A 57,671-nucleotide genomic window follows, 5' to 3' on the forward strand; every position below is an offset into this window, starting at 1 on the left:
TCATCCTGCCCATCATCTACGGCATCAAGGAGCTCGCCAAGGACGGCCTCGCGGCGCTGCCTGCGGCCACCCTGACCGGCGGTCTGGTACTCGGGGTGCTGTTCGTGCACCGGCAGTCCGGGCTGGCCAGTCCCCTGCTCGACGTCACACTGTTCAGGAACCGTTCGTTCAGCGCCGCCCTGGGAATCCAACTGCTCAGCCTTGCCGCCATGGGCGGGGTCTACCTGTTCATCACCCAGTACACGCAACTGGTCGAGGGGCTCTCGCCACTCAAGGCGGGGCTGTGGCTGCTGCCCGCCGCCGGTGCGCTCATCCTGGCTTCCGCCCTGACTCCGGCGCTCGCCCGCAGGGTGCCCGCCGCGTACGTCATCGGGGCCTCGCTGGCGATCTCGGCGGTCGGCTACCTGGTACTCACCCAGGTCGACAGCGTCTCGGGGCTGCCCGTCCTCGTGACCGGCTTCGTCATCGTCTACCTGGGCATCAGTCCCATGTTCGTGATGGGCACCGACCTGATCGTCGGAGCGGCCCCGCCCGAGAAGGCGGGCTCGGCCGCCGCGATGTCCGAGACGAGTACCGAGTTCGGCGTCGCGCTGGGCGTCGCGGTCCTCGGCACCGTGGGCGCCGCCGTCTACCGCGACCGGATGACCGCCACCGTCCTCAGCGAGGTCCCGGCGCAGGAGGCCGAGTCCGCTCGCGAAAGCCTGCCCGACGCCATCGCCACGGTGGACGGCCTCCCCCACGGGCTGCATGACCTCGTGCTCGACCCCGCCCGCGCCGCCTTCACCCACGGGCTGAACATCACCAGCGGCATCAGCGCCCTGCTCGTCGCCGCCCTGGCCGTACTGGCCGTATGGCTCCTGCCCCGAACCCGTCCTGGCCACGCCACTACAGAGCCGAGCGGCACGGCAGGCACCGAAACCATCACAGACAGCACTGGCACCACGAATGCCGAAGCCACCAAAGGCGTCGCAGCCACCGCGACAATCGCAACCGCCGCGGTTTGCCGAGCACGGTGACACCCATCAATGTGCTGGGCACGTCGTGGTCACCGAACGCGTCCCGGACAACCTCCCACGCCGTCACCAGGTCCTCCCGCCGGTGAGAGGCAACGAGAACACGGGTGCTGATGACATCGTGCAGTGACGCGCCCGACTCCGTCAGAGCGGTCCGCATGTTCTCCACAGCCCTGGCCGCCTGCCCCGCGACGTCCCCGATCGCCGCAGTGGAGCCATCCTCATTCAGAGGACAGGCTCCGGCCAGGAAGATCAGCCGCGACTCGGCCGGGGCCGTGGCCGCGTAGGCGTACTCCGCAACATCGGACAGGGAGGCAGAGCGAATCAATGTGACAGCACGCGGCACGGGCTTCCTTTCGCAGCAGTTCCGGGACGCTCAGGACCTTCTCAATGGTCGACTCCGCGTTCGACACATTTTCCTGGCCCGTCGACTCCCGTGATGGGCCACTGCCGTCAGCCGCCCCATGGATCTCACGTGATCGAAGAAACACACCCTGGAAGACAGTGCCTTCCACGAGCCGTACCGTGCCGCCAGGGACACCCGATGCGATCCGGGCTGGAACTTCCAGGCGATCGCATCGATCACCTGGCGGTGATCACTCCACCGGCCGCCCGAGACAGCCTGCGGAGTTCACCGCGGCCTGACACGGGAACTCACTCGGGTGTACGCCCAGGCCTCGCGGCGGTCGCCGGCGTGGGCGTCGCGAGCCGAGGAGCACGGTCAGGTCGATCCGCTCGGTGCCGCCCACCGCCTCGTGCGCACGGCGGGCGAGCAGGCTGGTCAGCCCCGTGGCGACGCCCGCACTGAGCACGGCGATGGCCCCGGTCGCGACGGCCTGTCCGGCCAACCCCACGACACCGGTGAGCAGTCGGTGACTGGCGCCGACGTCCAGGCTGGGCGGCAAACGCAACGAACACCGGATCCAAGAGGTTCGAGCCAAGCCGCGTGACGGGCCCACTCCTCACCGGGCAACCCCCGGCGGGACCACGGCACTCATCGGGCCACCCTGTGGTGATCTGGGGTGAAACCACGCATTCCGTCATCACATCACAGCGTGTGCGGACGGACGGCAAGGCCAGGGCGGCACGTGCGCCGATCTTTGAAAGTTCTTGCAGAAGGTCTCTGCAAGTCATTGCGAAGCGTTGGTCATGGTCATTAAAGTCCGTGGCGCTGAAGGCATTTGACGGACCTTCGGCAGATCTGCCGAATGACTCGAGGAGTGTCGTGACGGTGCAAGCAGCCGTTGTCGAGCCCGGGGTGCGATGCGACGACGGCGGCTTCACGCTGCACGCACCGGAGGGCACGTCGTACCGCGTCGACATCACGCGCGGCCTGCTGGACCCCGAGAACCCACTCCTCGCCCGGGCCTGTGCGGGGCGCAGGGTCGTCGTCTTCACCGGACCGGCGGTGGAACGGCTCTACGGGCAGCGGCTGCGGCAGTACCTCTCCGCACGACTGGAGCCCGGCAGTTGGAGCGTCACCGTCCTTCCCGGCGGCGAGCACAACAAGACGATGCCGACGGTCGAGGAGATATGCGCCCGGGCCAAACAGGAGGGGCTCGACCGGCGGGGTGTGATGCTCGCCGTCGGCGGTGGAGTCACCTGTGACCTCGTCGGGTTCGCGGCGGCCATCTACTGCCGCGGCGTGCGGTACGTCAAGGTCAACACCACGCTCGTCGGCCAGGTGGACGTCGGCGTCGGTGTGAAGACCGGCGTCAACGCGCTCGGCACCAAGAACATGCTCGGCGCGTACCACCCGGCGGACGCCTCGCTGAACGACCCCGCCTTCCTCCGGACGCTGGCGCCGCGCCACATACGCTGCGGCCTGGGCGAGGTGGCCAAGATGGCCGTCATCAAGGACCCGTCACTCTTCCGAGCCCTGGAGGAGTGCCCCGACGTCTTCCGCACACCGCGACCGGCCCCTTCCTGGCTCACGGCCATGGGCTCGGACGACATCGAGGACTACGTCCTGCGCACCTCGATGCGGCTCATGATGGAGGAACTCTGCCCCAACCTCCGCGAGCACGATATGGCCCGGCTCGTCGACTTCGGCCACACCTTCGGACCGGCGATCGAGACCGCCAGCGGCTACCGCGTCGCGCACGGCGAGTCGGTCGCCGTCGACATGGCGCTGTCCACCGAACTCGCCCGTGTCCTGGGGATGATCGACGCCGCCGGATGCGAGCGGATCATCCGGCTCCTCGTCTCGCTGGGCCTGCCCGTGTACGACCCGGACACCTGCACCCCCGGCCTGATGGGGGGCGCCCTGCGCGCAGCCTGGGAGCGGCGGGGCCGCAGGCTGCACCTCGTGGTGCCCCGCGGCATCGGCACCGCGTCCTTCGTGGACGACCTGGACGACATCCCCGCGGGCGCCCTCGACGAGGCGCTGCGTGCGCTCGGCCGCCGTGCGGCCGCCCTCCCCTCCCCGCTCGCCGACGCCCACTGAATCCCAGGAGCCACCGCACGATGAGCCACGCCGAGTCGCTGCACCGCCCCGCCCTCACCAATCTCTACGACGATCTGCTGAAGGAAGTGACGGGCGACCACGGCGGAGAGGGCACGATCCTGGCCCACCGGGTCTACCGGCGCGAGGACGCGCCCGCCCCCGTCGCCTTCGTCGACCTGGTCGTCCTGCCGCCGCGCACCTCCATCGGCGTGCACCGCCACGGCGACGACCAGGAGACCTATGTCGTCCTGTCCGGCCGGGGCCGGATGACACTGGACGGCGAGGAGTTCGAGGTGCGCTCCGGGGACGTCGTACCCAACCGCCCCCACGGTGCCCACGGTCTCGCCAACGACTCCGACGAGGACCTCAGGCTGCTGGTCCTCGAGGTCGGCCCGCTGGGCGGCTCCCGGTGAGCGGCCCCCTCCAGCGCCGGCTCCTGGAGAGGGAGGCCGTCCGTCTGGCCCCCGGCGCCTCGGAGGAGTCCGCGCTGGGCGAACGGGTCTTCACCGAGGGCCGGGGCGCCGTCCTCACCGACCTGGACGGCAACCAGTACATCGACCTCGCGGCCGGCACCCTCACCCAGTCCCTCGGCCACTGCCACCCCGACGTGGTCAACGCGCTGACGGAACAGGCCGCGCGGCTGTGGAACGTGCACGACTTCGCCACCGCCGACCGGGCCGCCCTGTGCGACCTCCTCGCCGAACTGCTGCCGGAGCGGCTGGACACGTACGCCTTCTTCTCCACCGGCGCCGAGGTCGTCGAGGCCGCGCTGCGCGTGGTCCAGGCCGTCGCCGAACCCGGACGCAACCGGATCGGCGCCCTGCGGTACGGCTTCCACGGCAAGACCCAGGGCGCGCGGATGCTGGTCCACTGGGACATCGGGAACCAGGCGCACGCGGGCAACAGCGTCCTCGGCTACTCCCCCTACTGCTACCGCTGTCCCCTGGAACTCACCCACCCCTCCTGCGGCGTGCGCTGCGCGACGCTGGTGCGCCGCCACATCGCGGAGAAGCCCAATGTCGCCGCGCTCGTCTTCGAGCCGGTCCTCGGGGCGGCCGGGGTGATCGTTCCGCCGCCCGGCTACTGGGAGCAGATCGCCGACAGCTGCCACGAGAACGGTGTGCTGCTCGTCGCCGACGAGGTGCTCACCGGCGGCGGGCGCACCGGCGCCTTCCTCGCCTCCGAGCGGTTCGGCGTCGAACCGGACCTGGTGGCCCTGTCCAAGGGCATGGCGTCCGGCTTCCCCTTCGCGGTGCTGGCCGGCCGCGCACCGGTGCTGCGCCACCCCGACGCCGCCCGGGCCGGGTCGACGGCATCCACGTACGCCGGCAACCCCCTCGGGATCGCGGCCGCCCGAGCCACGCTCGAAGTGGTGCGGCGCGAGGCCCTGATCGAGCAGGTGGACGTCCTCGGCGGGGTTCTGGCGGAGCGCCTGGCCGACCTGCACGCCCGCTACGACGTGCTGGGCGAGGTACGCGGCATCGGTCTGCTGTACGGGCTGGAGTTCGTGCGCGACCGCGCCTCCCGCGCGCCCGCACCCGACATCGCACGCGCGGTCTACCGCACCGCTCTCGACCTGGGGCTGAGGACCGCGCTCGGCGGCAATGTCATCCGGCTCGCGCCCCCGTTCACCATCGACCGCGCGCTGCTGGAGGAAGGCGTCGACCTGCTCGGGCAGGCCCTGGAACGGGTCACGGAGGCCGGCCGGTGATCGTCGCGGAGAACCTGGTCAAGGAGTTCCGGGTCCACCGGCCCCGCCCCGGTCTGCTCGGCAGCCTCGGCTCCCTCTTCAGCCGCGAGTACCGGACCGTGACCGCCGTCTCCGGGGTCTCGTTCGAGATCCCGGCCGGCACCAGGGCCGCCTACATCGGCGCCAACGGCGCGGGCAAGTCCACCACGATCAAGATGCTCACCGGGATCATGCGGCCGACTTCGGGGCGGTGCCGCGTGGCCGGGCTGGAGCCGTACGAGGAGCGGCGGCGCAACGCCGCCAACATCGGCGTCGTCTTCGGGCAGCGCAGCCAGCTGTGGTGGGACCTGCCGGTGCTGGACTCGTTCCGCATCCTGCGGCACATCCACGACATCCCCTCCCCCGTCTACCGGCGCAACATGGAGCTGTTCCGGGACCTGCTCGACCTCGACGCCCTCGGCAACACGCCCGTACGGCAACTGAGTCTGGGCCAGCGCATGCGCGCCGAGGTCGCCGCCGGCCTCGTCCACGACCCCAAGGTGCTCTTCCTGGACGAGCCGACCGTCGGGCTGGACCTGGTGCTCAAGCAGGCCGTGCGCACGCTCGTCAACCACATCAGCGCCGAGCGCGGCACCACCGTGCTGCTCACCAGCCACGACATGGGAGACATCACCGCCATCTGCGACCAGGTGCTGGTCGTCGACCACGGCCGGGTCGTCCACCAGAGCACCGTGCGGGAACTGCTGAGGACCGCCGACACCCGTTGTGTCGTCTTCGAGCACCGGGGCGGGGCGACCGGCCCCGACGAGACGAAACGCCTCATCGAGCGGCACCTGGGAGGTGTCACGGCCACCCCGGTGGAGGGCGGGCGCGTCAAGGTCGAGTACGCCGCCGGCCGCTGGACGGCCCGCCAGGTGATGGGTTTCCTGCTGGAGCACTTCGACGTCACGGACTGCGTGGTGCCCGAGCCGGACCTGGAGACGGTGCTGCGCCGCATCTACACCGGGCGCACCGGGCCCGGCGGTGGTCACGACGACCACACCGGCCGGCGCGAGGCGGCCGTATGACGTCCGCACCTCCGGCGCCCCGCACGTCCCTGCGCCGCTATGTCCCGTTCAGCGCCGCGAGCCTGCAGGCCCTGCTGCAGTACCGCGCGACGTTCGCGATCAACGCGCTCACCGCGGCGACCGCGGTCGGCGTCCAGGTCTTCCTCTGGCGCGCGGTGTACGCGGGCGGTGAGGGCGGCACGGTCGGCGGCTACACGTCCGCGCAGCTGACCACGTACGTACTGCTGGCCCAGGTCCTCGGGCTGCTCCACGCCAGCCGGGTGGACGAGGAGGTCGCGGGGGAGGTCCGGCGCGGGGACATCGCCGTGGCGCTGCTGCGTCCCGTCGGCTATCCGCTCGCCCGGTTCGCCGCCGGTCTGCCGGTGTCGCTGTGCAACGCCGTGCTCGTCGCCGTGCCCCTGGTGCTGCTGTACGCGCTGCTGCTGCCGCTGACCGTGCCCACGTGGCCGCGGGCGCTGCTGTTCGCCGTGTCGGCCGGGCTGTCGCTCGTGATCGGCTTCGGCGTCAACCTGCTCGTCGGGCTCGCGGGGTTCGTCACCACCAACGTGTGGGGGGTGCGCATCGTCAAGGACGGTGTCGTCGCCTTCTTCGCCGGGCAGGTCGTCCCGCTCGCCCTGATGCCGGGACCGCTGGCGGCCGTCGCCCACGCCCTGCCGTTCCAGGGCATGGTCGACGGGCCGCTGCGGCTGCTGCTCGGCCGTTACGACGGCGGGACGGGGGCCGCGGGGATCCTCGTCGTCCAGCTGGGCTGGGCGGTGCTCCTCACCGGGGCGTGCACGCTCGCCTGGCGGCGGGCCGTGCGCCGGCTGGAGGTGGTCGGCGGATGAGGCCCCTGGCCACCGCGGCCCGCTATCTGCGCCTCACCTGGCACTTGAGCGGTGTCAGTCTCCACCGGCTGACGGCGTACCGCATGGACTTCCTGCTGGGTGCCGGCGGGCTGCTGCTGCGGGTCGCCTGTCAGGTCGCGGTGATCGGGACGGTGTTCCGGCACGTGCCCGTCATCGCGGGCTGGACGTACCACCAGGTGCTGTTCCTCCTGGGTTTCTCGCTGCTGCCGCGCGGCCTGGACCGGATGTTCACCGACCAGCTGTGGATCCTCGCCCGCAAGCTGGTCCGGAACGGCGAGTTCTACCGGTATCTGGTCCGGCCCGTGCACCCGCTGTTCACCCTGCTCTCCGAGCGTTTCCTCTACCCCGACGGGTTCGGGGAGCTGCTCACGGGGCTGGCACTGGTCTGCTACGCCACCGCCCACCTCGATCTGGCCGTGGGCGCCGGCGCGCTGCTGCTCGCGCCCGTCCTGGTGCTCTGCGCCACCCTGATCCTCGCCTCGATCAAGACCCTGTTCGCCTCGCTCGCCTTCTGGCTCACCGACAGCTTTCCGTCGCTGTACGCCAGCCACCAGCTCGGTGAGTTCTCCGGCTACCCGCTGGACCTCTACCACCCGTCGCTGCGATGGGTCCTGACGTGGGTGCTGCCCTTCGCCTTCACCGCCTATGTCCCGGCCGCCTTCCTGCTGTTCGGGCACACCCGCATGCTGCCCTGGCTCCTCGCCGTGACGGTGGGTCTGGCGGCGCTCGCCCTGGTCGTCTGGAACCGGGGCGTCGACCGATACGAAATGACCGGGAGCTGAACCTTGGACACCCTGCTGCTCGGTGCCCCCTCGCCCGCCGTGGTGGACCTGCTGCGCGAGGCGCCGTGGATGGAGGAGACCCCGCGGCGCTCCGGCCGCTTCGAACTGCACGACACGGCCGCGCTCGGCGACGTCCGGCTCCTGATCGTCGCCTCCGTCACCCCGGAGGCCACCACCCGCTGGTTCGTCCCCGTCCTCGACGACGCACCGGTCCGCAGCGCCACCTGCGACGCCGCGTTCGACCGGCTCGTCGTCAAAGCCCTGCGCGACGGCCTGGACCTTCCCACCGCCCGGGGCAACCTCGTCCGGTTCCGTGGCGAGCCGGACCCGTACCGGCGCCAGTTGGCCTTCGACCCCGGCTGGTGCTCCAACACGCTGTCGCTCCTTGACCTCGGTGGCGCCGCGCACGTCCACAAGACCTACCGCCGTATCGGCGCCGGCACCCGCGAGCCGGAACTGCTCCGGCTCATGGCCGCCACCGGCCGTACCCAGCGGCCGGCCGGCGACTACACCTACGTGGACACCTCCACCGGCAGCCGTACACCGCTCGGTGTGCTGTACCGCTACGCGGAGGGCGAGGGCCTCAACGTCCCGCTGCGGGCGGGCATACGGGCCCTGTGGCCACTGCTGGCGGCGGGCGCCGACCCCGGCGACGCCGTCACCGCGTCGCTGCGGGAGCTGACCGTGCCGCTGCGGGAGGCCGGGCGGTTCCTCCACGGCTTCCACCGCGACCTGGCCGATCGTCTCGGGCCTCATCCCGGGGCCACCGCGGAAGCTCACATCGGGGAAGCGGCCCGGCGGCTGGCGGCGCTGCGTCCGCTGATCCTCGGCGACAGCAGGTTTCCGTCCGCCGTGCGGCAGGCCGCCGTCACCGGACTCGAACGAGCGCTCTCAGCCGCCCGGTCACTGCCGGACCGGCCCTGGCCCACCGGCCCCTGCCACGGCGACCTGCACCTGTCCCACCTGCTGCGGCGTGAACGGGCCGACGGAACGTGGGAGATGTGCGTGATCGACCTGTCCACGCCCGCGCCCGACCGGGAGGACCCGGCCACGGGTGCATCGCCCTGGCAGGACCTGGCGGCCCTGCGGCGCGGCCTGGAGATCTTCGCCGCCGACGAGTTCACCGATCACGCCGCGCAGACCGTCGGCATGGAGTCCGCGGACACCTGCCGCACGGCCCTCCTGCAGGCCGCGGGGGTGGGGCCCGACACGCCCGGCTGGACGCCGCGCCGGCTGGCGGAGCTGGACCGGCTGCGCTCCGCGGCCGGGCTGTGGGCCGCCCGGGCGGGCGACCTGCTCGCCGGCCCCGGCCGGTCGGCGGCGCTCCACCCGGCTTGGCTGCTGATCCGGCTGCGCCGGCTGATCCACGAACTGGAGTACGCCTACGCCCACGACCGCGCCTACCACGCGGCCATCAACCTGCGGCACGCCGTGGAGGCCAGCGGCGTGCCGGCCTCCCGGTGAAGGACCACGCCGTGCACATCATCGAGACCTACTTCGAGTGCGGAGGCTTCGACCACCGCTTCCTCCAGGGCGGTATCTCCGTCTACCTGTGGAACCTCTCCACGGAGCTGGCCCGCCAGGGCCACCGCGTCTCCGTCGTCACCCCGGCCCACGGCCGGCTCGACGACCTGCGCCGTGACCACGACGTCGAGACGCTGGACTACCGGGACAGCTACGAGCTGCCCCTGGTCCTCGACCCGGCCACCTGGGGAGCGCGCTTCCCTGCCGAGGTGCGGATCCCGTTGACCACCACCGCGCACCGGGTCCGACTCGACGGCGTCGACCTGTACTTCCTCTCCAACGAGCTGCTCGACGAGCTGCCCGACCGCTTCTACCCGCCCTACGACAGCAAGGGCCGGGACCTGGTGTTCTTCAAACCGCTGGCGTACCAGGTCGACACGATCCGGTTCGTGCGCGGCCGGCTGAGCGACGAAAGGGCGCTGCTGCACGCCCACGAGCCCTACTACCACTACCTGATGCCGGCCGCCTTCCGTGACGACCCGGACATGCTCGTCGTGGGCACGGTCCAGAGCAACATGCCGATCACCAAGAAGGTGTACCGGCCCAAGGTCGAGCGGCTGCTGGACTTCCTGGGCGCGCCCGTCGCCCTGCCGCCCGAGGACGAGGCCCCGGACAGGCCGCCGACCGAGGCCGAGGCCGTGATGAGCGCGTACCAGCAGCGCACCCATCTTCACTACGAGTACGGGCCCGGGCATGTGCGCGTCTACGACCTGGTCGCCGACCACACGGACCTGATCGACTTCCTGTCGCCCGGGCACCTGGACTTCTACACCGACTTCGCGGACACACCGTTCGAGCGGCTGTTCACCGGTCATCCGGTCCGGGACGCGGTGCGCCGCGGCGCGCACAAGGCCTTCGTGGGCGGCTGCGCCATCGGCGAGCGGTGGACCGGTGGCCGGGCGCCGTCGGCCGACCGGGCGACGGTGCTGTCTTCCCTGGGGCTCGACCCCGCCTTGCCGACGTTCTTCCACAACGCCCGCTACGCCGTGCACCACAAGGGGCAGACCGAACTGTTCCGCGCCGTCGACCGGGTCCTGAGCCAGGGCCTGGCGGCCAACTTCGTGCTGCGCTGCCTCAGCGACGGCGGCATCGCGGATCCGTACGTCACCGAGGTCGTCACCCGCCACAAGGACCGGATCCACCTGGAATGCGAGCGCGTCGAGGAGGAACGGATCGTTGCCTACGCCGCCGCAAGTGACTTCTGCCTGTTCCCGTCCAAGTTCGAGATGGACACCTTCCTGATAGCCCAGGGCGAGGCGATGGCCATGGGCGCCGTGTCCATCGCCACCGCGCAGCTCGGCATGGCGCACTTCGGGCACACCGACGACCCGCTGGACGGGCCCGGCGCCCGGGCCGCCACGGGCTTCGCCGTCAACCGGTCCTTCGCCGAGGACGACACCCTGCTCGTCGACGCACTCACCCGCCGCATCCACGAGGCCGCCCACCTGCTCCGCGACCGGCCCGGCGACTACGCCCGGCTGCGGGCCAACGCCGTCGCCACGGCACGGCGGTTCACCTGGGAGAACGTCGCGAGGCGGCACACCGAGGCGTTCACGGTGCTGTGGCGGGGCGACCGGCCCGAGCCGGACACCGAACTGCTGCTGCGGCACGGCTGGTTCGACCTGCTCGCCCCGGAGGCCTACGAGACCCACCGCGACGACGTCGCCGAGGCGGCCGCCCGCCTGGGCGACGCCGAGGCCTTCGGGCGCTGCCACCCCCTCGACGCGGCCACCGTCCGGGCCCTGTTCGAGACCGCCTGGCAGCGGGCCGACTTCGCCCGGTGTGCCGCGGCGGCGGGCGGCGATCCGGAGCTGCGTGCCCGGCTGGACGGGCGCTGCGAGATCACGGACGACCGGGTCGTGTACCGGCTCGACCACGCCGAGCGCGTGGAGCTGGTGTGGCTCGCCCCGCCCGGTCCGGGGCGCCGCGAGGTGACCGTCCGGCGCCTGGAGCGTACGGAGTCCGGGGACTTCGCCGGGCCTCTCCCGGAGGCCGGGCGGGCTGTCCACCTCCTGGTCACCCTGGCCTCCGGCCGCTGCGCGTGGGACGTGGTGAGCCGTGGCTGAGGCGGTGCGCGCGGCCCTGCTCGCGGGCGGCGAGGGACGCAGGATGGGCCGGCTGGGGGAGGGCAGGCTCAAGCCGCTGGTGCCCTTCGGCGGCACCTGCCGGCTCATCGACTTCTCGCTGGCCAACGCCGAGGCGTCCGGTCTGGGCGAGGTGCTGCTGCTGTCCCAGTACGAGGAGCGGCAGCTGATGGACGACCTGTACCGCACCTGGTGGCGGCCGGGCTTCCGGGTGCACTTCGGGCCGTACGACCAGGGGTACCTGGACGGCGCCGGATACCGTCCCCCGGGCACACCGGGGCGGCCGGAGCGCGGCACCGCCGACGCGCTGATCCGCAAGGCCCCGTATCTGTTCGGGCCCGGCACCACCGAGATCCTGCTGCTGCACGCGGACCACGTCTACCGCTTCGACCACCGCCCGCTCATCGAGGCGCACCGCCGCAGCGGCGCCGCGCTGACCCTCGCGTACCAGCGCATCGAGCGCCGCTACGTGCACCTCTTCGGGATGGTGGAGTTCGACGCCGCCGGGCAGCTCACCGCCTTCGTGGAGAAGCCGGCGGAACCGACGAGCGACCTCGTCTTCGCCGCGTTCTGCGTCTTCGACGCGGCCCGCCTCCACCACTACCTGGAGGAACTCGACGGCACCGACTGGCAGCACGACATCAGCCGGGACGTCGTCCCGGCCATGCTGGCCGGCGGGGAGCGCATCCTCGGTCACGAAGTCGCGGGCCACTGGGAGGACATCGGGACGGTCGACCGCTACCACCGCGCCCACATGGCGCTCCTCGCGCCCGGCGCACCGCTGACGCTCGGCGAACTGCCGCGCACCCTGAGCCCCGGTGCGCAACGCCGGCTGGTCGCCCGCGAACCGGGGATCGCACGCAGCCTGGTGGCGGACGACCTGGTCAACGACGGCCGGATCGAGCACAGCGTCGCCTTCCCGGGCGTACGCGTGGGCGCCGGAGCACGTGTACGCCGCAGTGTCCTGCTCCCGGGTGCCGTCGTCCCCGCCGGGGCCGACATCGAGGGAGCGATCGTCCTGGAGGACGGGGCCGTGGAGCAGCCGCCCCAGCCGCACGCCACCGCAGAAGACAGAGGAAGCCGTGTCTGAACCAGCCTTCACCGTCGCCGACGTCGGCGGGACGACCCTGCGGATCGCCCGCTACGACGTGGGGACGGGAACCCTCGCCGACGCGCGCCGCACCCCCACCGACGGCATCGCCCGCCATCCGGGCGCGCCGGTGCACGTCCTGCAGCGTCAGGTGGCCGACCGGCTCGGCCGGCTCGCCGAGGAGGCCGTCGCCCGGCACGGCAGCCGCGCCCTGGCCGTGGCCTTCGCCGGCCCGGTGACGGCCGACGGGCGGGTCGTCACCGCCCCGACGATCTGGGGCGGCCGCGGCGACACCCTGCCGTTGCGAGAGCTGCTCGAGGAGCGGGTGGGCGTTCCGGTCGTCGTGGTCAACGACCTGACGGCGGCGGTGTGGCGCCATGTGCGCGGCCCGGAGGAACCGCCGTTCTGCCTGATCACCGTCAGTTCCGGGATCGGCAGCAAGGTCTACCGCGCGGGTGAGGTGCTCCTGGACGCCGAGGGTCACGGGGGTGAGCTGGGCCACTGGAGGTGCGACCCGTCCCCGCGGGCACCGCTGTGCGACTGCGGTGGACGCGGCCACCTGGGCGGAATCGCCTCGGGCCGCGGCGTCCTGGCCGCGGCACGCCGCGCCGCCGCCGAGGACCCCGGCGGTTACGCCCGCTCGGCGCTCGGGGCCCTCGCCCCCGACCCGGCCGGCCTGGACAACCCCGCCCTGGCCACGGCGGTACGGGCCCGCGATCCGTTCGCCACCGCGGTGCTCCGCGGCGGCCTCACCCACCTGGCCTCGGCGATCACGTCGGTGTTCACCGCGATCGGCGTCCGCCGCTACGTCCTCATGGGCGGCTTCGCGCTGGCCGTCGGCCCCCGCTATGCCGAACTGCTCACCGAGGAGCTGCGGCGGCTCGGCTGCTTCGGCCTGACGCCCGAGGAGATCGGCCGGATGGTGGTCCTCGGCGCGCCCGACGACGACCACGGGCTCATCGGGGCCGGGCGTCTGCTCACCGCGCGCGCCGCGCGAGGGGTGGTGACGGCGGTATGACCCGCACCCTGATCGTGGGCAGCGGCTTCGTGGGACGGGCCGTGGCCGGCCGGCTCGCCGCCGGAGGTGACCGGCCGGTCCTCGCGTCCCGCCGCCCGCCGGCCGCGACCAGCACCGCCTGGGTGCCGCTGGACGCGGCCGACGCCGCCGCGTGCGAGCGGGTCGTCGACGAGGTGCGCCCCGACCGCCTCGTCCTGGTCCACGGCCCGTCGGACGTGACGTGGTGCGAGGCACATCCGGACAGGGCCGCCGCGTCGCACACCGCGGCGGCCGAGAACCTCACCGCCGCCGCGCCCGGCCTGCGTACCGTCATGATCTCCACCGACAACGTCTTCGACGGCCGCTCCCCCGACAACGACGAAGCGGCCCCCACGGCCCCCGCCAACGCGTACGGGCGTGCGAAGCTCGCCGCCGAGGACGTCCTGCGGGGGGCGGCCGACGCCACCGTGCTGCGGGTCAGCCTGGTCTACGGCTGGGAACCGGCCGCCGCCGGGAAGTGGCTGAACTTCTTCTCCGCCTGTGCGCACCGGCTGCGGCGCGGCGAGTCCGTCGAGGCTCCCGACGACCAGTGGACCACGCCGGTCCTGGTGACGGACGTCGCCGCCGTGACCGCTGCCGTCCTGTCGCCCGGCGCGCCGCCACTGCTGCACCTGGGTGGCCCCGACCGCGTGTCGCGGGCCGCGTGGGCGGAGGCGATCGCCGACGGACTGGGGGCGCCGGGCTCCCTCGTCGTCCGGGTGCCGAAGGCGCGCGGCCGCTATGCCAGCAGGCCGGCCCACAGCTGTCTGACGAGCCGTCTCCTCGGCGGCGTCCTCGCCCGGCACGGTCTGCGCCTGCAGGGCGTCGCCGAAGGGGTACGTACCCTGCTGGCCGAATGCCCCGAAGGGAGAGCCGCGTGATCCGCACCATCCGCTCCCGCGAGGTCTACCGCAATTCGTGGATGAGCGTGCGCGAGGACGACATCCGCCACCCCGACGGCAGCCCGGGGCGCTACGGCGTCGTCGACAAGCCGGACTACGCCCTGGTGATCCCGCGTCAGGACGGCAGGGTGCGCCTGGTGGAGCAGTACCGCTATCCGGTGCACGGGCGGTACTGGGAGTTCCCGCAGGGTTCGTGGTCCGCCGGCCGTCAGGGGGGTGGCAGCCCGCTCGATCTCGCCCGTGCCGAGCTGCGCGAGGAGACCGGTCTGCGGGCCGCCCGGATGACCCCGCTCGGCCGGGTGCACGTCGCCTACGGCTACGCGAGCCAGGGCTGTCACGTCTTCCTCGCCGAGGAGCTCACGGAGGGCGAACCCGAACGCGAGCCCACCGAGGCCGACATGCGGCTGCGCTGGGCCGACCCGGCCGATTGGCGCGGGCTGGTGCGCTCCGGCCGCGTCACCGACGCCGCCACCCTGGCCGCGCACACGCTGCTGACCCTCCACGAGGAGGGCCGGCGGCCGGAGGACGGGCGGTGAACCCCCCGCGCCCCGCATCCGGTCCCGCACCCCTGCCGACACCCCGCGCGGGAGGGCGGCTGCCCTTCTCGGTCGTCGCCACGGACCTCGACGGCACCCTGCTCCGCGGCGACCTCAGCGTCTCCGCCCGTACCCGTGCCGCGCTCGCACGGGCCGCCGCGAGCGGCGCGCGGCACCTCGTGGTCACCGGCCGCCCCGCCGCCGGCTGCCGCGACCTGCTGGAGCCGCTGGGGTACGACGGGGTGGCCGTGTGCGGGCAGGGCGCCCAGCTGTACGACGTCGGCGCGGACCGCCTGCTCGCCACCGCGACCCTGGACCGCCCCACCGTCCGGGCCCTCGTGGGGCGCGTCGAACGCGAGGCGGGGCCACTGGCGCTGGGCGTGGTGACGGCGGGGCTGTCCGGCGAGTTCCTCGTCACGCCGGGTTTCGGCGTGCGGGCCCGGCACGGCTGGCGGCTGGTGGAGGACCCCGAAGGGCTGTGGACCGAGCCGGTGGAGAAGGTCCTGATCCGCAGCCGGCGCCTCGGCGACGACGGCCTGGCCGCGCTGGCGGCCCGGATCTGCGCGGACCGGCTCTCCGTCACCCACTCGGGCGAGGGCATGGTCGAACTGCTGCCCGCCGGGGTGGACAAGGGCAGCGGCCTGGCCGCGGCGGCCCGGCTCCTCGGCTTCGGCCCGGACGACACGCTCGCCTTCGGCGACATGCCCAACGACATACCCATGCTGCGGTGGGCCGGACATGGCGTCGCCATGGGCAACGCCCACCCCGATCTGCGGCGGCTCGCGGACGAGACCGCGCCGACCAATGACGACGACGGCGTCGCCGCCGTCCTCGAACGCATCTTCCCGGTATTCCCCCGATCGGCCGACACAGCCAAGGAACCCCTATGAACGCCAGTATCGACGTCCTCGTCCTCGGCGGCGCCGGCGTGGACACCGTCGTCCACGTCCCCGAACTGCCCCTCCCGTTCGCCGACAGCTACATGATCCGTCCCGGGATCGTGACCCGGGCGGGCCAGAGCGGTGACTTCGTCGCGGTCGGTACGCACGCCCTGGGCCTGCGCACCCACCACCTCGACATGATCGGCGACGACCACGAGGGCGAACTCGTGCGCGCCCTGCACCGCGACCGTGGCATCCCGTTCACGGAGGTGCGGCAGCCCGGCGGCACCAAGCGCGCGGTCAACCTCGTCGGCCCCGACGGGCGGCGTCTGTCGCTGTACGACGACAGCCGGGCGGGTGAGGCCGACCGGTTCCCCGACGAGGTGGTCCGCGACCTGGCCGCTGTGAGCCGGCACGCGCATGTCGTCATCACCCACCCGTGCGCGTACGCGCTGCCCGCGTTGCGTGCCGCCGGTGCGACCATCTCGACCGACCTGCACAACTGGGACGGCACCAACCCCTACCACGAGCCGTTCGCCCACGAGGCGGACCTCGTCTTCCTGTCCACGACGGCACTGTCCGACCCGGAGCGCACCATGCGCGGGATCGTCGAGCGGGGCCGGGCCCGGGTCGTCGTCGCGACCGCGGGCGGCGAGGGCGCCTATCTGCTGGCCGACGACGAACTGACGCACATCCCCGCGGTCACCCCGCCGGGTCCGGTCGTGGACTCCAACGGCGCCGGCGACGCGTTCGCCGCCGGCTTCCTCCACGGCTGGCTGGGCGGTGAACCACTGGCCCGCTGCGGCCTGTACGGGGCGGTGGCGGGCGCGCACGCCTGTACCGTGCCGTCCACCAGGACCGAAGCGATCGGCCTCACCGACCTCGTCGACCGCGCGGCCGCGCTGTCGGGCACCTCCACCGCCGGGGCGAGTGAGCCGGAGGGCCGCGCGGGCGTCGAAAGGGAGGACGGGCGGAGGGGCACGAGGCCCGAGCGAACCGAGCGGGGGCACCTCCCACGCCCGCAGGACGTAGGGGGAGCTCGAGCGTCGACGCACGCGGCGAGCGCCCCGGAGCCGGACCGAGCCCCCAGCGGTACGGCGCCGGGGGACCTCGTATGAGCGTCTCCGGACGCACCGCCGGCTATGACGTCGTCGTCCTCGGCGGCGGAGTGGCGGGTTGTGTGCTGGCCGCCCGGCTGAGCGAGGACCCGGGCCGGTCGGTCTGCCTGGTGGAGGCCGGGCCGGACCACGGGCCGCGGTGGCGGGAGTGGCCGCCCACGCTCCTCGACGCCCACGCCCTGCCCCGCGACCACGTGTGGGAGCGCGGCACCGCGGTCCACCGGATCCGGGCCCGCGTCCTCGGCGGCTCGTCGTGCGTCAACGGCTGCTGGAACACGTGGGGAAGCGCGGCCGATCACGACGAGTGGGTCCGGGCCGGCGGGGACCGCTGGTCCGCCGCCGCGATCGAGCCGTACCGGCTGAGGGCCGTGGAGCAGATGCGGCTGCGGCGGGTGCCGGAGCGCGAACTGTCCCCGTGGAGCCTCGCCGCCCTGGAATCCGCCCGGGAACTCGGCTACGCCGAGGTGGACATGGGCGCCCCGGGCACTCCCGGATACGGCACGCCGCTGATCAACGCCCTCGACGGCACCCGCTGGAATGCCGCCTTCGCCTACCTCGGCGGGGCGCGCGACCGCCCGAACCTCACCGTCCTCGGCGGCGCGACCGCGGACCGGCTGACCGTCCGCGGCGACCGGATCACCGGAGTCGAGGTCCTCACCGGCCACCGGCGGGACGTGCTGACGGCCGGCACCTTCGTCGTGGCCTGCGGGACATTCGGCTCGGCCGCGCTCCTGCTGCGCAGCGGCCTCGGCCCGGCCGACGAGCTGAGCGCCGTGGGCATCCGGCCGCGGATCGACCTGCCGGGCGTCGGCGGGAACCTCACCGACCAGCCCGGTGTGTTCGTCCCGCTGGCACCGACGCCCGGCCTGAACGCGGCGCTCGCGGCCAAGGAGCGGGAGGGCGAACTGTATGTGAGCCGCATGCTGATCCGGGCGGCCGGGGACGGCTGCCCCGAAGGCTCGTGGAACCTGCACGTCCTGCCGTCGGCGGGTGACCCCTTGTTCGGCTCGCTGCCACCGGGCGAGTACGAGGCCGGAGTCTCCGCCTTCCTCGTGAAGCCCCTGTCCCGGGGCCGGGTGCGGTTGCGTACGGCAGACCCCGCCGACGCCCCCGACATCGACCCGGGGTTCCTCACGGACCCGGACGGCCACGACACCGCCGCGCTGCGCTCGGGCCTCGGGATCGTGGAACGCCTCGCGTCGGCCGGCCCGCTCCGCCGCCTCGCGGGACCGCCGGAGGGCCGGCCGTCGCGGGACCTGTCCGACGAGGAGCTGCGCGCCCGGCTCGGCACCTACTGGCATCCGGTGGGGACCCTGGCGATGGGGCGTCCGGAGGACCCGCTCGCCGTCACCGACGGCGAGGGCAGGGTGCGGGGTCTGGCGAATCTCCGTGTCGCCGACGCGTCCGTTCTGCCTACCGTACCCGCATCGAACACCCAGCTCCCGGTGCTCGCCGCCGCCGAGATGCTGGCCGACGCAGTGAAGGACTGACCGCACATGCACGACACGACCTTGAGCCCCGAACCCCCGGCCGGCCGGCCGCCCCACGGGCGGCTGCTGTACGGGTGCATGGGCCTGGGCGGTGCCTGGGACGACGCGCCGTACACCGCCGAGGACATCGACCATGCGGAGGCCGCGATCCGGGCCGCGCTCGACGCGGGCATCACCACCTTCGACCACGCGGACATCTACCGGCACGGCAAGTCCGAGGCGGTGTTCGGCGAGGTCCTGTCCCGGACGCCGGGACTGCGCGAGCGGATCGTGCTGCAGAGCAAATGCGGCATCCGGCTGCCGGAGGACGGCCGCCCGGGCCTCTACGACCTGCGCGCGGACAGCATCGTCCGCAGGGTGCGCGAGAGCCTGACCCGGCTGCGTACGGACGTCCTCGACACCCTGCTGCTGCACCGTCCCGACCCGCTGGCCACGCCCGGGGAGATCGCCGAGGCCTTCGGCGTCCTCCACGGGGAGGGCCTGGTCCGGCGGTTCGGCGTGTCGAACATGAGCGCCGCGCAGATCGCCCATCTGCAGGCCCACCTCGATGTGCCGCTCGTGGCCAACCAGCTGGAGATGAGCCTGGAGCGGCGCGACTGGGTCGAGGCCGGGGTCCTGGTGAACACGAGCGGCGCGGCCGCGAACGGCTTCCCCGCCGGGACGCTCGAATACTGCCAGGCCCACGGCATCGAGCTCCAGGCGTGGGGAGCCCTGGCCCGGGGCCGCTACACGGGCGAGGAGCCGTCACCGGCCGCCGTACTGATCAGGGACCTCGCCGCCGCCAAGGGCACCACCCCGGAGACCGTGCTGCTGTGGTGGCTGATGCGGCACCCGGCCCGTATCCGCCCGGTCGTCGGCAGCAGCCGGCCCGACCGCATCCGTGCCTGCCGTGACGCGGCCGCCTCGGAGCCCGACCTCTCCCACGAGGAGTGGTACGCGCTGTGGGTCGCCGCCCGTGGTGTGCCCCTCCCCTGACCCACGGGCCCGCCGCCCGCCCCGCCCCCACCCACGGAGACCACAGTGACACCGAGCAGCGCCGCACCGGCCACCGCGACCGCCACCATCCCCGGGCAACTGCAGGCGGCCCGCTTCTACATCACCTTCCGCTGCAACTCGCTCTGCGGGTACTGCAACGTCTGGCAGGACGACAAGTTCAAGGGCTACGAGGAACTGACCCTGGAACGTGCCCGGCAGAGCCTGGACGAGCTGTACGCCCTCGGCGTCCGCTACGTCGACTTCACGGGCGGCGAACCCGTCCTGCATCCGCACATCGACGGAATCGTCCAGTACGCCAAGTCCCTCGGGATGACGGTCGAGATCACCACCAACGGGATCCGCTTCGCCCGTCACATCGAGGCCATCGTGCCCCACGTCGACACGATGAACGTCTCCCTCGACACCCTCAGGGCCGACCGCTACCGGGCCATCCGCGGGGTTCCCACCCTGGACCGGGCGCTCGACGTGATCCAGCGTGTCAACGCCACCGGATCGGGCAACCTGAAGCTCATCTGCGTGGTCACCCGGGAGAACCTGGACGAGCTGCCGGACCTGCTGCGCTTCGCGCACGACAACCGGCTGCCCGTCTATTTCTCCGGCATGTTCGAGTACTTCGACGAGCAGGACACGGTCCGCGACGTCAACCGGACCGCCCGGAAACTGAAGCTGATCGAGCAGAACGGCAAGCCGCTCGCGGACGCCGGCCCGGCGCGCACGGATCGCATGTCCGCCTCCGAGCCGACGGGCGGGCGGATCGCCGAGGAGCTGCTGCGCCTGCTGTACCAGCCGTACGCGCTCATCAACCTGCACTTCCGCAAGTACATGGAGAGCCTGGATCCGACCACGCCCACGGACTGCTTCGCCAACAAGCGCATCCTGACCGTCGGCCCGGACGGCCGCCTGGTCCTGCCGTGCTACCACGCGTTCGACAACTCGCTGGCGTGGGACCGGAGTCTGAGCGAACTTGTGCGGGACGAGGAGTTCGTCCGGGTGCGTGACGAGGAGGTGGGACACCGTTCGGAGTGCCGGGGCTGCACCGTCTTCCCCTACATCGGTCTGTCCTTCAGCTACCGGTTCGACAAGATCTTCCTCTACCAGGCCCTGTCCGAGGAGATCGCCAAGATCAAGAACCGGTTCGCCAACCCCCTCCACCCACGGCTCGACCTGCCCCTCGATTCGCTCCACCGACGCTACGCCGAACTGGAGCGGCTGATCGACGACAAGCTTCCCACCCCCCGGCCGCCGCTCGCGGACGACCACCTCTACCACTTCGAGGCCGACGGCACCGGTGTCACCACGGACTTCGCCGCCGGTGGCATCGCCCTGGCCGAACTGCTGGCGGACCACGCGCGCGGCGACTGCTGGGGCGTGCAGCGCTCCCCGCACACCTGGATACGCCTCCTCTACCGCGACCTCGTGCCCGCCCTGCGCGACTTCGACGCTGAAGGACTGCTCCCGCCCGACGCCTACGAGGACACCGTCGCGGAGCTGTACGTGGTCCAACTCGCCTGGTGGTACGGCTATCTGGCCCGCTACTTCCGCGGATCGCGGGGCACCGCCACCGACGAGGCCGACGCGGTCCTCACCGGCTTCCTGGAGCGCACGAACGCCCTGCTGCCCGACACACCGCGCGCCCTGCGCGTCCGGGAGATCCTGCTGCACGCCGGCTGTGTGGCCGGTCTCCCGCCGGCGACCCTGGCGCCCCTGGGCGTGCCCACCCCCTTCCCGGAAGCGCCGCTGATCGCCAAACACCTTCTGCTCGTCGCCGACGACGCCGACCTGCCCGGGTACGCCGGCCTCCTGCCCGACGAAGCCGCCGAACCCCTGCGGCTCGCCACCCGGCCGCGGCCGGACGACACCGCGGTCCCCGCTCTCCTCGACGCGGAAACGGCCCGCCTCCTCGCCCACGACGGGCTCCTGGACCAGACCGCCGCGGCGCGTCTCGTCACCTCGGTCGCCGCGCTCGACCCCGAGCAGCGGGGCACTCTCGCGGACCGACTGCTCGTCCATGAACTCGCGGCACCCTGGACGCTGCGGGAGCGGGGGAAGCCCCTGCGGACCCGCCACTGAGGCCACACGGCCCGCGGAACCGGTGCGCCGGCCTGCCGAGCCCCGCGCGACGGGCCCGGCAGGCCGACGCACATCGGCGACCCCACCGGGCGTTCCGGGAGGGCCGGCGCTGCTGACGCACGCCGGCAGGCGCCGGGGCCGGCGCTCGTGTCGCGAGCCCGTGAGCTCCGCCGCGCCGCGGCCGACAAGGGCTCCCCCGGGCCTTTTTCCGGGTAATTCCCGGCCTTGACACCACCGGGGGCCGGACCCACCATGGGCGTTGCGCAGGTCGCAATTTGTTTCATCATACGCACCGAGACGCAACGAGGTGTCATGAGGATTCCCGTCTGCCCGCTCGCGGATCTGCCGCAGGGTGAAGCCCACCGGCTCGATACCGAGCCCCCCATCGCGGTGTTCCACACCGAGGAGGGGGAGGTCTACGCCATCGACGACACATGCACCCACCAGGACGCGTCGCTCGCCGACGGCTGGCTGGAGGGCTGTGAGGTCGAATGCCCCCTCCACGCCTCGAAGTTCGACCTGCGGACCGGCTGCGCGGACGCGCCTCCCGCCAAGCGGCCCGTACGCACCCATGAGGTCGTCATCGAAGAGGGAATGGTCTACGTCGTGCCTTCCCGGGCCGAGCCGAACCTGCCGCCCGACATCACCTCTCGCCTCACCGGGGGGCGCGCATGAGGACCGTCGCCATCGTCGGGGCGTCGCTGGCCGGCCTCTCGGCCGCCCGATCGTTGCGGAAGCAGGGCTACGACGGGCGGTTGATCCTTGTGGGCGAGGAGACGCACCGGCCCTACGACCGGCCTCCGCTGTCCAAGGAGTTCCTCGCCGGGGACATCGACGAACCGGCACTGTCGCTGGAACTGGAGGACGAGGGGCTCGAGGCCGAGTGGCTGCTCGGCGCCCGGGCCGTCGATCTGGAGCCGCGACAGCGCACCGTCGTCCTGAGCGACGGGCGTCCGGTGCAGGCGGACGGCGTCGTCATCGCGACCGGTGCGGCCGCGCGACGACTGCCCGGCACCGCCCGGCTCACCGGAGTCCACACGCTCCGCACCCTCGACGACGCCCGCGCGCTGCGGCGTGACCTGACCCTCGGGGGACGGCTCGTCGTGATCGGCGGCGGCTTCGTCGGAGCGGAGGTCGCCTCGACGGCCCGGACGCTCGGACTCCGGGTCACGGTGGTCGAGGCGGCCGAGGTACCGCTGGCCCGTACCTTCGGCACGCGCATGGCCACGACACTGGCCGGGCTCCACGCGGACCACGGGGTCCGCCTCATCACCGGAGCCGGCGTCCGCTCACTCACCGGCCAGGGCCGTGTGAACGGGGTGGTCCTGCAGGACGGAACCCTCCTCCCCGCCGACACGGTGGTCGTCGGCATCGGCGCGCTCCCCGGTGTCGACTGGCTGCGGAACTCCGGTGTACGGCTCAGCAACGGGGTCCACTGCGGCCCCGGCGGGCTCACCAACATCCCGCAGGTCGTGGCCGTGGGCGACTGCGCGGCCTGGTACGACCCCGAGGCCGGGGCCCACCGCCGGGTCGAGCACTGGACCGGCGCGCGGGAGATGCCCGCCGTCGCGGCGGCCACGCTGCTGGACCCGTCCCTGACACCCCCCGACCCCAAGGCCCCGTACTTCTGGTCCGACCAGTACGGGGTGCGCATCCAGTTCGCCGGCCACGCCGACCGCGCCGACTCCGTGGCGGTGGAGGAGGGAACGGTCGACGACAGCAGCTTCGTGGCGGTCTACCGCCGCGAGGGCGGTCCGGTCGCCGTGCTCGGCGTCAATGCCACGCGGACCTTCACCCGGTACCGGCGCACGCTGTCGGCCGGCGCACGCACGAAAGCGGCCGCACGGTGAACGTCCCGCCGGCCGCACGGTGAACGTCCCCGCCCGGGGCCGGTCCCCGGCCGCCCACCCGGACGGCCTCCCCCGGCCCCGGCGGACGCTGCTGACGGACATCGTCGACGTCCGGACACGGAAACCGCCACACCGAGAGGCCCGGCCCGGCAGTGCGCCGGGCGGGGCCTCTCCCTGTGCTACGCCACCTGCCCCCGCTCGACGTACTCGACGGCCGCGTCCAGCAACCACTCGGCGAGGTACTCGGCGAACGACGCGCGGACGAGGACCCAGAATCCCGGCCCCGCGCCGCCTTCACGGGGCACCACGATCACCTGTGTGCGGGCCAGTGTCGTCTGGGCACACTGCCCTGGTCCGAAGCTCCTGGGGTGGAGATCGAGGGGACAGCCGTGCGCGAGGACGTCGCCGGCGCGTGGCCCGGAGACCAGCAAGGTCGTGCGCTGCGCGGACACGTCGACGACCGAGCCGTGTTCGGTGCCGAGTGCCGCACCGAGTTCGGCCGGCAGTGTCTCGCGCACGTCGGGGGGACCGACGACCAGCCATTCGTCGGGGCCCAGCCACAGCACCGCCAGCAACCCCGTTCGCACGAGGGTGTTGGGTTCGGTGGGCAGAGCGGCGCCGAGTGCGCCGGCGACGCTGTCGGCGGCCGGCCCCTTGGGGTCCAGGCGCAGGTTGACCTGAGTGAGGAAGGGAAGTTCGGCCAGCCGCACGGCACCTCGCGAGGTGCGTGTGGCGGCGGACAGCGCGGGAGCCAGGTGGCCCAGGGGGCTTCGGCGGTGGATGGTGTCAGCCGTCACGGCGGGCTCCTTCGGGGTCGTAGAGCACGGGGCCGGTGACCTTCACCGGCACCAGGTCGTCGCCGACGGGCGCGTACAGTCGCTCGCCCACGCGGTCCCGTCCCCCGCGGACCAGGGCCAGCGCGAACGTGCTGCCCAGTGCGGCGCTGCGGTAGCTGGAGGTGACGTGGCCGAGCATCGGTACGGGCGGTTCGGGGAGGGTGGGCGAGGCGATCAGCTGGGTGCCTTCCGGCAACAGGGTGCCGGGGTCCTCCGGCAGCAGCCCGACGAGGTGCTTGCGGTCGGGGCGGCTCGTGTCCGGGCGGGCGAAGGAACGCTTGCCGATGAAGTCCGGCTTCTTCCTCGACACCACCCAGCCCATGCCGAGATCCTGGGGAGTGACGGTGCCGTCGGTGTCCTGGCCGACGATGGGGTAGCCCTTCTCGGCCCTCAGGACGTGCATGGTCTCGGTGCCGTACGGGGTGATGCCCATCGGCCCGCCCTCTTCGTGGAGCACGGCCCACAGGGCCTCGGCCTCCCAGGGCGAGACGTTGATCTCGAAGGCCAGTTCGCCGGAGAAGCTGATCCGGCAGACCCGGGCGTCGATGCCGGCGACGACGGTGTCCCGCCACGCCATGAACGGGAAGCTGTCGTTGTCGACGGCGAGCGCGGGCGCGACCCGGCCGAGGAGTTCACGCGAGCGGGGTCCGACGAGGGCCACGGTGGCCCACTGTTCGGTGACGGAGGTGCAGTGGACGCGCAGTCCGGGCCATTCGGTCTGGAGCCACTCCTCCATCCAGTCCAGCACCGCCGCCGCGTTGCCGGTCGTGGTGGTGACGAGGAACCGTTCGGGGCCGAGCCGGATGACCGTGCCGTCGTCGAACACCATCCCGTCGGGACGGCACATCACCCCGTACCGGATCGTGCCCGGCTTCAGGGTGCTCATCATGTTGGTGTAGAGCCTGTCGAGGAAGACCGCGGCGTCGGCCCCGACGACCTCGATCTTGCCGAGCGTGGACGCGTCCATGAACGCGACCCCCTCGCGGGCCGCACGGCACTCCCGCAGGACCGCGGTCTCCATGTCCTCGCCGTCCCGGCGGTAGTACCAGGGCCGCTTCCACTGGCCGACGTTCTCGAAGGCCGCCCCGTGCGAGGCGTGCCAGGCGTGCAGCGGCGTGACCCTGACGGGGTCGTGCAGCCTGCCGCGGTCACGGCCGGCGAGTGCGGCGAAGGACACCGGTGTGAAGGGCGGGCGGAAGGTCGTGGTGCCGAGCGAGGCGATGTCCACGCCCAGCAGGTGCGCCACGACTCCGCTCGTCAGGATGCCGGAGGTCTTGCCCTGGTCGTGGGCCGTGCCCGCGGTGGTGTAGCGCTTCAGGTGTTCCGCGGACGTCAGTCCGGCGCCCGTGCCGCGTCGCAGGTCCTCGACGGTGACGTCCCGCTGGAGGTCGACGAAGTGGGTGGTGTGGTCGCCGTCGCCGGCCGGGACGACGAACACGTGGTCCGGGGCGCATGCACGCGGGACCGGTTCGGTGCGGGGCAGCGGACGTGGTGTTCCGGCGGTGAGTCCTTCGGCCGCGAGGGCCCAGCGGGCGGCCTCCCGCCCGTCCGCGAGGCATGCGTCGAGGGTGTACGTGCCCGCCGCGGCGCCGACCGGTTCCACCGCCTGGTGGCAGTCCGCCGGGAGGAAGGAGCCGGCTCCTTCGTCGTACCGCAGCCGGCCGCCCGCCTGGCTGTAGAGGTGGACGACGGGGTTCCAGCCGCCGGACACGAGCAGCAGGTCGGCGTCGATCCGGCGGCTCGCGCCGTGGTCGGCGTTCGGCGCGACGGTCACGGACGTCACCCTGGGGTCGCCGTCGGTGCCCGTCACGACGTGACCGGGGACGACCTCGATCCCGGCCTGTTCCGCCCGACGCGCCCACTCCCCGGGTACTCGTCGCGTGTCGGCGATCGCGGCGATCTCCACTCCCATGGCGGCCAGGTCGACGGCGGACGCGTACGCGCTGTCGTTCGTGGTGAACACGACAGCGCGGCGGCCGGCCGCGACCCCGTACCGTGCGGCGTAGGTGCGCGCGGCACCCGCGAGCATGACGCCCGGACGGTCGTTGCCGGCGAAGGCGGGTGACCGCTCGTACGCTCCGGTCGCCAAGATCACCCGCCGGGCGCGGATGCGCCAGACGCGTTCGCGCGAGACGTGGTCGGGGGCGCGCCGACCGAGGTGGTTGGTACGCCGTTCCACGGCCGGCAGGTAGTTGTCGTCGTAGTGGCCGAAGACGGTGGTACGGGGCAGTACGCGGACGCCGGGCGTGGCACGGAGTTCCGCGACGGTGTCCGCCGCCCAGTCGGCACCGGGTGCGCCGTCCAGGCGCTCCCGGGTGCCGAGGAGGCTGCCGCCGGGTTCGGGCTGTTCGTCGGCGAGGATCACACGCGCGCCCGCGGTGGCCGCGGTCGCGGCCGCGGCGAGGCCGGCCGGGCCCGCGCCGACGACGAGGACGTCGCAGTGGGCGTACACCGCGTCGTAGCGGGAGGGGTCGGGGACGGTGGCGAGGCGTCCCTGTCCCGGGAGGCTGCTCGCCACGAGCCCGTCGTACAGCTCGACGGTCGTCGCGGTGAGCATGGGCTCCAGGAAAGGGGCTTCGATCTGTACGGCGGCGTTGGGTTCCTCGCTGCCCGCGGCGAAGATGCCGCGGGGGCGGCCGAGCTTCACGCTGGTACCGGCGTGGTGGACGCCGTTGGCGAGGAGGGCCGAGGCGAGCGTGTCGCCCCGGTGACCCGTGTACGCCACGCCGTCGAAGACGAAGCGGAGGGTTTCCGCCGGGGAGATCCGCCCGTGTCCCGGCAGGCGGAAGGGCTGTGTGGTCATGCGATCACCGGCCTCGGCTCGCCGATCCGGTACACGGCGAGGATGTCGTTGGTCTCCGTGTTCCGGACGGCGTTGAACCATCTGCGGCACCCCGCGGCATGGCTCCACCGCTCGGCGAAGGGACCTTTGGGGTTGTCGCGGAAGAAGAGGTAGCGGGCCCATTCCTCGTCGGTGAGGGCAGCGGGGTCCTCGGGGTGGGGCACGTGCGCCTGCCCGCCGTAGTGGAACTCGGCTTCGTCGCGCGGCCCGCACCAGGGGCATGGGATGAGCATCATGTCCTGCTCCTCAGTGGGCCACCGCTGCCGCGCCGTGCTCGTCGACGAGCGCGCCCGTGGTGAATCGGTCCAGGGAAAAGGGCTGGTTCAGCGGGTGCGGCGCGTCGTGGGCGATGGTGTGGGCGAAGACGGATCCCACACCGGGGGTCGCCTTGAAGCCGCCCGTGCCCCAGCCGCAGTTGAGGTAGAGGTGGCCGACGGGGGTGAGCCCGACGATGGGTGACGCGTCGGGGCTGACATCGACGATGCCTCCCCAGGTGCGAAGCACATGGGCCCGGGCGAAGATGGGGAAGAGTTCCAGGGCCGCGGCCATCTGGCGTTCGATGATGTGGAACGCCCCGCGCTGGGTGTAGGAGTTGTACGCGTCGATGCCTGCGCCCATGACCAGCTCGCCCTTGTGGGCCTGGCTGACGTAGACGTGCACGGCGTTGGACATCACGACGGTGGGGTGGACGGGTTCGAGGAGCTCGGAAACGAGGGCCTGGAGCGGATGGCTCTGGACCGGCAGGTCGAAGCCCGCCATGCGTGCCAGCACGGAGGAGTGTCCGGCCGCGCAGAGGGCCACCTTGCCGGCGGCGATGGTGCCGCGCGAGGTCCGCACTCCCACGACCCTGCCGTCCCGTACGTCAATGCCGGTGACCTCGCAGTTCTGGATGAGGTCGACACCGGCCGCGTCGGCGGCCCTGGCCAGTCCCCAGGCCACGTGGTCGTGCTTGGCGATGCCCGCTCTGGCCTGGTAGGTGGCGCCGAGGACCGGATAGCGCACATCCGGCGAGACGTTGACGATGGGGCAGGCTTCCTTGACCTGCTCCGGGTCCAGCCACTCGGCGTCGACCCCGTTGAGCCGGTTCGCCTCGACGCGCCGGACGCTGTCGCGCACGTCCTGGAGACTGTGGGCGAGGTTGAGGACACCGCGCTGGGAGAACAGGAGGGGGTAGTCGAGGTCCGCCTCCAGCCCTTCCCAGAGTTTCAGGGCGTGCTCGTAGATGCCGGCGCTCTCGTCCCACAGGTAGTTGGACCGGATGATGGTGGTGTTGCGGGCCATGTTCCCGCCGCCCAGCCACCCTCGTTCCAGGACGGCGACATCGGTGATGCCGTGGTTCTTCGCGAGGTAGTGGGCGGTGGCGAGACCGTGGCCGCCGCCGCCGACGATCACCACGTCGTACGACTTCTTGGGGGTTGGTGTGCGCCAGAGCCAGTCCGGGTGTTCCGGAATGCCGGCGCCGGGGGTACGGGGCGTCACGACGGGCCTCCGCCGGTCATTTCCGGGGTGGACCGCAGACGGCCGGGTGCGGCGCCGCCCTCGGCGTGGACCCCGGGGTCCGGTTCGTCGAGCGGTGCGTTCAGCAGGGTGGCGTACGCGTGGGGGTGCGGGGTGCTCACGGGGCCTCCTTCGAGCGGTTGCCGGCGAGCCGGCCGAGGCTGACGGGGTGCAGTCCGTCGGCGTCCTTGGCCGGGTCCATGCGTTCCATTACGGCGTTGGCGTCCAGGCCGCCCACCCGGCAGCGGCAGCTGGAGGATGCGGCCGGTGCAGGCCGGGGCGGCGTCGAGTTCGTCGATGACGCTTCCACCTGCCACGGGGAGGCGTCGGCGGGCAGCTCTCCGCGGATCGAGACGATGCCGGCGGCGCGGTCGCGGTGTGCGGTCACGTGCTTCCCTTCGGGGGGCCTGGCGTGTGCGCCGGGACGGTCACCCGCGCAGACGGCTCATGGCGGGATCGAACAGGGGCTCCTCGGCGACCACGGCGGGGACGCGCTGGTCGAAGTAGCCGATCTCCAGGGCCGTGCCGGGCGTGGAGCGGTCGGCGGGCAGCCAGGCGTAGGCGATGCCCTTGCCGATGGTGTAGCCGTACGCCGCGCTGGTGACGTATCCGACGCAGGTCTCGCCGTCGTGGACCGGCTCCTTGCCCATCACGACGGCCCGCGGGTCGTCGATGGTCAGGCAGGTCAGCCGCCGTGTCACCGTCACCGCGCGCCGTTCGAGGGCGGCCTTGCCGAGGAAGTCGCTCTTGCCCGCCTTCACGGCGAATCCGAGGCCCGCTTCGTACGGGTCGTGCTCGTAGGTCATGTCGGTGCCGAAGGAGCGGTACCCCTTCTCCAGCCGCAGGCTGTTGAAGGCGCCGCGCCCGGCAGCGATTCCTCCGTGTGGCCGCGCCGCCTCGAAGAGGGTGTCCCAGAGCTTCAGGCCCATGTCGGCGGTGGTGTAGATCTCCCAGCCCGATTCGCCGACGTAGCTCAGCCGCATGGCGGTGACGGGTACGGAGCCGATGTGGGCCCGCTTCGCCTGGAAGTAGCGCAGCCCGGCGCCCGAGAAGTCGTCCCGGGTCAGGGGCTGGAGCACCTCGCGGGCTTTGGGGCCCCACAGGCCGACGCAGCAGGTGCCCGCGGTGATGTCGCGGACGGTGACCGAGCCGTCGGTGGGAGCGTGGCGGCCCAGCCAGACCACGTCGAGGTTGCCGTTGCCACCGACCTGGAAGTGGTCACGGCCGAGCCGGGCGACGGTGATGTCGCTGCGGATGCCGCCGTCCTCGTCGAGCATCAGGGCGTAGGTGACGGAGCCGACGGCCCGGTCGACGTTCCCGGTGGTCAGCTTCTGGAGAAGGGCTGCCGCACCGGGGCCGGTCACCTCGATGCGTTTGAGGGCGGTCATGTCGTAGAGCGCGACGCTCTCCCGGGTCACCTGTGCCTCGGCGGCGACGATGGGGGACCAGTATCGGGCGGCCCAGTCGTTCGGGGTGGGGATGTCCCGGTCGGCGAGCAGCGGCTCGTTGGCCTCGTACCACTGGGGGCGCTCCCACCCGGAGGCCTCCAGGAAGACCGCGCCGAGTTCGCGTTGGCGCTGGTGGAAGGGGCTGGTGCGCAGCGGTCGCGGCTCGCCCGGCGGCTGGAGCGGGTGGATGATGTCGTAGACCTCGACGAAGTTCCGGCAGTCCCGGGCCAGGACGTATTCGGGTGCCAGCTGATGCTCCTCGAAGCGGTTGACGTCGCACTCGTGCAGGTCGAACGTGGAGCAGTGGCCGTCGACGAGCCATTCGGCCATGGCTCTGCCGACACCGGCGGAGTGCGTGACCCACACGGCCTCGGCCACCCAGAAGCCCTTGAGGTCGGGTGACTCCCCGAGCAGGGGCATTCCGTCGGTGGTGAAGGAGAACAGGCCGTTGATGCCTTCCTCGACCTTGGCGTCGCGGGTACACGGCAGCAGTTGTTGTGTCTGTGACCAGGCCTCGGTGAAGTCGTCCTCGGTGAAGCGCAGTACGGAGGGCGTCGCTTCCGCCTCGTCGACGGAGGCGATGTCGTCGGCGGAGACCGGCATGGGCCGGTGGCCGTAGGAGCCGATACCGAGCCGGTCGAAGCGGTCGCGGAAGTACAGGTCGGCGTCCTGGTGGCGGAGGATGGGCCGGACGGCCTCCTCCTTCTGACCCGCGAGGGCGGGCACGGGGCCGGTCCAGGCGAGCTGGTGGGCGAGAGGCGTCAGGGGGAGGTTCATACCCGCCATGCGGGCGACCTTCGGCCCCCAGATGCCGGCGCAGCAGACCACGATGTCGGCGGCGATCTCGCCCCGGTCGGTGACGACTCCCGTGACGCGCTCCCCCTCCGGGCCGTCCTCGCGGCGGATGTCGAGCACCTCGTGGCGGGCCAGGAAGCGCACTCCGCGTCCGGTGGCGCGGTCGATCTGCGCCTGGACGGCGTGGACGGCTCGCGCCAGTCCGTCCGTGGGGACGTGGAGTCCTCCCAGGACCCGCTCGCGGTCGAGCAGCGGGTGCAGGGCGAGGCACTCGTCGGGGGTGAGCAGCCGGGACTCGATGCCCCAGGCGGTGATCCAGCCGTGCCTGCGGCGCAGTTCGACGAGCCGTTCCGGGGTGGTCGCGACCTCCAGACCACCGACCTGCCGGAAACAGCTCTCTCCGTCGACTTCCAGGGAGCAGAACTTCTCCACGGTGTAGCGGGCCATCTCGGTCATGGCCTTCGACGGATTGACCTGGAAGACCAGCCCGGGGGCGTGCGACGACGATCCGCCCGTGGCCGGCAAGGGTCCCTGATCGACGACCGTGACACGGTTCCAGCCCCGGGCGGAGAGCTCGTCGGCCAGCGCCGCTCCCACTACACCCGCTCCGATGATGACCACCTTCGGCCCTGCCATCGCCTAACCTCCGTTGCTTTTAGCGCAACTAGATTCAGCTTGCGCAACACACCCTGCCCGTCGCGAGAAGGGAGTGTCAAGGGCTCGAACCCGCCGTGCACATCCCTTTCGAACGCCATAAAAAGCCGTGCCCGGAGGGCTGTTGTGAACAGCTCTCCGGGCACGGCGACCCACGGCGGTCAGACCGTGGCGTGCACTACTGGTCCCTTCCGGGCGCCGCGGCGCCCGCGGCGTGTTCCGCCAGCACTCCCGTGCGATGCCGCTGCACGAACCAGTAGTAGCCGAACCCACCGATCGCGATGACACCGACGAACAGCACCGCGCCCCAGCGCAGATACCAGTGGTACGGGGCGGTGGCGTTGTAGACCTCGCCCCGCGGCCAGATCAGGTTGAGCGTCATGAGCCCGCCCCAGACGACGGCGAGGACGTTCACCGGCAGGCCCCAGCGCCCCAGGGAGAACTTGCCCTCTGCGGGCTGCCACTTCCCGCGCAGCCGCGCCACCAGCATCGGACCCGTGACCAGCAGGTAGGCCACGTAGATCATGATGATGCCGATGCTGGTGACCACCGTGAAGATCTGGGGCTGACGGATGTTCACCACGAGGATCCCCAGGGCCAGCACGCCGATGATGACCGTCGGCAGGACCGGGGTCCCGAACCGCGGGCTCACCTTGGCGAGCCGGGACGCCCCGGGCAGGTTGTTGTCCCTGGCCATGGCGAAGGCGAGCCGGATCGCCGCGGTGTGGACGGCGAGGGCGCACACCGTGACGGCGACCAGTACGCACCAGAGCATCGCCTGCCCGGCCGTCGGGCCGAGCACGTCCAGGACCACGAACTGCAGTCCTTCCACGGAGATCTTCTCGCCGTTCAGGCTGGAGACGCTCATCAGCGCGAGGATGAGGACGAGTCCACCCAGGACGAAGGAGGCGACGATGGCGCGGATGATGGCCCGCGGTGCGTTGCGCGAGGGGTCCAGCGACTCCTCACCGAGCGAGGCCGCGGTGTCGAAGCCGTACATCACGTACGCCGAGGCGAGGGACGCGATCAGGAAGGCGCCGAGGTAGCCGAAGGGCTGGCCGTCGCCGGTGCCCCCGGTCTCCATGACCACCTCCGGACCGCGCACCACGTTGATCCCGAGGAGCACGATCAGCACGACCGTCGCGATCAGCTCCAGGAACACACCTGCGGTGTTGATGCGCGCCATCAGTTTCACACCGAAGGCGTTGACCAGGGTGGTGAACAGGATCAGGACCGCCGCGAGGAGAACGGCGTTGGTGGGCTTGTCGTAGGGGCCGGAGCCGTCCCCGACGAACTGGAAGACGGACGATATCTGCGGCAGGGTGAGCTGGTAGGCGAGCGCCACGGCCGCGATCGAGACGATCGAGGCGATCAGCATCATCCACCCGGCCAGCCAGCCTATGTGCGGATTGCCCATTCTTTTGGCCCAGTTGTAGATGCTTCCCGCGACGGGGTAGCGGGCCGCCAGCTCGGCGAAGCAGAGCGCCACCATGAACTGGCCGACGAACACCATCGGCCAGGACCACCAGTAGGCGGGACCGCCGCTCGCGTACCCGAAGTAGAAGAGCTGGAAGGTGCCGGTCAGGATCGAGATGTAGGAGATTCCCGCCGCGAAGGTGTGGAAGTTGCCGAGAGTCCGCTTGAGTTCGGGGCGGTAGCCGAATTCGGCGAGCTCGGCGTCGTCGTCGGCCGGCACGTTGGCCAGCGGCCGGCCGGGTGGCGCAGTGGTCATGGACAACTCCTGGGTGAAGGGGGAGGAGACGGTCCGGGCTAATCGGTCTCCGGTGGATTGGAGAACCAGTGCTGCGGCCGGGGGTCGACGTTCTGCCAGATGTGCTTGGGTTCGCGGTACTCGTCGAGACCGGCCCGGCCCAGTTCGCGGCCGACTCCGGAACGGCCGAACCCGCCCCACTCGGCCTGCGGCAGATAAGGGTGGTAGTCGTTGATCCACACGGTTCCGTGCCGCAGCCGGCGCGCCACGCGTTGGGCCCTGCCCGCGTTCTGCGTCCACACGGCCCCGGCCAGCCCGTACTCGGTGTCATTGGCGATCCGCACGGCGTCGTCCTCGTCCGTGAACCGCTCCACGGTCAGCACCGGGCCGAAGGACTCCTCGTGGACCACGCTCATACCCTGGTGACACTCGTCGAGCACGGTCGGCAGATAGTAGAAACCACCGGCCAGACGCTCGTCGGCGGGACGTGTGCCGCCGCAGCGCAGTACCACCCCTTCGGCGATTCCGGCGGCGACGTACTGCTCGACCTTGAGGCGGTGCCCGGCCGAGATCAGCGGGCCCGTCTCGGCCGTCTCGTCGAACGGCCCGCCCAGCCGGATCCGTTCGGCGCGGCGTACCAGCTCGTCGACGAAGGCGTCGTGCAGTGAGTCCTCGACGACCAGACGCGCACCGGCCGAACACACCTGTCCGGAGTGGAGGAACACCGCGGTGAGGGCGAAGTCCACGGCCGTCTCGAAGTCGGCGTCGGCGAACACCACATTGGGGTTCTTGCCGCCGAGTTCGAGGGCCACCTTCTTCACGGTGGTCGCCGCCGCGGCCATGATCCGCCGCCCGGTCGGAAGGCCTCCCGTGAAGGAGACGAGGTCGACATCGGGGTGCTCGGCAAGGGGGGCGCCGACCTCGGGTCCGGCGCCGAGAACCAGGTTGGCGACCCCCTGGGGCAGTCCGGCCTCCTCCAGCAGCCGCACCAGCAGGATGGACGTGGAAGGGGTGAACTCGCTGGGCTTGAGCACGAAGGTGTTACCGGCTACCAGGGCCGGGGCGACCTTCCAGGCGGCCTGGAGCAGCGGGTAGTTCCAGGGCGTGATCAGCCCGCAGACGCCGACCGGTTCGTGGACGATCCTGCTGACGGCGTCGGCGCGGCCGGTGTCCACCACCCGGCCGGCGTCCGTGCCGGCGACGGAGCCGAACCAGCGGAGGCACGCCACGACGTCGGCGACGTCGTACTCGCTCTCCACGAGGCGCTTACCGGTGTCCAGGGACTCCGCCCGGGCGACCTCGCCGGCCCGCTCCTCAAGGAGGTCGGCGACGCGCAGCAGCACGGCTCCGCGTTCTCGTTCAGGGGTGTGGGGCCAGGGCCCTTCGTCGAATGCCCGGCGGGCGGCGTGGATCGCGTCCTCCGCGTCGGCGCGGGTTCCCTCGGAGACCGAGGCGACGTGCCTGCCGTCGGCGGGGCAGAGGATGTCCCGCTGTCCGCCGTTCGCCGGCGTGCGCCACTTGCCGTCCACATACAGGTCTGCCATGTGCGGGTCCTTCAAGCAGGTCAAGCACGGGTGCTGCGTGAACTTGGTTGCGTATAACGCATTCCTTTGCTCGTGATGGAACACATTCACGCACCCGGCCCCCCGCGTCAAGACGGCGGTCCACCCCTTTGATGACGGGACTCTGCCGGGTGGCTCCCCCGGTGACCCGCCAAGTGCGCACCACCCCGCGATGTCGCCTTTCCATCAAAACGTTGTGCGGGCAGCACCAGTTGGAGGCTTCATGGCTGTGCGGCCCAGGGCCGGCCGCGCGTTCGCGCTCACCCTCTCGTGCCCCGACCGGCCCGGGCTCGTCCATGCGGTGAGCTCGGCGTACGGGAGCGCTTCACATCGACGTCCCGGCAGGGCGATCACCATCCACAGTGCTCGCCCGGGCCGTCGCATGGCACAGCGAGAGCCGGGTCATGACACAAGGCAACCGCGCCGTCGTCTTCCGCCGGCGGAAACGGGGAGGGGGAGGCGCACCCCGGCGGGTGCGCCTCCCCCTCTTTCATGCCCTCGGGCTCCAGGCCCTCCGGGACTCATGTGGCGCTCAGAACGCCCGTGCCAGCATGGCCCGGCGCCAGCGCTCCGTCTCGGCGAGCTGGTTGAACGTGAAGATGTGCAGGCCCGCCACTCCCATGCCCGGCGCGGAGAGTGCCGGGGCACCCCGGCGGAGCAGCCGTTCGGGAACGTACCCGCCCGGCGCGGCGAAGCGCAGGAACCACGAGGGGTGGCGCGTGAGGAACCTGGTCGACTCCCCCACACCGATCTTGGTCGCCATGGCGAGCAGCTTCGCCCGCTCGACGGGGCCGGCGACGCCCACGTACACCGGCAGCGCCACGCGCCGGCGCCGGACCTTGCCCAGCCAGGCGGTCAGGACGCGAGCGTCGAAGCAGAGATTACTGACAATGTACGTGGAGAATTCCTGCTTGTCCCACATGGCTTGCACCGTGATGTCGTCCTCGATCCGGGGATGGCTCTCGGGATACCCGGTGATGCCCACATGCGTGAAGGGACTGCCCAGCTCCGCGATGCGGCGCAGCACCGGCAGCGCCGCGTCGTAGCGGCCCACGGGCGGGTCCGCGTCGCCGGCCGGGACGAACACGTCCGAGACACCGGCCTCCCGCAGCCGTCCGACGATGTCGTCGAGGTGTGCCTCGCCCTCGATCAGCCGGGCCGGAACGTGGGGGACGACGGTGTACCCGTGCCGGGCCAGCCGCGTCGTGAGTTCCAGCGTGGGCGCGAGCCCCTTCACGGGCGAGGCGGTGATCGTCACCGGCACCTCCCGGGGAACGTGCCGGAGCACCTTCTCCTCGGTGGTCCGCGTGGGAAGGACCTCGTAACGGATCCTCCTGAGCAGCGGCAGCAACCGCGCCGCCGCCCCGTGCGCCGGCCACGTCTGGTCCGAAGCCTCGAGGGAATGGCTCACGGCACGTCCTTTCTAGCGGGAGCCGGGAGAGCGCTCCTGCTCCGTCCTGCGATGGCGGTAGAACTCCGCCGTCGAGGGTTCCAGCGGCTTGTTGCCGAGGATCAGGTCGGCGGCCTTCTCCGCCACCATCATCACGGGTGCGTAGATGTTGCCGTTGGTGACGTACGGCATGACCGACGCGTCGACGACCCGGAGACCCTGGAGACCGTGCACGCGCATGGTGTCGGGGTCGACCACGGACATGTCGTCGACGCCCATCTTGCACGAGCAGGACGGGTGGAGTGCCGTCTCCCCCTCCTTGGCCACCCAGTCCAGGATCTGCTGGTCGGTCTCCACCGCGGGCCCCGGCGATATCTCGCCGCCGTTGTACGGGTCCATCGCCGACTGGCTCAGGATGTTCCGGGAGACCCGGATCGCCTCCACCCACTCGCGGCGGTCCTGCTCGGTGGAGAGGTAGTTGAACCGCAGGGCCGGGTGGACGGAGGGGTCCTTGCTCTTGATCTTGACGGAACCGATGGCGTCGGAGTACATGGGGCCGACGTGGACCTGGTAGCCGTGCCCGCCGGAGGGGGAGGATCCGTCGTACCGGACGGCGACGGGCAGGAAGTGGAACATCAGGTTGGGGTAGTCGACGTCCTCGTTGCTGCGGGCGAAGCCGCCCGCCTCGAAGTGGTTGGTCGCCCCGGGCCCCTTCCGGAAGAGCCACTGCAGACCGACCCACGGCCGGTGGCGCCACTTCAGGTACGGCTGCATCGACACCGGCTGCTTGCAGGCGTACTGCACATAGACCTCGAGGTGATCCTGGAGGTTCTCGCCGACGCCGGGCAGGTGCGACACGACGTCGATGCCGAGGTTGCGCAGTTCCTCGGCGTTGCCGACGCCCGAGAGCTGCAACAGCTGGGGGCTGTTGATCGCGCCGCCCGAGAGGATCACCTCACCGGCCCGGATCCGGCGCCTCCGGCCGCCCCTGGAGCGGTACTCCACGCCGATGGCCCGCTTTCCGGAGAACAGCACGCGTGTGACGAAGGCGCCGGTCCGCACCTCCAGGTTGGGCCGCTTCATGACGGGATGGAGGTAGGCACGGGCGGCGGAGAGCCGGCGGCCGCGGCGGATGTTGCGGTCGAAGTGGGCGAAGCCCTCCTGCCGGTAACCGTTGACGTCGTCCGTCAGGGGGTAGCCGGCCTGCTGCACGGCCTCCAGGAACGCCGAGAAGAGGGGGTTGGTGGCCGGGCCCCGCTCCAGCCCCAACGGCCCGGAGCGTCCGCGGAACTCGTCGTCGGGGCCCGCCGCCGTACAGTTCTCCATCCGCTTGAAGTAGGGCAGACAGTGGGCGTAGTCCCAGTTCCGCATGCCGGGGTCCCGTCCCCAGCGCTCGTAGTCCATGGGATTTCCACGCTGGAAGATCATGCCGTTGATGCTGCTGGATCCGCCGAGGACCTTGCCCCGTGCGTGGTGGATGCGCCGGCCGCCCATGAAGGGCTCGGGCTCCGACTCGTACTTCCAGTCGTAGAAGCGGCTGCCGATCGGGAAGGGCAGCGCCGCCGGCATGTGGATGAAGACGTCCCAGAGCGGATCGGACCGCCCTGCCTCCAGCACCAGGACCTGGTTGCCGGGATCGGCGGAGAGCCGGTTCGCCAGGGCACACCCCGCCGAACCCCCACCGACGATGACGAAGTCGTACTGCTTGAGCGCCATTGATGCCTCGATCCGCTCGCGCCGTCGATACGCGCCGCATGCTATTACGGGTGTCGCTATACGCACCAGGTTGCAGAAAGCGCAACCTCATGCCGGATTTGACAGGCGGCTACCGCCGAGTTTTTCGTTGAGTTCTTTGCGTATAGTTTCGGTATGAGCAACGACACGACAGCTTCCGAAGCGACGAGCGGGGCCGCCGGCGGCGTCCAGTCCGTCGACCGCGCCGTGACCGTCCTGGAGATCCTCGCCCAGCGCGGGGAGGCCGGTGTGAGCGAGGTGGCGAGCACGATCGACGTGCACAAATCGACCGCCTTCCGGCTGCTCGGCGCGCTGGAGGCACGCGGCCTGGTGGAGCAGGCGGCGGAGCGCGGCAAGTACCGGCTCGGGTTCGGCATCGTCCGTCTCGCGGGAGCGGTGAGCCGGCGGATCGACATCACCGAACAGGGCCGTCCCATCTGCGAACGACTCGCCGAGGAACTGGGCGAGACGGTGAACGTGGCGGTGCGCGAGGCCCACTACGCGATCAACCTCTACCAGGTGCACGGCCCGGGCGCCGTGACGGCGAACAACTGGGTGGGGCAGCTGACACCGCTGCACGCCACCTCCAGTGGGAAGGTACTGCTGGCCGAGCTGTCGGCGAAGGAGCGGGCATCCGTCCTGGCCCAGTCCGGCCTCAAGAAGATCACCCCACAGACGATCACGGCGAAGACCAGGCTGGAGAAGGAACTCACCGCGGTCCGCACCCGGGGATACGCCACGACGTACGAGGAGTTCGAGATCGGCCTGCATGCCATGGCCGCCCCGGTGCGCTCCCGCGACGGCGATGTGATCGCCGCCATCAGCGCCTCCGGCCCCGCCTACCGCTTCACCCGGGAACGCATGGAGGAAATGGCACCCCTGCTGCTCAAGGGTGCCCAGGAGATCAGTTTCCGGATGGGATACCTGGGCTGATCCGAGGACGCTCCAGCCGCACGACGACGCTCTTGGACGTCGGTGTGCCGGAGACGTCGGCCACGGACCCGAGTGTGACCAGGACGTTCGTCTCGGGGAAGGAGGCCGCACAGCAGCCCAGCGGGGTGTCGTAGGCGACCGCCCGGAAGGACACGGCCCGCCTTTCGGCCCCGTCCGCCCGCTCACTGACCCGATCCACCCGGGTCACCGTCGGTGAATCCGTTGTCGGCGAGATCGTCGGGGTGGAACCGACACCTGGGCACCGCACCAGCGCGTTGCCTCTCGAAGCCCGGGACAACCCGCCAAGAAGGCCGCGGCGGCGGGGCTGTCGAGCCGCCGGAGGCGGTCCGCGATCAGGCCATGACGTCCTTTCGGTATCGGATGCGGGCTGTTACCGGCCGGGGCCGAGCCGGGACTCCACCCAGGTGTGGAACTCGCCGATGTGGTGTTCGCTGGGGACGAGGACGCCTCCCGCACGGTACAGCCGCGAGCTCATGGTCGGCTGGCAGCGCTCGCAGGCGTCGAAATCCTGCCGGTTGACCCGGTCGAACAGCTCGACGGAGCGGCTGACGTCCTTTCCCGAGACGACGACGTCCTTCAGGTACAGCCAGTCGCACTCCACGACGGTGCGGTTCTCGGCCACCGGGTACATGCGGTGGAAGATGACGTGGTCGGGCACGAGGTTGATGAACACCTGCGGTCGGACGGTGATCGCGTAGTAGCGGCGGTCCTGGTCCTCGGAGATGGTGGGGATGCGGTCGAGCCCCTCGGAGCCGTCGACGGTGAATCCCTTGATCTCCTCACCGAACTCTGCGCCGTGGCCGACGTAGTACTGCGCCGCGTACCCGTCGGCGAACTCGGGCAGCACTTCCGTGAGTTCCGGATGGATCGTGGCGCAGTGGTAGCACTCCATGAAGTTCTCGACGATCAGCTTCCAGTTGGCCTTCACGTCGTAGACGATCCGCCGGCCGACTTCGAGGGTGGCCACGTCGTACCGTTCGAGGGCGCCCACCTCACCGAGCCGGTTCACGACATCGGCGATGACGGTTTCCTCGAACGACGGCGCGTCCTCGGCCACGCAGACCCAGATGTATCCCAGCCACTCTCGGACATGCACCGTGGCGAGACCGTATTCGGTGCGGTCGACGTCGGGCATCTTGGTCAGGTTGGGAGCGGCGACCAGCTTGCCATCCAGGTCGTACGTCCAGGCGTGATAGGGGCACTGGAAAGCCCGCTTCACCTCACCGGTCTCCTCGGTGCACAGTTTCGCCCCGCGGTGCCGGCAGACATTGAGGTAGGCGCGGATGCCGCCGTTCCGACCGCGCGTGACGAGGACGCTCTCCCGGCCGACGTCGACGGTGCGGAACGTGCCGGGCTTCGGGAGTTCCGAGGAGCGGGCGACGCAGAACCACATCGCCTCGAAGATCCGCTCCTGCTCCAGCCGGAACACGTCGGGATCCGTGTAGTAGTGGCCCGGGAGCGTCGCTATCAGGCTCTCCGGCAGATTCGTGATGGTCACGGCGCTCCTCGCAAGAGACGTCGAGAACTGGCAAGGGGTCGCGGATCCGGCAGCCACTCCCTGGAGCCGGCCGTCGCGCGAAGGCGATCGCAATGCACATAGAGCAACAGCTTGCGTTTTACGCAACGCCAGTGTGTTGCCGCCCCCACCCCGTGTCAAGGGTCGGTAACCGGCCGGGCCACCCACGCAATCCCGTTTCACATCAAGCGAGATGCCGCGAAACACGCAACGTCGGTGGTGCGGTGGCGACCCGCGCCCACCCATCCTTCACTTCCGCCGCAACCGCAACCGACTGCGCATTGACAGCGCTCCCCCTTCCCCCGCGCGGCCAGTGACGCCAGTGACGCCGGACTTTACGCACGCGTCGCGGACCTGCTCGCCAAAGAGTTCACCGCGACCTGCGCGACAGAAGCACGTCGAACGGCGAGACCCCGTTCGGGGCACGGAGCACGCTTGACCGCGCGGCGCCGTCCTGCCGCCGGATCACGACGTGGGACCGGAGTACCAGGGTGTGTTTCGAAAGTCCCGTCCGGCCGGGAACGCCCGGCACGCACGCCCCCGGCCCCGCCCTCCGGGCGGACGACGCCACTTTCGAAACACGCCCTAGACGAGGGGGATGCGAACCGGGATACCCACGACAAGCGCGCTCACATCAGGAAGGCCGGAAAGAGGCAGACCGTCGTGGGAAGCCGGGGCGATGGTCTGCACGCGGGAAGCAGCCAGCGTGGGAGCAGCCAACGCGGGAGCAGCCAGGGCCACACCGGTGAAAAGGACCGCTGTCGCAGTGAGGATCTTCGTCATGCATCCGGAACGACCGATCCGCTCCCGGGGCACGATCCGTGTGAGCCAATCGGCTTCGTCCCGTGCACCACCGAGTTGAGGAGGCGGAGAAACGGAGAGGCTGTCTTCGGGGGACCTAGGGTCGAGCCGTGCGCTCCTCGCTCTTGTGCCTTGTGTCGGCGCCCGCCGCCTTGGGGCCATTCGCTCCGTTGCCTGCGGTGGCGCACGAGGGGGTGGGGCCCGGGTCCAATGCGTCGCGGACGGCGGGGCCGGATGGAGCCCACGTGGCAGCCGGACACCTGCGCTTCGTGCCGACCTCCGCCGGATGCCGCGTTCAGCGGTAGGTGTAGAACCGCGTGTGGTCGAGCATGTCCTCCGGCGTGACGTCGTTCCAGGGCTTCATCGTGTCGCGGAGGCCGATCACATTGCGCGGGGCCGTGGTGGGTACGTATCCGGAGGACGGGTGCATCCTCTGCCAGTCGGCCCACAGTTTGTCGATGAAGCAGTGATGGAGCCAGAAGACCGGGTCGTTCGGCGAGGCGCCGCTGGTCATCTGGCCCCCGACCCATACGTGGACCCGGTTGTGGAGGTTGGGGCCGCGCCATCCCTCCACCTGGTTGCGGAAGCCGCCCGACCGGCTGTTCCAGGGGGCGGCGTCGTAGGTGGGGATGGCCAGTACGGCGTCCACCTCCGCCCGGGTCGGAAGTTCGCGTGTGCCGACGCCCAGTGCCCGCCTCAGGAAGGTCCTTCCGTCGACCCGTATGTTGAGCGGCCAGTTGCCGCTTCCGAAGGCGAACGGGCCGGTGGTGACCCGGGCGTCCCCGCTGCGGCCGTCCCCGCCCAGGAACGTGTCCGCCCACAGCGAGCTGCTGGGTGTGCGGTCGACCGTCCAGTCCCAGTAGGGCAGCGTGACAGACGGGTTGACGCTCTGCAGCGCCTGCTCGAACTGGAGCAGGAACCGGCGGTGCCAGGGGAGGAACGACGGTGACCGGTGGCCTGTTCGCTCGCCGTCGTCGGTGTCACTCATGATGAAGGCGTTGTGCGTCGTGATGAACTCGTCGTAGCGGCCCTGGCGCTTGAGTTCGAGAACGGCGTCGACGAAGTCGCGCTTCTCGACGGCCGACAGATCTGCCTGGTTCTTGCGGTCCGCCATGGCGGCGATCCTTTCAAGTGAGAAGTGCCGGGCGCGACGTCAGACCGCGAGGGGCACGAGCGATGCCCCGTGGAGGTCCCGTACGGCGGCCCGGGCGGCGTCGCGTGGTGTGGGGTACTTCTCGTAGTGGTCGATGACGCTGATCCAGGTGCCGTCGGCGTTCTGCATCACATGCAGATCGTCGTCGTCGACGCGGACGACGAATGCGGCGAGGGCCGGCTCGCGATGGCCCCCGTGGTGCCCGTCGGCGGGCCACCCCTCGATGTGCCGGCCGAGGTACATCTCGTCGAACGCCTCCGGTGCGGCGGCGGGCGCGGCGGCGTTCGCCACGGGGACCGCGGTCTGGCCGGCCAGTGCGGTACCGGCCACTGCCAGCACGGACCGTCGAACCATGTCGCGGCGGGTGAGAGATCGCACGGTCTGCTCCTTCGGTCGATCCGCCGCAGGCCGGACGGTCCACGACAGAAACGTTTCTCTACGCAGCGGAACGAGATCGTCCCTTTGCCCGTGCCACGACATGGTGGCAGCGGCGGACGGTTCCGCAGAGTGGGCCGGAAGGCGCATGGTCACGAAGAAGACAACAGTGGATGAATAGTGCATCATTCAATGGCGCAGATCTTCTCGCCGAGCCGGCTGCTGGAACGGAGCGGCCGGAAATCCGAGCCGTGATCCCGCTTCCCTCCGCAGATCTTCCTGCCGGCGCTGCCCGGTCGCGGCCCGGGCTGTCCGACAACTCGGCGCGAATGAACGGGCAATGCCGCGAGGCGGGGGTAGGCGTCCCGGTTTCGGCTCAGTGCGATCCGGGCTCATTCGATCAGCGCGTGCCCGCCTCAGCGGTTTCCGCGCCGACGGGGCCGGCGGTGGGGTTTCCCTCGGTGACGTCGGCACACGTGCCGCCGAGGCCGACGATGGAGGACAACCGGAGTACGGGAGAAACAGGCAAAACATGATTTCGGCAGCACATCGCCTCATGTTGACCACGTTTCGCAGACGACCGTTTCCGAACACAGCGCCGAGCCGAGGCGTCACCTCATGTGACACCAAGCTGCACACTCTGGCTGATTCATGCTTGATCTCCAGATTGCCGGCTATCGGCAGGGGTTGGCGGCGTCAGCGGACTCGCCCGGTGAGACAAGTCCTGTCTCATAGGCGAGGACGACGGCCTGGGCTCGGTCGCGCAGGGTCAGCTTGGCGAAAATCCGGGCCACGTGGGTCTTCACTGTCGCCTCACTGAGCGTCAGTTTCTGCGCCATTTCGGTATTGGAAAGACCCCGGCCCATGAGCGTCAGCACCTCCCGCTCGCGCGGCGTCAGTGCGGCCAGGTCTCGGTGGACGGCCGAGGTTGCGAGGCCCGAACTGGTTCCGGGGGCGCTGGAGGCGAAGCGCTCCACCAGGCGGCGGGTGATCGAGGGTGCGAGCAGAGCGTCACCGGTGTCGACCAGGCGTACGGCGGCGGCCAGATGCGCGGGGGTGACGTCCTTGAGAAGGAATCCGCTGGCTCCGGCGGCGAGGGCGGCGTAGACGTAGTGGTCGAGGTCGAAGGTGGTCAGCATGATCACCCGGCAGTCGGGGGCCTGCGCGAGTATGCGGCGGGCGGCTTCCAGGCCGTCCATGGCGGGCATCCGGATATCCATCAGTACGACGTCGGGCCGCAGCCTCCGCACGGCGGCCACGGCCTCGGCTCCGTCGCCGGCTTCGGCCACCACGTCGATGCCGCGGGCGGTCAGGATCAGGCGGAAGCCGGTGCGGACCAGCTCCTGGTCGTCGGCGATCACGACGCGAGGGGCGGGTTCGGTGTGTGTCGTCATGGCCGGTCCAGCGGGATCCGGGCGCGGACGCGGTAGCCGCCGCCGAGGCGGCGGCGGGCGTCAAGGTCGCCGCCGTAGACGGCGACCCGCTCCCGCAGGCCGAGCAACCCGCGTCCCGTTCCGTCTGGCTGGCCCGGGACCGGCTCTCTCCGCGCGGGCTGGCTGCCCGACAGGATGCTCGGTCCGCTGTTCAGCACCTCAACTCGCAGGTAGTGGTCCGCGTATCGCACCGTCACCTCGGCATTCGCTCCGTCCCCGTATTTGAGGGCATTGGTCAGGGCCTCCTGGATGATCCGGTAAGCGGTGACATCGATCCCCGTCGGCAGCGGACGCGGCTCACCCGAGATACGCATCTCCACGGGCAGGCCGGCAAAGGCGATCCGGTCGATCAGCGGACTGAGTCGGCTCAAGCTCGGCTGCGGTGACAGGTCCCTACCGTAGGGCTCGTCGTCGCCGTTCTGCGCGGGTGCGAGCAGGCCGAGCAGGTGCCGCAGCTCGGTCATCGTGTTCCGCCCGGCGGTCTCGACGGCGCTCATCGCCGCCGCGGCCTCGTCCGGCATCGTGGCCAGCACCTCGCGGGCGGCCCCGGCCTGGACCACCATGAGGCTCACGTTGTGGCTGACGATGTCGTGGAGCTCGGTGGCGATCCTGGCCCGCTCGGCGTCGACCGCGGTCCGCGCCGCGCTCTCGCGCTCCCGCTCCAGCAGCCAGCCGCGCTCCTCGATGGCCGCCTGGTGCAGCCGCCGCGCCCGGACCACCGCCACGCACAGACACCCGGCGGCGCCAACTGCCGCCGCCAGGGCGATGATAAGCAAGATCGTCCCGGATCCCCACACCGGATCATCTTCGCAGCTGCACGACGTGCCCCACATCAGCGCCCGGATGCAGCTCCGTACATCCCCGGGATGACCTGCCCGGACGGATACATCCGGGGGGTGACGTTCTGTCCGCGGACTCCGTCCTAAGTTCGAGCCATGACAACTGATCACGACAATGCCCGGCAAGTGGTAGTGCGGCTGGACGGTGTGCACAAGGAGTACGGCGACGCGAAGGCCCTGGACGGCCTGTCGCTGGAGATCAGGGCGGGCGACGCGGTCGCAGTCATGGGCCCCTCCGGCTGCGGCAAGTCCACCTTGCTCAACATGGTGGCGGGCCTGGACCGGCCGACCTCGGGCACAGTCGAGGTGCGTGGTCATGACCTCGGGAAACTGAACGAGACCGGCTTGGCGCTGTTCCGGCGGCGGAACGTCGGCATGGTCTTCCAGTTCTTCAACCTCATCGACGATCTGCCTGTCCTGGACAATGTGGCGCTGTCCGCGCAGCTGACCGGCACCTCGACCCGGCAGGCGCGCAGCCGTGCCCTGGAGCTCCTGGACGAACTTGGTGTCGTCGAGCGCCGGAACAACTATCCGGCGACGCTGAGTGGTGGAGAGCGCCAACGCGTCGCCGTCGCACGGGCGTTGATGAACCGCCCGGCCCTGCTGCTTGCCGACGAGCCGACCGGCGCCCTCGACAGCCGGTCGGGCGAGCAGGTGATGGATCTGCTGATCGACCTCAACCAGATCGGCCAGACCCTGTTGATCGTCACCCACGACCCGCAGCTGGCCACCCGCTGCGCCAGCCGGCTGATCGAAGTCGCCGACGGCCGGATCGCCCGCGAGAGCACGCTGGAGGCGACCGCGTGAGCGCCGTATGGAGAGCCTCGCGCGCGGCCGTGAAGCGCCGTCGGCTTCAGACCTTCGTCATCGGGCTCGTCGTGCTCTGTTCCACCACGACCGTCCTGCTCGCTCTGGCGCTGCTGAGCGCCGCCTCGGGCCCCTTCGACAAGGCCTACGCCGAACAGCGCGGTGCTCATACGGTGGCGGCGTTCGACACCACGAAGGTCTCGCAGAAGCAGTTGGCACGGACCGCCCGGCAGCCCGGGGTGGAGGCCGCGGCCGGACCGTTCGGACAGGCCGTCGTCGACATTCCCAAGGACTGGCTCTGGATGGCGGGCGGCAGCCTCACGGTGGTAGGCCGGGCCGATCCGGCGGGCCCCGTGGACCAGATCGAACTCCTTGAGGGCCACTGGGCCACCGCACCCGGCGAGATCGTCGTCAACTGGTTCGCCCAGGGCTCCCCCGGCACCGCGCTCCTCGGCACCAAGCTGGAGACCCCCGGCGGAGCGACGCTGACCGTCGTCGGATTCGCCACCAGCATGAGCAAGTCAGCGAGCGCCTGGGTCTCGCCCGAGCAGATGGCCGCACTGCACCCGACCTCCGCCCAGATGCTGTACCGCTTCACGGACTCCTCGACGGAGGCCCAGCTGAGCGCCTCGCTGGCACGGGCCACCACGGGACTGCCCAAGGAATCGCTGACCGGCGCACAGACCTACCTCACCCTCAAGCAGGCCTTCTCCGCGCTGGCCGACTCCTACCTCCCATTCATGACGCTCTTCGGCATCCTCGGCGTGCTCGTCTCCACCCTGATCGTCGGCAACGTGGTCAGCGGGGCGGTCGTCTCCGGGTACCGGCACATCGGGGTGCTCAAGGCCCTGGGCTTCACCCCCAACCAGGTCGTCGCCGTCTACCTGACGATGCTTTCCGTACCGGCGGCGATGGGCTGCGTGCTGGGCACGCTGGCCGGCAACGCGCTGGCCGGGCCGATCCTGAAGGTCGCGTTCACCGGCATCGACGTGGGCCGGGCCTCGGTCGGCGGCATCAGCCCGTGGGTGTCCGTGGCCTGCCTCGTGGGCATGCCTGTCCTCGTCCTGCTGGCCGCGCTGGTCCCCGCCCTGCGCGCCCACCGGCTGCCCGCCGCACGGGCGATCAGCGCGGGCAACGCGCCGCGAACCGGGCGCGGGCTGCGCGTCCAGCGGATGCTCGGTGCCACCCGGCTGCCGCGCCCGGTCAGTCTGGGCCTCGGCCAGCCGTTCGCCCGCCCCAGCCGCACTCTGCTGACCATGGCGGCCATAGTCCTCGGGGTCACCACGGTGACCCTGTCGACCGGACTGACCAGCACCATGGTGGCGTACGGCAATGTCGGGCGGGAGGACGGAGGCGCCAGGATCCACGTGACGACTGAGGGGTCGGGCAACGACCGGACCCCACCCCGGCTCAGTGACGCGCAGATCGAGAAGCGGCTGCGGTCCCTGCCGGGGGCGGAGGGGATACGGGCCCGCGCGCTGTCCCAGGTGAACATGACCGGGCAGACCCAGCCCGTCTTCGCCGACTTCTACCGCGGCGACGATTCCTTGTACGAGCACACCATCGTCAGGGGCCGGGCGCCGGCCGCAGCGGGCGAGATCGTGGCCGGTCCGGCGTTTCTGACCCAGCGCGGGCTGAAGCTCGGTGACCGGGTCACGCTGGAGCTGAACGGCAGGAAGATCACCGCGACCGTCGTGGGTCAGCTCATCGAGGGCAACGCCCGGGCCCTGGAGGCCACCGGGGAGACCCTCGCCCGACTCGCACCGGACGCCCACGCCACCGAGTACACGGTGCGGCTCGCCTCCGGCGCCGACGCGCGCGCCTACGCCGAGGCAGTCGCGGCGCTCGACCCGGGCCTGCGCGCGTCGGTGATGGACTCCGGAAACGCCGGCACCGCCACCGTCATCACCTTCTCGACGGTGTTCACGGTGCTGCTGACGCTCGTCGCGTCACTCGGTGTCTTCAACACCGTTCTTCTGAACACCCGTGAGCGGCGCCGGGACCTGGGCATGCTCAAGTCGATCGGGATGACCCCCCGGCAGGTGGTGGTGATGACGGTGACCTCGGTCGCCGGGCTGGGCGCGGTCGGCGGGCTGCTCGGCATCCCGCTCGGGATCGTGGCGCACCGCCTCGTGGTGGGCCATGTCGGGGTGGTCGACTTCCCCGCGTACATGAAAGACGTGTGGCACGCGCCGCAGCTGGCCGCGATGCTCCTGGCGGGTGTGGCGATCGCAGTCCTCGGCGCCCTGGTCCCGGCCCGGTCGGCGGCCCGGATGACCATCGCCTCGGTGCTGCACACCGAGTAGATCACCCGTCAGCACCAGCCTCTGGAACCGGCCCAAGGCAGCCGACGGCGGTCAGCCGTCGGCTGGCTGGCTCTACGGATACGCCCGTGTGCTGATGACCGTCGCGGGCGACGGCACCACCGAGGGCCAGCTGCTGGGCGGCACGGTCTCCTTCATGTCCGCGCGGAACCACGCCGCCCCCATCTTCGGCAACCCGCACATCGGGCCGCCAGCCTCCCGGAGAAGGGGCGGGGCGGCCCGGCACAGCCGGAGCGGATCAGCGCCACGACCGAGGACGCATTCCACCTGCGGTTCCTCGCCCAGTCCACGGTGCCGGACGCACAGATGACAGAAGTCGGGGAGTTGGTGCCCCTGGTCGACGTCGTCACCGGCTCCACCGCCACCCTCACCCCCGCACGGCGGGGACGGAAGATGGGCCAAGGCGGCCCGCTCAACCGACGATGGAGCCCGCGGCCGTCTCCGTCGCCCGGACGCGGGGGACGTCGGACTCCGCCACCCCGGCGAGGCGGACGGGCCGGACCGTGTGGGACGACGTCCGAGACGGAGCGTGGAAGGCCTTTCGAGTACGCCGCCGTCAGGCGGAGTCGAAACGATGACGGGCCGTTTCGATGGAGTTCAGATAGCGGTGGGTCCATTCACACATGGCGTCGACCGTCGCACGGAGGGCCCGGCCCGGCTCCGTGAGGGTGTACTCGACGCGCGGCGGAACAGTCGGGTGCACCGTGCGTTCGACCAGGCCGTTGCGCTCCAGCAGGCGGAGGTTCTGCGTGAGCATCTTGTGACTGATGCCTTCCACCTCACCCCGCAGCTCGGTGAAGCGCAGCGTGCGGTCCCCCACCGCCTCGATGATGAGCAGCGCCCACTTGTTGGCAATGTCGGTGAAGATCTCCCGCGCGAGGGAATCCGCACGCGTCACATCTGCTTCGTCCTTGGCCGAGCCCTTGACCTGCTTGGTCACCATGAGGTTCCTCAGTTACCCAAAAGTGCGTTCTTCCACGTCAGCGCACACTCTCCTACGGTTCCCGAGTAACCACAAGAGAGTGCGAGGAGACAGTCATGGCCATCACCCTGCTGAACCCGGACGGTTTGCCGGAGATCGACGTCTACCATCAGGTGGCGATCGCCTCCGGCACGAGGACCGTCTTCATCGCCGGCCAGGTGGCCTGGGACACCGACGGAGCCACGGTCGGCGAGGGCGACCTGGCCGCCCAGGTCGAGCAGTGCTACCTCAATGTCGGCGCCGCTCTCGCCGGCGCCGGCGCGTCGTTCGACGACGTCGCGAAGCTGACCGTCTACGTCGTCGACTGGACGGCCGACAAAATGCCCCTGCTCATGGACGGGATCTCCCGTGCGGCCGCGAAACTCGGGAAGGTGCCTGTGCCGCCTGCCACGCTGATCGGTGCGGCGGCACTGGACGTGCCGGAACACCTGGTCGAGATCGAGGCCACCGCGGTCCTCGACTGACCGGCTCGCGGGTCGGCCCCCGACCGCACGCCGGGGCGAGGCGGCTGCCGAGTTGTGAACACGGAGCGGCATCGGGCAGGGGGTACGTACCCTCGCGGCTGGACATCCGGGCGCGAGCCCCACCCGGGGAGCTCGCCCGCGGCTGCTTCAGCGCCGTCCGTGCCGCGGCCCCCGACGGCACGCCTCGGCCCCTTCGAAGAAGCGTGTCCGGAGCCGAGCGTCGGCGTCCGCTTCGGCCTCACCACGCAGATCCTTCGCGCGGGCGCACCGCCACCACTCCGGATCGCGGCGTAAGGATCAGTGACAGGGGCATGTGTGCCCGAAACGGATCGGGCGGGATCGGGGGAGACCATGGCGCAGACGCGTCGGTGCCGGGGATGTGGGAGCGCGAACGCGGTCGTCCGCCGTGACACGTATCGTGAGGCCCTGCGCAGTCAGTTTCAGATCAGCCGGAAGATGCGAACGGACGTCGGCAGAGTGCTGGGCGCCCTCCTCGCCCCGCCCCTACGCGCTCTGAAAGGACTGCGCGTGGTCTGCCAGGAATGCGGCTGGGAGACGCAGGTCTGGCGGTAGCGTGACGCCACCGTGGTCCGACCCGGTCCGGTGACGCCGGGCGCCCGCGCCGCTCGGGGACGGGTCGTTCCAGCGGGGTGGTGATCCTCCGGACGACAAGTCGGTACAGGTGTGCACGAGTGCGGTGGCAGGATGGCGGCATGGTGACGCATCAATCGTGGACCGGGCTGCACGGCGACCTGCTGGCGGCCAAAGCGTCCGTGTACGACCCGAGCGGTTTCACCTGCTCACTGCCGGTGCCCGAACCGGAGAGCTCTGTATACGCCGCTTGCGCGTTCACGCTCGACGACCGCTCCGTGCGTTTCCGCGTCGCCAGAACCACCCCGACGAAGGTGGGCCAGTTCGTCACCGTGTGGCAGCGGTCCGAGGAGGGCCCGATCCGGCCCTTCGATGCCGACGACGGGGTGGACCTCTTCGTCATCAGCACCCGCGACCACGACGGCTTCGGCCAGTTCGTGTTCCCGAGCGAGGTGTTGTGCGACCGCGACATCGTCTCCCGCAACGGCTCCGGTGGGAAGCGCGGATTCCGCGTCTATCCGCCGTGGGTGACCACAACCAACCGGCAGGCCCGCACCACGCAGGCATGGCAGGTGAACTACTTCTTCCCCCTCGGTGAGATCGGCTCGGCCGACCTGGCACGTGCCGACACCCTCTACCGCCCATGAGGTGCGCGCTGCGCCGCGGTGACCGGCTGTGAGGTGACCGCGTGGTGCGAGCGCCGGCGGGCTTCCCCGCCACCGGGGCTCGGGCCACGGACAGCCCGCGCGCCGGCGACGCGGGGGGGGGCGGAGGCGCTGCGGAACGATTTCAGTGCCTCTCGGAGCTTCGGCCGGCCCATGCCCTGTCCTGTCGGAGCCCCGGGACCGCGGGGAGTTGCCGCCCTCGGGCAACGACTCCCCCAACCGCATGGTCGCAGCTCAGCGCACCCTCCCCCGCGGTTTCAGTGCCACCGGCGGGAGTGCGGGGGCCGACAGGCGGCCGCCGTCGTAGCCGTGGACCTCGCCGAAGCGGGAGCCGGTCATCCAGTCGTTGAACGACTCTGGTGAGCGCGGCTCCGACCTCTGTAGACAGAGTCCGGTGTGGGCGCAGGGCACAGTTGGTTCACTGTCGAGATCACCAACCAGAGCGGTCCATCGGGCGGTTACGACCTAACAGCGGGACGCGGAAGCATGCGCGTGGACAGTGTCCGGACCAGGAACAGGGTGCTGAGGGTGAACATCAGCACGCCCAAGGGGACATGGAACGAGGGCACGTGGGCGATGCCCAGCGCGACCTGTGCCGAGGCGAGGAGGAGGAAGCCGGTGGCGTACAGGACGGGGCGGGGGGATCCGCCGCCTGGGCGCCAGGCCAGGATGGCGGCGAGCACGTACAGCATGGCGGCCGCGTACATCACTTTCGATCCGACGTCGTGCATCAGGTAGCCGTGGGACGAGGTCAGCAGCATGCCCGCGGTGACCGCCTGGAAGAGGAGGGTCAGGGTTTGCAGGGCTATCGCGGTCCTGAGGAAGGTAAGACGGCGTGGCGCAGCGGTCGTCATCTTGGTGGTCATGGTGTGGTCCCCCTCTTGTGGTGTGCGGTCAGTTGGGTGCGGGTCCGCATCATTGGCGTCCACGCGGGGTGGGCGGCGTCTGGGATGTGATGTGGGTCGGCTTCTGCGGGTTGCGGCGTTGGAGGGGCCGGTGTTGCGGGCGTCTTCAAAGCCGCGCCACGACGGTGGTGGCCCGTGCGCGCAGGCTACCGGCCAGACAGAGCACTGCACCGAGCGCGAGCCAGGTCAGCAGGACGATGACGGGATGGGTTGCTGCGTGGCCGTCGGAGGAGGCCGTGGTGCGCAGTAGCCCTTCTCCTTCTCCTGGGCGAGCCCGGTCGCGATGTCCTGCGGCGTCTGGGCGACCGCTGGGCCGGCGGCTGAGGCGGTGATGACCTGCGGGGAACCGGAGCTGACGTCGATCGCCCCGTACACCTTCCGGTCGTGTATCAGCCGTTCTGCGGCCGCGGTGTCGGCGACCTTGGTGATCCGGAAGCCGTCGGGGAGCCGCCGGTCGAGGGCCGCGCCGACCCGCTCGACCGCTGCGGGCGACCCGGCGACAGCGATCGGCACGTCGTGGAGGGACGACCGCACCGACGGCCATGCGAAGGCGGTGAGCAGTAAGCTGACGACCGCCGTGAGCAGCGCGACCGCCCCGGCCACCGTCCGCCAGGGCGACGGTGGTGCTGTGGTTGCGCGCGGGGCCTGAGTATCCATGGCTCTCCTCGGCAGAAGGTGTAGGTGCTGTGGATGGATGGTTCGAACGGACGGCGTCAGCGGGGGGCGAGCGGGGTCCCGGAGGTGAGGTGGGTCAGCTTCTCCGGGTTGCGTACGAAGTAGAGCCCGGTGATGCGCGCGTCGACGACACGGGCGGCCATGACGCCGTCGAGCTCCCCGCCCACGTACACGGCGAGCGCGGGGCTGCCGTTGACGACGGTGGGTTCCCAGGTGATGGTCTCCTCGACCTTGGCGGAGCCGCCGAGCCAGAAGCGGACCAGCTTCTCGGCGCCGACGACCGGGTGCAGCGCGGCCCGTTTGACGCCGCCGCCGTCGCTGAGCAGGACGACGTCGGGGGCGAGCACGTCGAGGAGGTCCTGCGGGTTCCCGGTCTCGATGGCGCGCTGGAAGGACTCCAGGGCGGCCCGGGCCTCGCTTGCGGAGGCGGTCCTGCGGGGACGGCGGGCGCCGACGTGCCTTCGAGCACGGTGCGCGATCTGACGGACGGCGTCGGGACTCTTGCCGACGGCCTCGGCGATCTCGTCGTACTCGACGTCGAAGACCTCCCGCAAGACGAAGACCGCCCGCTCGGTCGGCGCGAGACTCTCCAGGACGAGCATCATCGCCATCGACATGCTCTCGGCGAGCTCGACGTCCTCGGCCACGTCCGGGGTGGTGAGCAGCGGCTCGGGCAGCCACTGGCCGACGTACGACTCGCGGCGGCGCTTCACGGCACGCAGCCGGTTGAGCGACTGCCGGGTCGTGATCCGGACGAGGTACGCCCGCGGGTCGTCGACCCGCTCCAGTCCGACCCGGACCCAGCGCAGCCAGGTCTCCTGGAGGACGTCCTCGGCGTCGGCGGCCGAGCCGAGCATCTCGTAGGCGACGGTGAAGAGCAGGTTGCGGTGGGCGACGAAGGCTTCCGTCGCCGGGTCGGTGGTGTGCTCGGTCATCGCTCGGTCCCCTTCTCTCTTCGTATGCCTGTACGCGTCGCCGGCCCACGGCGGCAGCCTGCGACGGCCGCCCGTGGACCGGAGAACCAGGTGTTCTCAGCCATGTGCAGCGGCTCCGTGCTCCCGGGTACGTCCCGTTTTCCCGGTGTCCGGCGCGGAGGCCAGGCGGTGCTTGCGCTTCGGCACGCCGAACGTCGGGTGCTCGGTACCCCACAGCGACATCCGGACGATGCCCGCCTTGATCCGCGCGGCCTTCCGGCCACCCACGTACGTGGGCTTCGCCTGCGCTTCGCCGTCGACCATCTGCAGGATGCCGTCTCGCCGCCCGAGGCTGATGTGGTTGCCGTGGTAGTCCAGCTTGACGTTCGGGACCTTGCGGCCGGTCAAGCGGGCCACGATCGCCTCCGTGGCCTGCCTGCCGGTGTAGCCTGCCGAGGCGCAGGACATCGGCAGTGGAAGGCCGTTGTCGCCGATGGCGAAGGCACTGTCGCCGACGGCGTAGATGTCGGGGTGCGAGACCGACCGCATGGTGCGGTCGACGACGATCCGGCCGTTCTCGGTGACCTCCAGGCCGGAGGTGGCGGCGACCGGGCCGGCCATGAACCCAGCGGTCCACACGGTGGCGTCGGACGCCAGGACCATACCGTCGGCGCACCGCACCCGGTCCGCCTCGACGGCCTCGACGGTGACGTGCTCCAGGACGGTGACGCCCAGCCGGTCGCAGGCCAGGCGCAGATGTTCGCGGGCCCCGGCGGAGAGCGCGACGCCCAGCTCGCCGCGGGCGACCAGCGTCACCGCGAGCCCGGGCCGGGACTCGGCGATCTCGGTGGCGGTCTCGATGCCGGTCAGCCCGTCGCCGACCACCAGCACACCGCCCCCGCCGCCCGCACGGGCGCTCAGGCTCTCCAGGCGCTCACGCAGGCGCAGCGCGGAGGGACGGGCGCTCACGTCGAAGGCGTACTCGGCCACACCGGGCACACCGTGGTCGGCGCCGTGGCTGCCGAGTGCGTGGACCAGCGTGTCGTAGCCGAGCTCGACGCCACCGTGACCGTCGTCCAGGGCCACGGTCCGCCGCCCGGGGTCGACGGCGGTGACCCGGGCGACGCGCAAGTCGATCCCCGTACCCGCGAAGACCTCGGCGAGCGACGGTGCCGCGATCTCCTGCCCGGCCGCGAGCTGGTGGAGTCGCAGCCGCTGGACGAAGTCAGCCTCGGCGTTGACCACGGTGATCCCGGCATCGCGGGGGGACAGCCGCCGGGCCAGTGTCCCGGCCACGTAGGCCCCGGCGTAGCCGGCCCCGAGCACGACGATGCGGTGCTTGTTCATGTCTCGCTCCTGTCGTTTCGCCTGCTCCCCGAGGCGTGAGCGGAGCAGCACAGTCGCGCTGTCTCCCTGCCTTCGGGGCGTTCGGCCTCAAGACACCGCGCCCCGCACCGCCGTGACATCATGTGATGCAGTTCACTCCACCGGGGGCGTGACGCGGGCCTCTCGCACCCCCGCACGGGCCTGTTGGCCCGGTCCGCAGCCACCAACGGAACCGCACGCGGAGCTGGACCGACTCACCCAACGGCTGTGAACAGGCAGGAGAGGAGCACTCCGCAGAGGGCGGCATGTCCGGCGTGCCGAGACCGCAGCGCAGGGGGCACCCCGACGAGGCCGCCCGGTAGCAGGATGTGGAGACAGGCCCCCCGGACGACTACCGCTGGACGGACGTCCTCCGCCACCGTGGGCACCAACATCCGGCCGACAGCCGGAGCGATATCCAGCGGGTAAGGCCGCGCTCGACAACGCTCCTGCCGAGCAGACTTCGCGGCGCGCCTCAGCACAGGCTAGGTGTCATTCCGCGCCCCCGCCCGCATTGCGGCCGGGCGGGGGGCTCACCAGGTGGCGGGGGTCCGTGGCCCGGGTGATCGCGGTTTCGACGGCCGCTATCCGGTCGGCGAGCAGGCCGAGCGCGGCCACTGCCCGGCCGAGGGCGTCGTCACCGGCGCTGCCCAGTGCCTGGGAGCGGATGTACGCGGATGTCACGGCTTCTTGCCTCGCCCGCTGCTCTTCGGTGAGGGTGCCGCGCAGGACGGCGAGCTTGAGCAGGTTGGCTTCGGCGCCGGTGGTGAGGGTCTGGGCCTCGGCCGCGTAGTGGTCGTCGATCACGGCGGCCACCTCGGTGTCGTTCATGGCCGGGGAGACCCGTGCGGCGATCTTGTTCATGTTGCGGTACGAGCCCTGGAGCTGGAAGGGCGGTTCCGTACGGCCGGTGTCGGTCTGGCCGGCGGAGGCGATGTAGGCGGCGTTGACCGCGAGGACCGTTTCCCGGGCCGTGAGCAGGTGCCGCAGCACCGCCAGGATCTGATCCAGTTCGGTGGGCGCGTAGGGGTGGGTGAGCCGGTCGGGGCGGGCGGTGGGGTCCCCGGCGGCCATGTCCAGCAGCAGCTCCAGGTCGGCGCGCTCGCGCCCGGCGAGCGGGGCGAGGACCGGGTGGGAGGTCAGCGCGTTCTCCATGAAGCTCAGGGCGAAGGCGTTCTCCTTGCCGGTCAGTACGTCACCGAGGTTCCACACGTCGGCGCGGTTGGCGAGCATGTCGGGCACGCGGAAACGCTGTCCGGACTCGGTGTAGGGATTGCCGGCCATACAGACGGCGAAGCGCTTGCCGCGCAGGTCGTGGCCGTCCAGGGTGCGGGTGGCGTCGCACAGCGGGACGAACTTCTGGAGCAGCTCGGGCGAGGTGTGCTGGATGTCGTCCAGGTACAGCAGGACGTTGTTGCCGGCCGCCAGTGCGAAGTGGATCTTCTCGAGCTCACGGCGGGCGGCGGCGTTCGGCGCCTCGGCCGGGTCGAGGGAGGTCACGTCATGGCCGAGGGCGGGCCCGTCGACCTTGACCAGCAGGAGGCCGAGGCGGTCGGCGACGTACTCCATGAGGGTCGTCTTGCCGTACCCGGGCGGCGAGAGGAGCAGCAGCAGCCCGCTGGTGTCGACTCGTTTGCCGTCACCCGTGGTGCCGATCTGCTGGGCGAGGTTGTCGCCGATCAGCGGCAGGTACACCTCGTCGACGAGCCGGCCCCGCACGAACGAGGACATGACGCGCGGCCGGTACTCGTCCAGACGCAGCCGTCGGCGCTCGTCGGCCACCAGCGCGTTCCTGCGCTGCTGGTAGGCGCGGAAAGCGGGAACCACCCGGTGGGCGAAGTCACCTGTCCTGGCCAGGAATTCGTCGAGGCGGAGGTGGAGAGTGCCCCGGTCGATCCTGGGGTGCGTGCCGAGCAGGCCCTCCACGCGGGCGGTCGGCACGCAGTCCACGTCATGGCGCGGGAGCTCCGGGCACACCTCGATCGCCACCGCTTCTGCGAGGTCGCCGGCGTCCACGTCCTCGCCGCTTGAGGCCGCGTACGCGAAGAGCCAGCCCTCCACCAGCCGTCGCGCGGCCGCCGCGTCCCCTTCGACAAGGAGGGTGCGTACGTCCTCGGCGTACGGCGAGGAGCCCACCGCCCGGTGGAGCTTCTCCAGCAGGGTGCGGGCGGACGGGCCGGTCGTGAAGGAGCCGCCGGCCGCCAGCTCCTCGACGAGGTACTCGGCCGCAGGGCCGGTCAGGGTTCCGGCCTCCGCCAGCTCGCCGCACAGCGCTTCCAGGGCCGGCGCCGTGCCGAAGGTCTCCCTGGCCCGGACGAGCGACGCGGCCGCGCGCGTCCACGCCTCCCGGGCGGCGGCGGTCGTCCCGTGGGCCCAGAAGAGCTGGGCGGCGGACCGGTCGGCGGCCGGGTACCGCATCAGCCCGGCCCGCTCGTACAGCGGGAGCAGTACGGCCAGGATGGCGGCCGCGTCGTGGTCGTGGACGCCTCGCTCGTAGCCCTCGTCGTAGGCGGCCTCGGCCGCCCGCCTGGCCAGGCAGGGCAGGTCGGCCCGCGCCAGGGACTCGGCGCCGTGCTCGGACAGCAGCCGCGCGGCGAGGTGTTCGGCGCGGTAGACGTCGGCGTTCTCGGACGGCAGGAGCTGGTCCCAGTAGGGGCGGGTGTCCGCGAAGCCGGGATCGGCCACCGGGCGGCGGTAGTCCGTGCCGGTCAGCGCGCAGGCCAGGCCGCCGTCCGTGTGCGGTACGAGCGTGAGCTCCGGCGGCCGGGTGTTGACGGCGAAGCGGTGGCTGCCCAGCTGGATGGTGTCGCCGCCGTCCGCGTACAGCTCGGCGCGGTCCCGCAGGGCACGTCCGGCCTCCTGGCGGGCGGCCCCCAGTCGGCCCTCCAGCTCCTCGGCCCGCACCTGGTCGCCGAGCTCGCGCAGTTCGGCGGCGGTGCGGCGGACCTTCTCGACCATCGGGTCGGAGGCGAAGTAGGTGTTGACCTCGTCGGGGCCGGCCAGGCCGGCCGCCCGG

46 protein-coding genes and 4 pseudogenes (1 of these 50 running past the window's edge) are annotated in these 57,671 nt (G+C 71.2%); 25 read left to right on the plus strand and 25 right to left on the minus strand.

Annotated features, from left to right (window positions below):
* Nucleotides 1-1,016 (plus strand): MFS transporter (locus tag ACY34K_RS11485; protein ID WP_462746087.1); only part of this gene is annotated, 1,016 nt, incomplete at its 5' end.
* Here the strand turns inward: ACY34K_RS11485 and ACY34K_RS11490 are convergent.
* Nucleotides 922-1,359, minus strand: coding sequence for a RidA family protein (locus ACY34K_RS11490; protein ID WP_462746088.1), 438 nt, complete (start codon nt 1,357-1,359; stop codon nt 922-924). The genes ACY34K_RS11485 and ACY34K_RS11490 overlap by 95 nt on opposite strands.
* Before the next feature lie 250 nt (nt 1,360-1,609).
* Nucleotides 1,610-1,924: a hypothetical protein gene (locus ACY34K_RS11495; RefSeq protein WP_462746089.1), complete on the minus strand. Its 315-nt coding sequence runs from the start codon at nt 1,922-1,924 to the stop codon at nt 1,610-1,612.
* Nucleotides 1,925-2,238: 314 nt separating this feature from the next.
* Here ACY34K_RS11495 and ACY34K_RS11500 point away from each other — a divergent pair, with 314 nt between their 5' ends.
* From ACY34K_RS11500 to ACY34K_RS11590, 19 genes and pseudogenes are all read left to right on the plus strand, one after another.
* A complete protein-coding gene (locus ACY34K_RS11500; RefSeq protein ID WP_462746090.1) occupies nt 2,239-3,459 on the plus strand; it encodes a sedoheptulose 7-phosphate cyclase in 1,221 nt (406 codons plus the stop codon).
* A gap of 20 nt (nt 3,460-3,479) precedes the next feature.
* On the plus strand, nt 3,480-3,872 hold the full coding sequence (locus tag ACY34K_RS11505) for a cupin domain-containing protein (protein WP_462746091.1): 393 nt from the start codon (nt 3,480-3,482) through the stop codon (nt 3,870-3,872).
* The gene (locus ACY34K_RS11510) at nt 3,869-5,170 is read left to right on the plus strand and encodes an aspartate aminotransferase family protein (RefSeq protein ID WP_462746092.1); all 1,302 of its coding nucleotides are present in this window, start codon (nt 3,869-3,871) and stop codon (nt 5,168-5,170) included. The genes ACY34K_RS11505 and ACY34K_RS11510 overlap by 4 nt, the downstream gene beginning before the upstream one ends.
* On the plus strand, nt 5,167-6,216 hold the full coding sequence (locus tag ACY34K_RS11515) for an ABC transporter ATP-binding protein (RefSeq protein WP_462746093.1): 1,050 nt from the start codon (nt 5,167-5,169) through the stop codon (nt 6,214-6,216). The genes ACY34K_RS11510 and ACY34K_RS11515 overlap by 4 nt, the downstream gene beginning before the upstream one ends.
* A complete protein-coding gene (locus tag ACY34K_RS11520; RefSeq protein ID WP_462746094.1) occupies nt 6,213-7,043 on the plus strand; it encodes an ABC transporter permease in 831 nt (276 codons plus the stop codon). The genes ACY34K_RS11515 and ACY34K_RS11520 overlap by 4 nt, the downstream gene beginning before the upstream one ends.
* Nucleotides 7,040-7,846 carry an ABC transporter permease gene (locus tag ACY34K_RS11525; RefSeq protein ID WP_462746095.1) on the plus strand — a complete coding sequence of 269 codons (807 nt, stop codon included), beginning with the start codon at nt 7,040-7,042 and terminating at the stop codon, nt 7,844-7,846. The genes ACY34K_RS11520 and ACY34K_RS11525 overlap by 4 nt, the downstream gene beginning before the upstream one ends.
* A gap of 3 nt (nt 7,847-7,849) precedes the next feature.
* Nucleotides 7,850-9,310 carry a hypothetical protein gene (locus ACY34K_RS11530; RefSeq protein WP_462746096.1) on the plus strand — a complete coding sequence of 487 codons (1,461 nt, stop codon included), beginning with the start codon at nt 7,850-7,852 and terminating at the stop codon, nt 9,308-9,310.
* An 11-nt stretch (nt 9,311-9,321) separates the two neighbouring features.
* On the plus strand, nt 9,322-11,436 hold the full coding sequence (locus tag ACY34K_RS11535; RefSeq protein ID WP_462746097.1) for a glycosyltransferase: 2,115 nt from the start codon (nt 9,322-9,324) through the stop codon (nt 11,434-11,436).
* Nucleotides 11,429-12,544, plus strand: a complete 1,116-nt coding sequence (locus tag ACY34K_RS11540) for a sugar phosphate nucleotidyltransferase (RefSeq protein WP_462746098.1) — start codon at nt 11,429-11,431, stop codon at nt 12,542-12,544. The genes ACY34K_RS11535 and ACY34K_RS11540 overlap by 8 nt, the downstream gene beginning before the upstream one ends.
* On the plus strand, nt 12,537-13,562 hold the full coding sequence (locus ACY34K_RS11545; RefSeq protein ID WP_462746099.1) for an ROK family protein: 1,026 nt from the start codon (nt 12,537-12,539) through the stop codon (nt 13,560-13,562). Before ACY34K_RS11540 ends, ACY34K_RS11545 begins: the two co-directional genes overlap by 8 nt.
* Nucleotides 13,559-14,461 carry an SDR family oxidoreductase gene (locus ACY34K_RS11550; RefSeq protein WP_462746100.1) on the plus strand — a complete coding sequence of 301 codons (903 nt, stop codon included), beginning with the start codon at nt 13,559-13,561 and terminating at the stop codon, nt 14,459-14,461. Before ACY34K_RS11545 ends, ACY34K_RS11550 begins: the two co-directional genes overlap by 4 nt.
* A complete protein-coding gene (locus ACY34K_RS11555) occupies nt 14,458-15,018 on the plus strand; it encodes an NUDIX domain-containing protein (RefSeq protein ID WP_462746101.1) in 561 nt (186 codons plus the stop codon). The genes ACY34K_RS11550 and ACY34K_RS11555 overlap by 4 nt, the downstream gene beginning before the upstream one ends.
* Nucleotides 15,015-15,908 carry an HAD family hydrolase gene (locus ACY34K_RS11560; protein ID WP_462746102.1) on the plus strand — a complete coding sequence of 298 codons (894 nt, stop codon included), beginning with the start codon at nt 15,015-15,017 and terminating at the stop codon, nt 15,906-15,908. Before ACY34K_RS11555 ends, ACY34K_RS11560 begins: the two co-directional genes overlap by 4 nt.
* Nucleotides 15,905-16,813 (plus strand): annotated as a pseudogene (locus tag ACY34K_RS11565) (adenosine kinase); the annotation flags it as partial. The gene ACY34K_RS11560 and the pseudogene ACY34K_RS11565, both read left to right, overlap by 4 nt.
* A 200-nt stretch (nt 16,814-17,013) precedes the next feature.
* Complete coding sequence (locus tag ACY34K_RS11570; RefSeq protein WP_462746103.1) at nt 17,014-18,507, plus strand: GMC family oxidoreductase; 1,494 nt, start codon at nt 17,014-17,016, stop codon at nt 18,505-18,507.
* Between the two features lie 6 nt (nt 18,508-18,513).
* Nucleotides 18,514-19,482 carry an aldo/keto reductase gene (locus ACY34K_RS11575; protein WP_462746104.1) on the plus strand — a complete coding sequence of 323 codons (969 nt, stop codon included), beginning with the start codon at nt 18,514-18,516 and terminating at the stop codon, nt 19,480-19,482.
* Nucleotides 19,483-19,527: 45 nt separating this feature from the next.
* Entirely contained in the window at nt 19,528-21,573 is a 2,046-nt protein-coding gene (locus ACY34K_RS11580; protein WP_462746105.1) for a radical SAM protein, read from the plus strand.
* A 312-nt stretch (nt 21,574-21,885) separates the two neighbouring features.
* Nucleotides 21,886-22,248 (plus strand): bifunctional 3-phenylpropionate/cinnamic acid dioxygenase ferredoxin subunit, encoded by a 363-nt coding sequence (locus ACY34K_RS11585; RefSeq protein WP_462746106.1) that lies wholly within the window; start codon nt 21,886-21,888, stop codon nt 22,246-22,248.
* Nucleotides 22,245-23,423 (plus strand): NAD(P)/FAD-dependent oxidoreductase, encoded by a 1,179-nt coding sequence (locus tag ACY34K_RS11590; RefSeq protein ID WP_462746107.1) that lies wholly within the window; start codon nt 22,245-22,247, stop codon nt 23,421-23,423. Before ACY34K_RS11585 ends, ACY34K_RS11590 begins: the two co-directional genes overlap by 4 nt.
* A gap of 179 nt (nt 23,424-23,602) precedes the next feature.
* Here the strand turns inward: ACY34K_RS11590 and ACY34K_RS11595 are convergent, their stop codons facing one another.
* The 10 genes and pseudogenes from ACY34K_RS11595 to betA all read right to left on the minus strand — a co-directional run bounded on the left by ACY34K_RS11595 (nt 23,603) and on the right by betA (nt 37,874).
* Nucleotides 23,603-24,220: a sarcosine oxidase subunit gamma gene (locus ACY34K_RS11595; RefSeq protein ID WP_462746108.1), complete on the minus strand. Its 618-nt coding sequence runs from the start codon at nt 24,218-24,220 to the stop codon at nt 23,603-23,605.
* Nucleotides 24,210-27,337: pseudogene (locus ACY34K_RS11600) on the minus strand (sarcosine oxidase subunit delta family protein). Before ACY34K_RS11600 ends, ACY34K_RS11595 begins: the two are co-directional and overlap by 11 nt.
* A gap of 10 nt (nt 27,338-27,347) precedes the next feature.
* Nucleotides 27,348-28,580, minus strand: a complete 1,233-nt coding sequence (locus tag ACY34K_RS11605) for a sarcosine oxidase subunit beta family protein (protein ID WP_462746109.1) — start codon at nt 28,578-28,580, stop codon at nt 27,348-27,350.
* A complete protein-coding gene (locus ACY34K_RS11610; protein WP_462746110.1) occupies nt 28,577-28,720 on the minus strand; it encodes a hypothetical protein in 144 nt (47 codons plus the stop codon). Before ACY34K_RS11610 ends, ACY34K_RS11605 begins: the two co-directional genes overlap by 4 nt.
* 26 nt (nt 28,721-28,746) lie before the next feature.
* Nucleotides 28,747-29,040: pseudogene (locus ACY34K_RS11615) on the minus strand (tetrahydrofolate dehydrogenase/cyclohydrolase catalytic domain-containing protein); the annotation flags it as partial.
* Nucleotides 29,027-31,477, minus strand: a complete 2,451-nt coding sequence (locus tag ACY34K_RS11620) for a GcvT family protein (protein WP_462746111.1) — start codon at nt 31,475-31,477, stop codon at nt 29,027-29,029. The pseudogene ACY34K_RS11615 and the gene ACY34K_RS11620, both read right to left, overlap by 14 nt.
* Nucleotides 31,478-31,673: 196 nt before the next feature.
* Complete coding sequence (locus ACY34K_RS11625; RefSeq protein ID WP_462746112.1) at nt 31,674-33,227, minus strand: APC family permease; 1,554 nt, start codon at nt 33,225-33,227, stop codon at nt 31,674-31,676.
* A gap of 38 nt (nt 33,228-33,265) precedes the next feature.
* Nucleotides 33,266-34,750, minus strand: coding sequence for an aldehyde dehydrogenase family protein (locus tag ACY34K_RS11630; protein ID WP_462746113.1), 1,485 nt, complete (start codon nt 34,748-34,750; stop codon nt 33,266-33,268).
* Nucleotides 34,751-35,300: 550 nt separating this feature from the next.
* The gene (locus ACY34K_RS11635) at nt 35,301-36,179 is read right to left on the minus strand and encodes a methylenetetrahydrofolate reductase (protein WP_462746114.1); all 879 of its coding nucleotides are present in this window, start codon (nt 36,177-36,179) and stop codon (nt 35,301-35,303) included.
* 12 nt (nt 36,180-36,191) lie between these two features.
* The gene (betA, locus tag ACY34K_RS11640; protein WP_462746115.1) at nt 36,192-37,874 is read right to left on the minus strand and encodes a choline dehydrogenase; all 1,683 of its coding nucleotides are present in this window, start codon (nt 37,872-37,874) and stop codon (nt 36,192-36,194) included.
* Nucleotides 37,875-38,027: 153 nt separating this feature from the next.
* On the opposite strand from betA, the gene ACY34K_RS11645 reads away from it, so the two are divergent.
* Nucleotides 38,028-38,825 carry an IclR family transcriptional regulator gene (locus ACY34K_RS11645; protein ID WP_462746116.1) on the plus strand — a complete coding sequence of 266 codons (798 nt, stop codon included), beginning with the start codon at nt 38,028-38,030 and terminating at the stop codon, nt 38,823-38,825.
* Here the strand turns inward: ACY34K_RS11645 and ACY34K_RS11650 are convergent.
* From ACY34K_RS11650 to ACY34K_RS11675, 6 genes are all read right to left on the minus strand, one after another.
* Nucleotides 38,797-39,024: a hypothetical protein gene (locus ACY34K_RS11650; protein ID WP_462746117.1), complete on the minus strand. Its 228-nt coding sequence runs from the start codon at nt 39,022-39,024 to the stop codon at nt 38,797-38,799. The two genes, ACY34K_RS11645 and ACY34K_RS11650, sit on opposite strands and share 29 nt — an antisense overlap.
* A gap of 192 nt (nt 39,025-39,216) precedes the next feature.
* Nucleotides 39,217-40,344, minus strand: a complete 1,128-nt coding sequence (locus tag ACY34K_RS11655) for an aromatic ring-hydroxylating oxygenase subunit alpha (RefSeq protein ID WP_462746118.1) — start codon at nt 40,342-40,344, stop codon at nt 39,217-39,219.
* Nucleotides 40,345-41,458: 1,114 nt separating this feature from the next.
* On the minus strand, nt 41,459-42,277 hold the full coding sequence (melC2, locus tag ACY34K_RS11660) for a tyrosinase MelC2 (RefSeq protein ID WP_462746119.1): 819 nt from the start codon (nt 42,275-42,277) through the stop codon (nt 41,459-41,461).
* Nucleotides 42,278-42,316: 39 nt separating this feature from the next.
* Nucleotides 42,317-42,694 carry an apotyrosinase chaperone MelC1 gene (gene melC1, locus ACY34K_RS11665; protein ID WP_462746120.1) on the minus strand — a complete coding sequence of 126 codons (378 nt, stop codon included), beginning with the start codon at nt 42,692-42,694 and terminating at the stop codon, nt 42,317-42,319.
* Between the two features lie 671 nt (nt 42,695-43,365).
* On the minus strand, nt 43,366-44,085 hold the full coding sequence (locus ACY34K_RS11670; protein ID WP_462746121.1) for a response regulator: 720 nt from the start codon (nt 44,083-44,085) through the stop codon (nt 43,366-43,368).
* Entirely contained in the window at nt 44,082-44,900 is an 819-nt protein-coding gene (locus ACY34K_RS11675) for a sensor histidine kinase (RefSeq protein ID WP_462746122.1), read from the minus strand. Before ACY34K_RS11675 ends, ACY34K_RS11670 begins: the two co-directional genes overlap by 4 nt.
* A 159-nt stretch (nt 44,901-45,059) precedes the next feature.
* Here ACY34K_RS11675 and ACY34K_RS11680 point away from each other — a divergent pair, with 159 nt between their 5' ends.
* On the plus strand, nt 45,060-45,770 hold the full coding sequence (locus ACY34K_RS11680) for an ABC transporter ATP-binding protein (protein WP_462746123.1): 711 nt from the start codon (nt 45,060-45,062) through the stop codon (nt 45,768-45,770).
* A complete protein-coding gene (locus tag ACY34K_RS11685) occupies nt 45,767-48,076 on the plus strand; it encodes an FtsX-like permease family protein (protein WP_462746124.1) in 2,310 nt (769 codons plus the stop codon). The genes ACY34K_RS11680 and ACY34K_RS11685 overlap by 4 nt, the downstream gene beginning before the upstream one ends.
* A gap of 574 nt (nt 48,077-48,650) precedes the next feature.
* Here ACY34K_RS11685 and ACY34K_RS11690 read toward each other — a convergent pair.
* Nucleotides 48,651-49,037, minus strand: a complete 387-nt coding sequence (locus ACY34K_RS11690) for a winged helix-turn-helix transcriptional regulator (protein ID WP_462746125.1) — start codon at nt 49,035-49,037, stop codon at nt 48,651-48,653.
* Between the two features lie 95 nt (nt 49,038-49,132).
* Here ACY34K_RS11690 and ACY34K_RS11695 point away from each other — a divergent pair, with 95 nt between their 5' ends.
* Together ACY34K_RS11695 and ACY34K_RS11700 are read left to right on the plus strand one after the other, a co-directional pair.
* On the plus strand, nt 49,133-49,540 hold the full coding sequence (locus ACY34K_RS11695) for a RidA family protein (RefSeq protein WP_462746126.1): 408 nt from the start codon (nt 49,133-49,135) through the stop codon (nt 49,538-49,540).
* Nucleotides 49,541-50,253: 713 nt separating this feature from the next.
* Nucleotides 50,254-50,778 carry a MepB family protein gene (locus ACY34K_RS11700; protein ID WP_462746127.1) on the plus strand — a complete coding sequence of 175 codons (525 nt, stop codon included), beginning with the start codon at nt 50,254-50,256 and terminating at the stop codon, nt 50,776-50,778.
* A gap of 252 nt (nt 50,779-51,030) precedes the next feature.
* On the opposite strand, the pseudogene ACY34K_RS11705 reads toward ACY34K_RS11700, so the two are convergent.
* The 6 genes and pseudogenes from ACY34K_RS11705 to ACY34K_RS11730 form a co-directional block, all read right to left on the minus strand.
* A pseudogene (locus tag ACY34K_RS11705) lies at nt 51,031-51,141 on the minus strand (pirin family protein); the annotation flags it as partial.
* A 113-nt stretch (nt 51,142-51,254) separates the two neighbouring features.
* Nucleotides 51,255-51,662 carry a hypothetical protein gene (locus tag ACY34K_RS11710; RefSeq protein ID WP_462746128.1) on the minus strand — a complete coding sequence of 136 codons (408 nt, stop codon included), beginning with the start codon at nt 51,660-51,662 and terminating at the stop codon, nt 51,255-51,257.
* 225 nt (nt 51,663-51,887) lie between these two features.
* Nucleotides 51,888-52,358, minus strand: a complete 471-nt coding sequence (locus ACY34K_RS11715) for a hypothetical protein (protein WP_462746129.1) — start codon at nt 52,356-52,358, stop codon at nt 51,888-51,890.
* Between the two features lie 56 nt (nt 52,359-52,414).
* A complete protein-coding gene (locus tag ACY34K_RS11720) occupies nt 52,415-53,311 on the minus strand; it encodes an RNA polymerase sigma-70 factor (protein WP_462746130.1) in 897 nt (298 codons plus the stop codon).
* A 96-nt stretch (nt 53,312-53,407) separates the two neighbouring features.
* Nucleotides 53,408-54,637: an NAD(P)/FAD-dependent oxidoreductase gene (locus tag ACY34K_RS11725; protein ID WP_462746131.1), complete on the minus strand. Its 1,230-nt coding sequence runs from the start codon at nt 54,635-54,637 to the stop codon at nt 53,408-53,410.
* 510 nt (nt 54,638-55,147) lie between these two features.
* A protein-coding gene (locus tag ACY34K_RS11730) for a DNA repair ATPase (RefSeq protein WP_462746132.1) crosses the window boundary here: on the minus strand, nt 55,148-57,671 show its 3' portion. Its footprint extends 2,291 nt past the window's final position; 2,524 of the gene's 4,815 nt are visible here — the last part of the coding sequence; its start codon lies off the right edge, out of view; its stop codon occupies nt 55,148-55,150.

This window comes from Streptomyces sp. STAM6, assembly GCF_054963715.1.

Coding starts and splice junctions, on each gene's coding strand:
- ACY34K_RS11630 (WP_462746113.1), bottom strand. CDS start 34,750: ATGGCAGACCTGTATGTGGACGGCAAGTGGCGCACGCCGGCGAACGGC.
- melC2 (WP_462746119.1), bottom strand. CDS start 42,277: ATGGCGGACCGCAAGAACCAGGCAGATCTGTCGGCCGTCGAGAAGCGC.
- betA (WP_462746115.1), bottom strand. CDS start 37,874: ATGGCGCTCAAGCAGTACGACTTCGTCATCGTCGGTGGGGGTTCGGCG.
- ACY34K_RS11690 (WP_462746125.1), bottom strand. CDS start 49,037: ATGGTGACCAAGCAGGTCAAGGGCTCGGCCAAGGACGAAGCAGATGTG.
- ACY34K_RS11520 (WP_462746094.1), top strand. CDS start 6,213: ATGACGTCCGCACCTCCGGCGCCCCGCACGTCCCTGCGCCGCTATGTC.
- ACY34K_RS11710 (WP_462746128.1), bottom strand. CDS start 51,662: ATGACCACCAAGATGACGACCGCTGCGCCACGCCGTCTTACCTTCCTC.
- ACY34K_RS11680 (WP_462746123.1), top strand. CDS start 45,060: ATGACAACTGATCACGACAATGCCCGGCAAGTGGTAGTGCGGCTGGAC.
- ACY34K_RS11590 (WP_462746107.1), top strand. CDS start 22,245: ATGAGGACCGTCGCCATCGTCGGGGCGTCGCTGGCCGGCCTCTCGGCC.
- ACY34K_RS11585 (WP_462746106.1), top strand. CDS start 21,886: ATGAGGATTCCCGTCTGCCCGCTCGCGGATCTGCCGCAGGGTGAAGCC.
- ACY34K_RS11725 (WP_462746131.1), bottom strand. CDS start 54,637: ATGAACAAGCACCGCATCGTCGTGCTCGGGGCCGGCTACGCCGGGGCC.
- ACY34K_RS11575 (WP_462746104.1), top strand. CDS start 18,514: ATGCACGACACGACCTTGAGCCCCGAACCCCCGGCCGGCCGGCCGCCC.
- ACY34K_RS11620 (WP_462746111.1), bottom strand. CDS start 31,477: ATGGCAGGGCCGAAGGTGGTCATCATCGGAGCGGGTGTAGTGGGAGCG.
- ACY34K_RS11625 (WP_462746112.1), bottom strand. CDS start 33,227: ATGACCACTGCGCCACCCGGCCGGCCGCTGGCCAACGTGCCGGCCGAC.
- ACY34K_RS11550 (WP_462746100.1), top strand. CDS start 13,559: ATGACCCGCACCCTGATCGTGGGCAGCGGCTTCGTGGGACGGGCCGTG.
- ACY34K_RS11670 (WP_462746121.1), bottom strand. CDS start 44,085: ATGACGACACACACCGAACCCGCCCCTCGCGTCGTGATCGCCGACGAC.
- ACY34K_RS11505 (WP_462746091.1), top strand. CDS start 3,480: ATGAGCCACGCCGAGTCGCTGCACCGCCCCGCCCTCACCAATCTCTAC.
- ACY34K_RS11645 (WP_462746116.1), top strand. CDS start 38,028: ATGAGCAACGACACGACAGCTTCCGAAGCGACGAGCGGGGCCGCCGGC.
- ACY34K_RS11715 (WP_462746129.1), bottom strand. CDS start 52,358: ATGGATACTCAGGCCCCGCGCGCAACCACAGCACCACCGTCGCCCTGG.
- ACY34K_RS11525 (WP_462746095.1), top strand. CDS start 7,040: ATGAGGCCCCTGGCCACCGCGGCCCGCTATCTGCGCCTCACCTGGCAC.
- ACY34K_RS11695 (WP_462746126.1), top strand. CDS start 49,133: ATGGCCATCACCCTGCTGAACCCGGACGGTTTGCCGGAGATCGACGTC.
- ACY34K_RS11570 (WP_462746103.1), top strand. CDS start 17,014: ATGAGCGTCTCCGGACGCACCGCCGGCTATGACGTCGTCGTCCTCGGC.
- ACY34K_RS11700 (WP_462746127.1), top strand. CDS start 50,254: ATGGTGACGCATCAATCGTGGACCGGGCTGCACGGCGACCTGCTGGCG.
- ACY34K_RS11720 (WP_462746130.1), bottom strand. CDS start 53,311: ATGACCGAGCACACCACCGACCCGGCGACGGAAGCCTTCGTCGCCCAC.